We start from the raw sequence: 55074 nt of genomic DNA on the forward strand, positions 1-55074 counted from the left end.
GCGCTACGCTTAGCAGGGCTACAGTTCTGCGCCGTCCGGTAGCCCGGGTAAGGCGTTAGCCGCTACCCGGGATAACTCCCCGCCCGCCATCTGTTTTTATTTAGTCATCAAATTACGTTACTCTTCCGGTTCAGGCTTAACAGGGAACAATAATGAGAAGAGTAAGATACCTTTTATGGGCGCTGCTGGTGGTTATTCTGGCGGCGCTGGCTGGCGGCTACTATTGGCTGCATTCCGGCAACCCGAACGCGTTACGTCATATTGTCCTGCAGCAGTGCGTACCCAATCAGCAGCAACATCAAAACCCGTCGCCGTGCGCGGAAGTGAACCTCAAGGGCGGCTACGTGTTATTTAAAGATCGCAACGGCCCGCTGCAATATCTGCTGATGCCGACCTACCGTATTAACGGTACCGAAAGTCCGCTGCTGTTGGATCCGCTGACGCCGAATTTCTTCTGGCAGGCGTGGCAGGGGCGCGAAATTATGAGCCAACGCCGCGGCGCGCCGATTGATGATAACGCGGTATCGCTGGCGATTAACTCGCGCAGCGGGCGCACGCAAAACCATTTCCATATTCATATCTCCTGCCTGCGTCCCGATGTCCGCGCGCAGTTAGATAATGATGCGGCGACAATTAGCAGCCGCTGGCTCCCTTTGCCGGGCGGTCTGCAGGGCCATGAATATCTGGCGCGTCGGGTAACGGAAGCCGAGCTGGCTCAGCGCAGCCCGTTCCTGATGCTGGCGGAAGAGGTACCGGAAGCGCGCGAACATATGGGGCGTTATGCGTTAGCGATGGCGCGGCAAAGCGACGGCTCGCTGGTGCTGTTGGCGACAGAGCGTAACCTGCTGACTCTCAACCGTGCTTCGGCGGAAGAAATTCAGGATCATAGCTGCGCAATTCTTAACGCAAACCACTAGTTCTGGCGTTTACCTGTCTTTCCTGTCGTCGTATTCTTGCTGAAAAAAACGACAGGAGACAGGCATGTCGCTCTGGCTAACCCATCCGCTGTTCCTCCCTTCGCTGATCGTCGGCATCACCATTGTGCTCTGGGCGACTTCGCTGTTACCGGAATTTATCACCGCGCTGCTGTTCTTCGCGGCGGCGATGATGACCAAAATCGCTCCGCCGGAGGTGATCTTCGGCGGTTTTGCTTCCTCCGCGTTCTGGCTGGTGTTCAGCGGCTTTGTGTTGGGGATCGCCATCCGTAAAACCGGACTGGCGGATAGAGCGGCGCAGGCGCTATCGGCGCGGCTCACCGACTCCTGGCCGCGGATGGTCGGCAGCGTCGTATTACTGAGTTATGCGTTGGCGTTTGTGATGCCATCAAATATGGGGCGCATCGCGCTGTTGATGCCGATCGTGGCGGCGATGGCCCGGCGCGCGGGGATAGCCGACGGCACGCGCGGCTGGTACGGCCTGGCGCTGGCGGTGGGCTTTGGCACCTTCCAGCTATCTGCGACCATTTTGCCTGCTAACGTGCCAAATCTGGTGATGAGCGGGGCGGCGGAAGGCTCTTACGGGATCCATTTGAATTACGTTCCCTATTTACTGCTGCATACGCCAGTGCTTGGCTGGTTGAAAGGGGCGGTGCTGGTGGCGCTGATCTGCTGGCTGTTTCCCGGCAAGCCGCATCCGCCGCGCGAGCTGGCGCCGCAGGCGCCAATGAGCCGCGATGAAAAGCGTCTGGCGTGGCTACTGGCGGTGGTGTTGACGTTATGGGTGACCGAAAGCTGGCACGGCGTCGGCCCGGCGTGGACCGGCCTTGCGGCAGCGGTGGTCACGCTGCTGCCGCGAGTAGGATTTATCAGCGGTGAGGAGTTCGCCAGCGGGGTGAATATGCGCACCTGCATTTATGTTGCCGGCATTTTGGGACTGGCGATTACCGTGACCCAAACCGGGATTGGCGGCGCGGTGGGTAACGCGTTGCTGCAGGTGATGCCGCTGGATAAAGATAATCCGTTCACCAGCTTCCTGGCGCTGACCGGAATTACCAGCGCGCTGAATTTTATTATGACCGCCAACGGCGCCCCGGCGCTGTATACGACTTTTGCGCAGAGCTTTGCCGACGCGACCGGCTTTCCGCTGCTGAGCGTGATTATGATTCAGGTGCTGGGTTATTCCACGCCGCTGCTGCCATACCAGGCGTCGCCGATTGTGGTGGCGATGGGATTAGGTAAAGTCCCGGCGAGAGCGGGGATGTTGCTATGTCTGGCGCTGGCGGCGGTGAGCTATTTGATTTTGCTGCCGCTGGATTATGCGTGGTATCAGCTATTAGGGAAATTGTAGCGATAATATAAAACCCGGCTCGCGCTGCGCTAAGCCGGGTTTTCATTTGGCGAATTTGTCAGCAACCCCGGCAGCGTTTCACCACCGGGAAAGCGAATTACGCTTTTTTCGCCGCTTCTGCAGCTTTAACGATCACCGCGAAAGCGTCTGCTTTCAGGGAAGCGCCGCCAACCAGCGCGCCGTCGATGTCCGGCTGGGTGAACAGCTCTGCGGCGTTGCCGGCGTTAACGGAACCGCCGTACTGGATGATGACCTGCTCAGCGATTTTAGCGTCAGCTTTAGCAATGTGGTCACGGATGAATTTGTGTACCGCCTGAGCCTGCGCTGGGGTAGCGGATTTACCGGTACCGATAGCCCATACTGGTTCGTACGCGATAACCACGCCTTCAAAAGCGGCTGCGCCCTGAGTTTTCAGCACCGCGTCGATCTGACGTGCGCACACTTCTTCAGTTTTGCCCGCTTCGTTTTCAGCTTCGGTTTCACCGATGCACAGAACCGGCGTCAGACCCTGCTCTTTCAGTACAGCGAATTTCTTCGCGATCAGTTCGTCAGATTCTTTGTGGTAGGTACGGCGTTCGGAGTGGCCGATGATGATGTACTGCGCGCCGATATCTTTCAGCATTTCGGCGGAGGTTTCACCGGTGAATGCGCCGGACAGGTTCACGTCAACGTTCTGCGCGCCCAGGTGAATGTGGCTGCCTTCTGCCGCACGCTTAGCCAGGTCGAGATACATTTCCGGCGGCGCGATTGCCACTGCACAGCCGCTTACGCCGGCCAGTTCAGTACGCAGGTTAGCAACCAGTTCGTTTACCATGTGGCGGCTGCCGTTCAGTTTCCAGTTACCCATCACTAAAGGATGTCGCATTTTAATTCTCCACGCTACTAAGCGAATTAAGGAATATAGCCGCCCCAGAGGGCAGCATGGTCTGTGAAACAGTATAGAGACTCGTCACTGGAAAGGCTTTGCTTTTTGTCATTTATTGTTGTCTTCCAGCGTTTCAGATAGCGCCAGCTTAATCGGTTCAATGGCGAAAGTTAGCCCCTTTTCCCCGTGATCTGCCACTACATAGCGCACCGCGCCTTCGGTTTCGGTGTAGTAGCGTTTGCCTTTGCCGGCGGTCAGCAGTTTTTGCAGCTTTTGCTGGCTCTGCAGTGGGCTTAGGGTCGGCACAAAGGCGCGAAGAATGGCGCTCATATATTCCTGCGCTTTCGCTTTCGCCGCTTTTTGTTCCGGCCCCTGAATCGGCAGCCAGGTTATCTGCATCGATTTAATCTTTAGCGTGCCGCGCTCCAGCGCGGTAGAGGCATACAGATTCTCGTTAATCTTGGTGGCAGCGCGGGTCAGGTTAGCTTTATCGCGGCTGGAGGCGATAGAACGAAACTCGTTAAGCGGCAGTTTCGGATTATCGGCATTAAATTTTTCGCGGAACTCGCTGATGCTGACATCAAAAATCGGCGCGCTGGGTAAAAGATAGGGGGCGGTGGCGGCGGATTCTGTTTCTGCGGACAACGCCATCGGGCCGACAGATAACGCTGTCAGCCCAATCAAACTTAAGATTGCCCACTTCTTCATGCCTGTCTTTCCTTTTTTTGCCTGCCGACGATTAAAACGGGAACCGTCACGCTTGTCAAAAAGTGACGCCTTCAGGGTAAACTACGCGAATGATGATGATAAGGAATAAAACATGACCCTACAGCAGTGGTTATTCTCAATTAAAGGCCGTATTGGCCGCCGGGATTTCTGGATTTGGATCGTTATCTGGGTGTTGACCATGAGCGCGCTGTTTACCCTCGCGGGCAGCAATTTGCTGAGTTTACAGACCGCGGCGTTTATTCTCGTCTGCCTGCTCTGGCCGACGGCGGCGGTGGTGGTGAAGCGTCTGCACGATCGCGGGAGATCCGGCCTCTGGGCGCTGCTGATGATTTTGGCGTGGATGCTGCTGGCGGGCAACTGGGCGATGTTGCCGCAGGTCTGGCAGTGGGGCGTTGGGCGCTTTGTACCGACGCTGATTATCGTCATGATGTTGATCGACCTGGGCGCGTTCGTCGGCACCCAGGGCGAAAATAAGTTTGGCAAAGAGACGCAGGATGTCCGCTGGAAAGCGGACGCCTGATTACCAGTAGTGCTCTGCCGTCATATGGCCCGGTCGGCGACGCAGATGTTTGGTCATCTGCCGGGTCTCTTTCAGCAACTGCTGGGTATCACGCACCATCTGCGGGTTACCGCACAGCATCACGTGGCTGGTATCGGCGGTCATAGCCAGGCCGACCGCCTCTTCCAGCGCGCCGGTTTCAATCAGAAACGGCACCCGGCCGGTCAGCGAACCTTCCGCTGTCTCGCGGCTGACCACGGTCTGGATACGCAATTTGCCGGCGTAGCGCTGCTCCAGCTCGCGCATTTGCGGTAAATAGCTGAGGTCGGCTGCGTAGCGCGCCGCATGCACCAGCACCAGGTTTTTGAAGCGATCCAGGTCTTTCCCTTCTTCCAGAATCGACAAATAGGGGCCGATCGCCGTACCGGTGGCGAGCATCCACAGCGTGTCGCAGTCCGGCACCTCTTCCAGCACGAAGAAACCGGCGGCTTCGCTAACTATCTGAACGTCGTCCCCGGGTTTCAGCGCGGCCAGTCGCGGGCTGAGTTTACCCTCCGGAACGGTGACCAGGTAGAACTCAAGATCGGGATTGCTGGGGGCGTTGACGTAGGAGTAGGCGCGCTGCACGCGCTCGCCGTCAACATCCAGGCCCAGTTTAGCAAACTGCCCTGCGGTGAACGGCTCAACGGGCGCGTGAATGGTGAGGCTAAACAGTGCATCGGTCCAGTTTTGCACTTTTACAACTTTACCTGTAACCCAGTTTGCCATTGCGTCTCTCCTTTCAATCTCGTCAGTCTATCTTCACCGCGACGGGAGAAGATTTCCAGCCCGAAAAGGCTGGAAAGCTCGATTGATCAAATGTTTTACAGGATGTGTTGCTGGACGTCCGGGTCTTTTCGGTCGAGGTAATGAATCGACTGAATACGGCGGATAGTCCGCGATTTACCGCGGATCAGCAGCGTTTCAGTGGTCGCCATATTGCCCTTGCGGGTAATACCGTCCAGCAGATCGCCTTTGGTAATCCCGGTGGCGGAGAAGATGACGTTATCGCTGCGCGCCATTTCATCAAGACGCAGCACTTTACCCGCTTCGATGCCCATGGTTTTGCAGCGCGCCAGTTCGTTTTCACCGATACGGCGGTTCTCTTCGCTGTCGCCCTTCACGTGGTGACGAGCCAGCAGGCGGCCCTGCATATCGCCGTCCAGCGCGCGGATCACCGCCGCCGAAACCACGCCTTCCGGCGCGCCGCCGATGCCGTACAGCACGTCGACTTCGCTATCCGGCATACAGGTGAGAATGGAGGCCGCCACGTCGCCATCGGGGATCGCGAACACGCGTACACCCAGCTGCTGCAGTTGCGCAATGACCGCGTCGTGGCGGGGTTTTGCCAGCACGGTGACGGTCAGTTCGCCAAGCGGTTTGTTCAACGCGCGGGCGATGTTGCGCAGGTTCTCTTCCAGCGGCAGATTGAGATCGATGGCGCCTTTGGCGCCGGGGCCGACAATCAGCTTTTCCATATACATATCCGGCGCGTTGAGGAAGCAGCCTTTATCGCCAACCGCCATCACCGCCAGCGCGTTGGCCTGGCCCATGGCCGTCATGCGGGTACCTTCAATCGGATCGACGGCGATATCTACCGCGTCGCCTTTGCCGGTACCCACTTTTTCGCCGATATAGAGCATCGGCGCTTCATCGATTTCGCCCTCGCCGATGACAATGGTGCCGTCGATATTGACGAGGTTGAGCATAATGCGCATGGCGTTAACCGCTGCGCCGTCGGCGGTATTTTTATCGCCGCGGCCCAGCCATTTATAGCCCGCCAGCGCGGCGGCTTCGGTGACACGCGAAAATTCGATGGCCAGTTCTCGTTTCATAATCCACTCATTGTGTAGAAAAGTTGCCCGTAGCGCGGCAAAAAGGACGCGCTACGCGTTGGAATAGCGTTCGGTTTCCGGCATCCAGCGCTCAATCAGCGCCTGCGCCTGCAGCGGATAGCGTTCGTGAATATGACGAGCAATGCGCTGAACATCGGGGATCATGGCCTGATCGCGCAGCAAGTCCGCTACTTTAAATTCGGCGTTGCCGGTCTGGCGGGTGCCGAGAAGCTCGCCGGGGCCGCGGATTTCCAGGTCTTTCTGGGCGATGACGAAACCGTCGTTGCTGTCGCGCAGCACCTGCAGGCGCTTCTGCGCCGTTTTGGAGAGCGGCGATTTATAGAGTAGCACGCAGTGGGAGGCGACGGCGCCGCGCCCGACGCGCCCGCGTAGCTGGTGCAGCTGCGCCAGACCAAGACGCTCCGGGTTTTCAATAATCATCAGGCTTGAGTTAGGGACGTCAACGCCGACTTCAATCACCGTGGTGGCGACCAGCAGGTGCATCTCGCCCTGCTTGAAGGCCTGCATTACGGCCTGTTTCTCCGCTGGTTTCATCCGCCCGTGGACGAGGCCGATATTAAGTTCCGGCAGCGCCAGTTTGAGCTCTTCCCAGGTGGCTTCCGCCGCCTGGGCTTCCAGCAGATCGGACTCTTCAATCAACGTACAGACCCAATAGGCCTGGCGACCTTCCTGGGTGCAGGCGTTACGCACGCGGTCGATAATGTCGCTGCGGCGCGTGTCCGGGATAGCGACGGTCGTTACCGGGGTACGGCCCGGCGGCAGCTCATCGATAACCGAGGTATCGAGGTCGGCATAGGCGGTCATCGCCAGGGTGCGCGGAATCGGTGTTGCGGTCATGATCAGCTGATGCGGGTGGAAGCCCTGCTGCTGGCCCTTTTCCCACAGCGCCAGGCGTTGATGAACGCCAAAGCGGTGCTGTTCGTCGATAATCACCAGCGCCAGGCCGTTAAACTGCACCTGCTCCTGAAAAATGGCGTGGGTGCCGACAATCATCTGCACTTCACCGTTGGCGATGGCTTCCTGCTGCGCCTGGCGCGCTTTGCCTTTCTGTTTGCCAGCCAGCCAGCCGACTTCAATGCCCAGCGGCGCGAACCAGCTGCGGAAATTATTGGCGTGCTGCTCGGCCAGCAGTTCGGTCGGCGCCATCAGCGCCACCTGCTTACCATGGGCGATAGCGCGCAAGGCGGCCAGCGCGGCAACCAGCGTTTTACCGGATCCGACGTCGCCCTGTACCAGGCGCATCATCGGCACGTCCAGCGCCATATCGCGCTCGATCTCCGCGGTGACGCGCGCCTGCGCGCCCGTTGGTTTAAAGGGCAGGGAAGCCAGGAGCTGGGTTTTCAGCGTGTCGTTGGCGCTGAGCGGCAGCGCATGGTAGCGCTGGGCGCCGGCGCGAAGCGCCAGCATGCTGAGATTATGCGCCAGCAACTCTTCCAGGATAAGACGCTGCTGTGCCGGATGTTTACCGCTCTCCAGCTCGCTGAGCTGTAGCGACGGCGGCGGGCGGTGTAGCGTACGCAGCGCCTCCGGCAGACTCATCATCCCCTGCGCCAGCTCCGGCGGCAGCAGTTCGCTAATCGCGCAGGTTTCCAGCAGCTCAAGCGCCTGATCGGTGAGTTTGCGCAGCGTCGCCTGCTTAATGCCTTCAGTGGTCGGGTAGACCGGAGTCAGGGTTTCCTGCAGCTCCGGGGTGCTCATATCGCCCTGCACGCGATATTCCGGGTGGATCATCTCGGCGCCAAACTTGCCGCGTTTAGCTTCGCCGTAGGCCAGCACGCGACGACCGGTCGCCAGGCTGTTTTTCATCGCCGCGTTGAAGTTGAAAAAACGCATGGTCAGGATGCCGGAGCCGTCGCTGATCTGACAGGTCATCATCCGGCGGCCGCCGAAGGTGATATTGCTGTTGAGCACTTCACCCTCTACGGTTGCGTAGACGCCCGGCAGCAGTTCGCCGATTTGATACAGGTGAGTCCGGTCTTCATAGCGTAGCGGCAGGTGAAGTAGCAGGTCCTGAACCGTATGCAGACCGATTTTCGCCAGTTTGCTGCTCTGTGCGGCGCCAACGCCGGTCAGCGAGTTGAGCGGGACGGCATCTAACAGGCGGCCTGACATTGGATTTACCTCGCCGCCTGCATCGTTGCCCACCACGAGGCATCGGCTTCGACTTCACCCTGCTCGTTGACGTGGGGATAAGGCAGCCCTTTTTGTTTGGCGACGCGCGCCAGCACCGGGTAACCGCCTTCAAATAGCAGCCGCTGCTGCTCTTCAGGCGGCAGCATGCTATTAGCGCGTTGGTACATTCCAGCGTTCTGCCGCTGACGCTGCGCTTCGTAAAGGATCAGCGCGGAGGCGACGGAGACGTTCAGCGACTGCACCATACCGACCATAGGGATAATGATGTCCTGGTCTGCCAGCGCCAGCGCTTCCTGGGTGATGCCGGTTTTCTCCTGGCCCATCAGGATACAGGTCGGGCGCGTATAGTCGATTTCGCGAAAATCGATGGCTTTGTCGGAAAGGTGCGTCGCGAGGATTTGCATGCCCCGGCCTTTTAAGTGGCTGACGGCATCGCCGATAGTGCGGTGTGTTTTCACCTGCACCCAACTATTGCTGCCGGCTGCGGCAGAGGCCATGGTGCGCATACGGCTGCCAGGCCAGATGGCGTGTACTTCGTGTACGCCGATGGCGTCTGCGGTGCGGATGACCGCAGAGACGTTATGGGGTTTATGGACCTGCTCCATGCAGACCGTCAGATCAGGCTGACGCCTGGCGAGCATCTCGCAGATACGCGCATAACGCTGTGAATTCATTCTACTTAATCCTTCGAACTGCCTCGGCGTTAGCTGCACTCACTCACCCCAGTCACGTACTTCAGTACCTTCCTGGGGATTCGATTTTTGTAAAAGCTAATTTCGGTTACGAGTGACTTTAATCACGTCCGGCATGACGCGAATTTTGCGCATGATATTCGCCAGATGCACGCGATCGCGCGCGGTCAGGCGGATAAAGGCGCTGTAAACGCGGCCATCTTTTTCTTCCGTATTCAGGCTCTGAATATTGGAAGACGCGGTGTTGATTGCGGCCGTCAGGTTAGCCAGCGCGCCCTGGTGGTTGAACATATCCACCTTAATTTCGGCGATAAATTCCTGCGCAGTTTCTTTATCCCATTCGACCGCCATAAACTTCTCAGGCTCTTTCTGGTAGCCGCGGATGTTACGACAGGATTCATGGTGGATAACCAACCCTTTGCCTGGGCTGACGTGGGCGATGATCGGATCCCCCGGAATCGGACGACAGCACTTGGCGAAAGTAATCAGCACGCCGTCGGCGCCCTTGATCGGCAGATGGCCGTGATTCGACGCGTTGGCCGGCACCGGTGCGGCAGAGGCTTCGCCCTGCTGCAGGTTTTTCGCCACCACCACGCTCATTGCGTTACCGAGACCGATTTCCGCCAGCAGATCGTCAAGCGTGGCAAGCTTCATACGGTCAAGTTCGCGCTGGATGTTCTCCGGCGGGATTTCTGCCAGCTTGCGGCTGCCGCCTAACGCGTGGTTGAGCAATCGGCGGCCAAGGCTGACGGAATCGTCGCGCTTAAGGTTCTTCAGCAGTTGGCGGATCTTGGCGCGCGCTTTCGAGCTGACGACAAAGTTCAGCCATGCGGCATTCGGGCGTGCGCCCGGCGCGGTAATGATTTCGACAGTCTGGCCGCTGGAGAGCGGTTGCGACAGCGGATAGGGCTGACGGTCGACGCGCGCGCCGACGCAGGCATGGCCGATATCGGTATGCACCGCATAGGCGAAGTCCACCGGCGTGGCGCCGGCAGGCAGTTCGACAATGCGCCCTTCCGGGGTGAAAACGTAAATCTCATCCGGGAACAGATCGGATTTAACGCTCTCGATAAATTCAAACGAGCTACCGGCGCTCTGCTGCAGTTCCAGCAGGCTTTGCATCCAGCGCTGAGCGCGGATTTGCGCGGTCGTGCTGCTTTCGCCGCCGTGCTCTTTATAAGCCCAGTGCGCCGCAACCCCCATTTCCGCCATCTGGTCCATATCTTCGGTACGGATTTGTACCTCGACCGGGACGCCGTGGGGGCCAATCATCGAGGTGTGCAAAGATTGATAGCCGTTCGCTTTTGGAATGGCGATGTAATCTTTGAAACGACCGGGACGCGGCTTGTAGAGGCTGTGCATTTGGCCCAGCACGCGATAGCAGATATCGGGATCGTGAACAATAACGCGGAAGGCGTAAATATCCATGATCGAGTGAAAACGCTGCTCTTTAAGCACCATTTTGCAGTAAATGGAGTACAGATGCTTTTCGCGACCGCTGACGCGGCAGGGGATCCCCGCTTCCTGTAAACGCCCTTCGATTTCAGAGAGGATCTTTTGAATCATCTCTTTACGATTACCGCGCGCTGCTTTAACCACTTCTTTGATGACGCGGTAGCGGTTAGGGTACAGCGCTTCAAAGCCCAACTCTTCGAGCTCGGTTTTGATGTGATGGATACCTAAACGGTGCGCCAGCGGGCTATAAATTTCCAGCGTTTCGCGGGCGATGCGGCGGCGTTTATCCGGGCGTAGCGAGCCCAGGGTGCGCATATTGTGGGTGCGGTCGGCAAGTTTGATGAGGATGACGCGGATATCCTGCACCATCGCCATGATCATTTTGCGAAAGTTTTCGGCCTGCGCCTCTTTCTTATCGCGGAACTTGAGCTTATCAAGTTTCGACACCCCCTCTACCAGTTCGGCGACGCTTTTACCAAAAAGCTGTTCCATGTCCTGGTAGGTTGCAGGGGTATCTTCAATCACATCATGCAGCAGCGCGGCCATCAGCGTTTCGTAGTCGAGTTTCATCTCGGCCAGAATACAGGCCACCGCTACCGGGTGCGTGATATAGGGTTCACCGCTTGAACGTGTCTGACCCTCGTGAGCGTCACGTGCAACGAGATACGCCTGCCGAAGGCGCTTGATTTGCTCTTCCGGTAGGTAGTTTTGAATCAGCTGATTCAGGCTTTCAAACAGATACAAGGGCGACCCGCTGTGTGATTAACGACGACCTTCAGCAATCGCGGTAACGGCTTGTAATTCAGCGGCTTCCTGCTCTTGCTGTTCCTGGCGCTCACGTACGTCAAGGATCTGGTTGTTGATCAGACCTTCTTCGATTTCGCGCAGTGCGATAACGGTGGTTTTATCGTTTTCTTCCGGTACCAGCGGATCCTTTCCGCCTACCTGCATCTGACGAGCGCGACGCGCGGCGACCAGTACCAGGTCAAAACGGTTACCAATTTTCTCTACAGCGTCCTGAACAGTTACGCGTGCCATACTTAAAATGCTCCACAGGTGAAGAAATGACTGGGCATGATACTGAATGTGGGTTCAGTCTGCCAATAGTTTGGTGATTAAAGCGCCATGTCGCTGCTTTTGGCGGCTCATGCGCAGACGTTCAGCGCGGATAATGTTTTTCAGATCGCCTAAAGCGGTATCAAAATCATCATTCACAATAAGGTAATCATATTCCGCGTAATGGCTCATTTCTGCAACTGCCTGCGCCATACGTTTTGCGATGACTTCCTCGCTGTCCTGACCGCGGCCGCGCAGGCGGCGGTCAAGCTCGTCTTTTGACGGCGGCAGAATAAAGATACTGCGCGCGCCGGGCATTTTATTACGAATTTGCTGGGCGCCCTGCCAGTCGATATCGAGGAAAACATCGACGCCGGTCGCCAGAACCTGCTCAATAGCTTCACGAGAGGTGCCGTAATAATTGCCAAAAACCTCAGCGTGCTCAAGGAAAGCGTCTTCGCTAATCATCGACCTGAATTTATCGTGATCGACAAAGAAATAGTGTTCACCGTGAACTTCACCCGGGCGCGGATCGCGCGTGGTATGCGAAACAGAAACCTGGGAGTCGTACAACGGTTGGGTTTTCAATAAAGCCTGAATCAGGCTGGATTTACCCGCGCCGCTAGGGGCGGAAACAATATAAAGCGTGCCTTGAGCCATGAGTGTCTTTTGTATGTGATTGTCGAAAGAGATGCTACATACGAGCCTATTATACACGCCGCCGCCGCGTGAGGCAGTCATTGTCACACTTTTTGCCGCTGTTTCTTTCATTTTGCCTGCCGCTTTCCTGATTTCTTAAGCAGTTGCAGCAACAAGGCGTAAATCCTGGAAAGCCGCTCGCAGCGTAATGATTTGCCTGTCGCCGCGGCTTCGGTCTTTAGCGCACGATGCCGCAAGGTAGAACAAGGAGGTAAAGGCATGTGCAGATGGCTGATAGCGGCAGCGTTATGGATGGCGGCGGCAATGGCAATGGCGGCCTGCCCGGCGTGGTCTTTGCAACAAGCCGGACAGGAAATAGATCGCCTGAGCCAGCAGATTGTCGACTGGAAAGCGGCCTACTGGCAGCAGGGCAGTAGCGAGGTCAGCGACGAGGTCTACGACATGCTATCTGCCCGGTTGGCGCAGTGGCGGCGCTGCTTCGGTCAGGAGACGCCTGAAGACGAGCTGCCGCCGCCGCGCGGCGAAGTCAAACATCCCATCGCGCATACCGGGGTGCGTAAACTGCCCGATGCCGCGAGCGTCGGCCGCTGGATGCGCGAGAAACCCAATCTGTGGGTACAGCCGAAAGTCGACGGTGTGGCGGTGACGCTGGTTTATCGCGGGGGTAGGTTAATACAGGCGATTAGCCGCGGCGACGGTCTGGCGGGGGAAGACTGGACGGCAAAAGTGCGCCAGATCCCCGGCGTACCGCAAACTACCGCAGGAGCGCTGGCAAATAGCGTGCTACAGGGCGAGATTTTTCAGCTGCAAGAGGGGCATATACAAAAACAGGCGGGCGGTATGAACTCACGGGCGAAAGTCGCCGGGATACTGATGCGCAAAGCGCCATCGGCGACGCTGAACACGCTGGGGGTGTTTATCTGGGCCTGGCCCGACGGTCCGGCCCGGATGTCTACCCGTCTGGCGCTGCTTGCTGACGGTGGGTTTCCTCTGGCGCAGCGCTATTCCCATTCGGTGAAAGACTGGCAGGAGACCGCCGTCTGGCGCGAGCGATGGTTCACCTCGCCGCTGCCCTTTGTCACCGATGGCATTGTGATCCGTGCAGAAAAAGAACCTGCCGGGAGCAGTTGGCTTCCAGGGCAGGGGCACTGGCTGGCGGCCTGGAAATATCAGCCGTTTTCGCAGGTGGCGGAAGTGACCACAATCCAGTTCACTGTCGGGCGCAGCGGCAAGATAGCCGTTGTGGCGCATCTCGAACCGGTAAAACTGGACGATAAGCTGGTGCGTCGGGTCAATATTGGCTCGGTGGCCCGCTGGCGGCGGTTAGACATTGTCGCCGGGGACCAGGTACTGATAAGCCTGGCCGGACAGGGGATCCCGCGTCTGGATAGCGTGGTCTGGCGGGCCAGCCAGAGAGATGCGCCACAGTTGCCTTCGCCTCGCTTTCATTCCTTAACCTGTTATTTTGCGACGACCGAATGTGCCGGGCAGTTGCGCTCCCGGCTGGTCTGGCTATCGTCTAAGCCGGTTCTGGATATTGCGGGCGCAGGAGAGGCGCTTTGGCGCACGCTAATGGACGATCGCCGCATGACACATCTTTTCTCATGGCTGGCCTTGACGCCTGAACAACTACAGAGCGTGCCAGGCATTACCAGCAAGCGTGGCCTGCGGCTGTGGCATCAGTTCAATTTGACCCGCGAGCAGCCGTTTATTCGTTGGGTGCTGGCGCTGGGGGTACCGATACCTCAGTCCGCGCAGGCGAGCGTTGCGGTAGAAAACTGGCAGCTATTGCGGGAGCGCAATGAGTCCCAGTGGCGGCAATTACCGGGGGTGGGGCAGGAAAGGGCGCGCCAGCTGGTCGTCTTTTTGCAAAACCCGGATATTGCCGCGCTGGCGCAGTGGCTCAGCGGGCAACGTATTCCGGGATTCTGAGGAATCAATGAGCGTCGTGCTTGTAGTAGAAGACCGGCAGGCCGAGCTTCCAGCGCAGGGCGAGCATACGCGCGGTAAAGCCGAAGAGCAGCGTGGCGATGACCACTACGTCATGGCTGCTGACGTAGTGCTGCAACGCGATATAAAGCACCGCGGCGGCAAAAGAGATGCCCGCGTACAGTTCTTTCTGAAACACCAGCGGGATACGCTTACAGAACATATCGCGCAGCACGCCGCCAAAGACGCCGGTGATCACGGCGGCAATAGACGCGATTATCGGCCCTTCACCCATATCCAGCGCGATTTGCGCGCCGATAATCGAGAACACGATCAGGCCCAGGGCATCCAGCACCAGGAACAGGCGGCGCAGGTGCGGCATCACCGGCGCAGCGATGGTGGTGAGGACGGCGGCAACCGCCACAATAATGACGTATTCCGGATGCTTCACCCAACCGAGCGGATAATGGCCGAGAAGGATATCGCGTACAGAACCCCCGCCGAGTGCGGTAGCGGTGGCGATAATAATCACCCCAAAGGTGTCCATACGGCGACGCCCGGCTGCTAAAGCGCCAGTCATCGCTTCCGCCGTAATACCAATCAGATAAAGAACATGAAGCAGCATAAATCCCCCACAATGATGGGCAAAGGGTAGCGATTTGTGCGGCAGATCACGATTGAGTTTTTCTAAAGCGAGCTCATTTACATGAAAAAATCTAATGCAAAAATGAAGGAGTAGTCCCCTGATATGGGGTTATGTATATTTTTCTTTTTTAAAAGTGATAAGAAAAAATAATGCTGGCCCGTAAGGCGAGCCAGCAGGAGAAGACATTACTCGATATTCTGAATCTGCTCGCGCATCTGCTCGATCAGCACCTTCAGCTCGATCGCTGAATTGGTCACGTCGGCATTGATGGATTTTGACGCCAGAGTATTCGACTCGCGGTTGAACTCCTGCATCATGAAGTCGAGGCGGCGACCCACGGCTTCTTTCTTCTTCAGAATGTTGTAGGTCTCTTTAACGTGCGCTTCCAGGCGATCGAGCTCTTCGGCGACGTCGATACGCTGAGCCATCAACACCAGCTCTTGCTCGAGACGGTTGTTTTCCAGCTGCACTTCGGCGTCTTCAAGCTTGGCGACCAGGCGCTCGCGCTGCCACTGCAGGATTTCCGGCATATGGGCGCGGACTTTGCTGACTTCGGCGCTGACGCCTTCCAGGCGTTGTTCGATCAGCGTTTTCAGTGCCTGACCTTCGGTTTCACGGGCGACGATAAAGTCGTCCAGCGCGCCGTTCAGGGCGTTGAGGATTTCAGCGGCAATCGCATCAAGGTCCTGTTCTTGCGCCGCCATCACTCCAGGCCAGCGCAGGATATCAACCGGGTTGATCTCGCCTTCATCGCTCTGCATTTTTACCCAGTTCGCGGCGTTCACCAGCTGCTTCGCCAGGTTCTCATTGAGGATCAATTCACCCTGGGCGCTGGGATCCTGTTCAAAACGCAGGGTGCATTCGATTTTGCCGCGAGTCAGACGAGAGCGGATGCGCTCGCGAACCACGGGTTCCAGGCTCCGGAACTGCTCCGGCAGGCGGAAGTAGGTTTCCAGATAGCGTTGGTTTACCGAGCGCAGTTCCCACGCGGCGCTACCCCAGTCACCCTTGATTTCACGCCGGGCATAGGCGGTCATACTGCGGATCATAGACGTTCCTGTTTTTTAAGGAGAGTGGGGAGGATTATAGCTTTCGAGGCTCTTTCAGGATAGGAATAAGCGCGCATTATCCGCATCGGCAGGCGTGCGTCGTCGCGATGCAACTTGGTCGAATTTGTGTATAATGCGCAGCCACATTCGTTTCAAGCCGGAGAGTAATCATGCGTCCAGCAGGCCGTAGCGCTAATCAGGTGCGTCCAGTAACCCTGACCCGTAACTATACAAAACATGCTGAAGGCTCCGTGCTGGTCGAATTTGGCGACACCAAAGTGCTGTGCACTGCCTCCATCGACGAAGGCGTACCGCGCTTCCTGAAAGGTCAGGGCCAGGGCTGGATCACCGCCGAATATGGCATGCTGCCGCGCTCCACCCATACCCGTAACGCTCGCGAAGCCGCTAAAGGCAAACAGGGCGGCCGCACTATGGAAATTCAGCGTTTGATTGCCCGCGCGCTGCGCGCCGCGGTGGATCTGAAAGCGCTGGGCGAGTTCACCATTACGCTCGATTGCGATGTGCTGCAGGCCGATGGCGGTACCCGTACCGCGTCCATTACCGGCGCCTGCGTTGCGCTGGCCGATGCGCTGAACAAGCTGGTTGCTGCCGGTAAACTCAAAACCAACCCAATGAAGGGAATGGTGGCCGCCGTTTCCGTGGGTATCGTTAATGGCGAAGCCATTTGCGATCTGGAGTACGTGGAAGATTCCGCCGCGGAAACCGATATGAATGTGGTAATGACCGAAGACGGTCGCATCATTGAGGTGCAGGGCACGGCGGAAGGCGAGCCGTTCACCCATGAAGAACTTCTCACTCTCCTGGCGTTAGCGCGAGGGGGAATCGAATCCATTATTGCGACGCAGAAAGCGGCGTTAGAAAATTAATGATTAAGGCGACTGAGAAGTCGCCTTTTTTTTGCGCTTTATCCCTCATTACACCTGCGAAGGATAGGGCGCGTAGTCCGACAATGATGACAGTACTAAAAGGAGCGAATCCATGAAGCCGTATCAGCGCCAGTTTATTGAGTTTGCGCTTAGCAAGCAGGTTCTTAAGTTTGGCGAATTTACGCTGAAATCCGGGCGTAAGAGCCCCTATTTCTTCAACGCCGGCCTGTTTAATACCGGGCGCGATCTGGCTCTGCTGGGCCGTTTCTACGCCGAGGCGCTGGTGGATTCCGGGATCGAGTTCGACCTGCTGTTCGGCCCGGCCTATAAAGGCATCCCAATCGCCACCACTACCGCCGTCGCACTGGCTGAACATCATGACCGAGACCTGCCGTACTGCTTCAACCGTAAAGAAGCGAAGACCCACGGTGAAGGCGGCAACCTGGTCGGTAGCCCGCTACAAGGCCGCGTGATGCTGGTGGACGACGTGATTACCGCCGGTACAGCTATCCGTGAATCGATGGAAATTATTCAGGCTAATGGTGCTGAGTTGGCCGGCGTGCTGATCTCGCTTGACCGCCAGGAACGCGGCCGCGGCGAGATCTCCGCGATTCAGGAAGTGGAACGTGATTATGGCTGCAAAGTGATTTCTATCGTCACTCTGAAAGATCTTATCGCCTATCTGGAAGAAAAGCCTGAGATGGCTGAGCATTTGGCATCGGTACGCGCTTACCGCGAAGCCTACGGCGTCTGATGCAGAAACCGGCAGCCTGGCTGCCGGTATAGCCAGAGCACGCTAAGAAGGTGAATGCATGAGTCATGCAGCCTTGCGGCTGCATATTGAGATTTATTGCAGTTGCGCGGCGACCAGCGGCCAGCGGGCATCGAAATCATCCGTAGGGCGGTACTTGAACTCGCTACGCACAAAACGCGACAGCATGCCTTCGCAAAATGCCAGCAGCTGGCTTGCCAGTAGCGTCTCGTCGAGGGTGTAGCCCTCTCCCTCACGCATTTTCTTTTCACGCATCACCTGACGCAATTGAACTTCGATACGTTCAAATAGCTGGTTGATACGACCCTGCAGACGGTCCTGTTCGAACATTAAGGCGTGGCCGGTGAGGATACGCGTCAGCCCAGGATTACGCTCGCCAAACCCAAGAATCAGCAGAACAATCAGGCGCAGACGAGCCGTGGTGTCCTTTTCATCTTTCAAAATCAAATTGATGCGCGTAATCAGACTGTCTTCAATGAACTCGATCAGGCTGTCAAACATGCGGGTTTTACTGGGAAAATGACGGTATAACGCCGCTTCGGAAACACCGACGGAGGCCGCCAGTTTCGCCGTGGTAATACGTTGACTACCATCGCTGGATTCAAGCATCAGCGCCAGAGACTGAAGTATTTCTTCGCGACGATTCCTTTTCGCAGTTTGTTTTTCTGCCATGTTTTAAAATACCCCTGAAAATAAGCACTTGTCAGGCAGGCATCCACAAAGCGACCGCAAACCTTAGTTTGCGGTGATGTTATTGCATTATGCGCTTTGGGATGCGGGTTCCGTATAGCCGGGCTTATTTGCGCCCTGAGTGGCCGAATCCGCCTTCGCCGCGGTCGGTGGCGTCAAATTCTTCCACCAGATTAAACTCCGCCTGTACCACCGGCACAAAGACCATCTGCGCGATGCGCTCGCCCGGCTCGATAGTAAAGCTCTGCTGGCCGCGGTTCCAGACGGACACCATCAGCTGGCCCTGGTAGTCGGAGTCGATAAGTCCGACCAGGTTGCCCAGCACGACGCCATGTTTATGGCCCAGGCCGGAACGCGGCAGAATCACCGCCGCCAGAGACGGATCGGCGATATGAATCGCAAGGCCAGTCGGCAGCAGGGTGGTTGCGCCCGGCGCCAGCTCTACGGCGTCGTCAAGACAGGCACGCAGGTCAAGTCCGGCTGAGCCGGAGGTGGCATAGGTTGGCAACGGAAATTGCTTGCCAACACGCGGGTCCAGAATCTTAACGTCGATTTTTTTCATCATAACGGGTAACGATCTCGTCGAGTAATAATTGGCCCAGGAATTCCTTGCGCTCAAGTGGTAAGCGCTTATCCCCATCCTGCCAGAAAAGGTGTAATGCGTTGTTATCGCTATTAAAACCTTGATTTGGCTGAGAAACATCATTGGCGCAAATCAGGTCGAGATTTTTGCGGGCACGTTTTTGCCGGGCGTATTCTTCCACATTATTTGTTTCGGCGGCAAATCCAACAACGTACGGGCGGCGATTTTTTAGTGCGGCCACCCCGGCGACGATGTCCGGGTTTTTGACCATTTTTATTGTTAATTCATCACCTTGTTTTTTGATTTTCTCGTCGGCGACAATCGCTGCGCGGTAGTCGGCAACGGCGGCGCATCCGATGAAAATATGCTGCTGTTGCACGCCATTCTGCACCGCCGCTTCCATTTCCAGCGCGGTGCCAACATCGATGCGCTGCACAAACGGCGGCGTCGGCAGCGACACCGGGCCGCTAACCAGCGTGACGTTCGCACCGCGTTGTGCGGCGGCGGCGGCGATCGCGAAGCCCATTTTGCCGGAGCTATGGTTGGTGATGTAGCGCACTGGGTCCAGCGGCTCGCGGGTTGGGCCCGCGGTAATCATGATGTTGAGATGTTGCAAATCTTTGACAGGCGAGAAATGCTGCGCCGCCATCTCCACGATAGTCAGCGGATCGAGCATGCGGCCCGGGCCAACGTCACCGCAGGCCTGGCTGCCGCTATCCGGGCCCCATACCAATAGGCCGCGTGAGGCAATAGTGGCAAGGTTGTGCTGGGTGGCGGCGGCGCGATACATCTGTTGGTTCATCGCCGGGACGACGGCCACCGGCGAGGGCGTAGCCAGGCAAATCGTGGAGACCAGATCGTTCGCCATACCGGCGGCGACGCGGGCGATTAAATCGGCGGTTGCCGGGGCAAGGATAACCAGATCGGCCCACTTGCCCAGTTCAATATGGCCCATTGCCGCTTCGGCGGCCGGATCCAGCAGGCTATCGGAGACCGGATAACCGGAAACCGCCTGCAGGCTCAACGGAGTAATAAAGGCCTTGGCGGCTTCGGTCATGGCGACGCGAACATCCGCGCCGCGTTCTCGCAGTCGGCGCACCAGTTCCGGCGTTTTATAGGCGGCGATGCCGCCGCTCACGCCGAGAACGATCTTTTTACCAGCCAGACTCATCATGATTTTGTCCTGTTGAAATACACCAGAATCCGCGCATCTTATCACAATCCCGGTGGCATCGTGCGTATGCCGGACACTCACTTTGCGAGGGGCTACGCAGGCCTTGAAATCACCGGTCGGCAGCGCGGAAAGGGTATGCCAGGATGGGCGAGGAACGGGAAAGGAGACAGGGTAATGGATATACAGGAATCATTGATGCCGCGGGAAAAAATGCTGCGCGACGGTATTGAAACGTTGAGCGACGTTGAGCTGCTGGCGTTGTTTTTGCGTACCGGCACGCGTACCCAGGATGTGCTGACTTTTTCACACAGCTTGTTACAGCGCTTCGGTTCGCTGTACGGGCTGTTATCGGCTGAGATAGAACAATTTGCAGATATCGACGGTATCGGCATTGCGAAATATGCGCAACTTAAAGGTATTGCCGAACTGGCGCGGCGTTATTTTAGCCTGCGGATGAGAGAGGAACCGTCGCTGGTCACGCCGCTCATGACGCGAGAATTTTTACAAAGCCAGCTCGCCGATGAAGAGCGGGAGATCTTTATGGCGATCTTTTTAGATAATCAGAACCGGGTATTGAAACATAGCCGCCTTTTTTCTGGTACTCTTAGCCACGTAGAGGTGCATCCGCGAGAAATTGTACGCGAAGCAATCAAAGTGAACGCCGCCGCGGTGATCCTTGCCCATAATCATCCTTCCGGTAGTCCTGAACCGAGTAAGTCGGATAAGTTGATGACCGACAGGGTGGTTAAGTGTTGTAGATTCATGGAGATACGCGTGCTTGATCATCTGATTATTGGCCGCGGCGCGTACGTCTCTTTTGCCGAACGTGGCTGGATTTAGCCCCGATCATGCGATCTATCGGGATCTTTGTCTGTTCGGGACTTGAGCACACCGCCGAGTCAGCGTATACTACGCCACCTTTGAGAATCTCGGGTTTGGCATTTGGGCCTGGCAATCGAGAGTTCAATAGAACTATGCGATGACCGGGCTGTAAAGCCTGACGAGGCGCCAATACCCCATACGAAGCTCGAGCTAATTTGATTTTTGGAGAATAGACATGTCCCGAGTCTGCCAAGTTACTGGCAAGCGTCCGGTGACCGGTAACAACCGTTCCCACGCACTGAACGCGACTAAACGCCGTTTCCTGCCGAACCTGCACTCTCACCGTTTCTGGGTTGAGAGCGAGAAGCGTTTTGTCACCCTGCGCGTATCTGCTAAAGGTATGCGTGTAATCGATAAAAAAGGCATCGATACAGTTCTGTCTGAACTGCGTGCCCGTGGCGAAAAGTACTAAGTACTTAGAGGAAATAAATCATGGCTAAAGGTATTCGTGAGAAAATCAAGCTGGTTTCTTCCGCTGGTACTGGTCACTTCTATACCACCACGAAGAACAAGCGTACCAAACCGGAAAAAATGGAACTGAAAAAGTACGATCCGGTTGTACGTCAGCACGTTATCTACAAAGAAGCTAAAATCAAATAATTTTAGTCTCCTTGTACTAAAACCCCGCTCCGGCGGGGTTTTTTGTTTTATGCTTCATCCTTCGAGCTACAGGTGCGTTGGCTGCATGCGTTCAGCCTGGCCGCTTGCTTCGTTAAGCCTACCGGCCTCTCTTCCCGCTGCCTCCCTGTCACCCGAAACTGTGTGGTTAAGAGGAAAAAAATGCCTGAATTACCTGAAGTCGAAACCAGCCGTCGCGGCATTGAGCCGCATCTGGTGGGCGCTAACATCCTGCATGCCGTAGTGCGCAACGGGCGCCTGCGTTGGCCAGTATCCGAAGAGATTTACCGCCTCAGCGACGAACCGGTGCTGAGCGTGCGCCGACGCGCCAAATACCTGCTGCTGGAGCTGCGTCACGGCTGGATCATTATTCATCTTGGTATGTCTGGCAGCCTGCGCATCCTCAGTGAGGAGCAGCCGGCTGAAAAACACGACCACGTCGACCTGGTGCTGAGCAACGGTAAAGTACTGCGCTATACCGATCCTCGCCGCTTTGGCGCCTGGTTATGGACTAAAGAGCTGGATGGTCATCCGGTGCTGGCGCATCTCGGCCCGGAGCCGCTAAGCGATGAATTCAACGCCGACTATCTCCAGCAGCGTTGCGCGAAGAAGAAAACCGCCATTAAACCCTGGCTGATGGATAACAAGCTGGTGGTGGGCGTGGGCAATATCTACGCCAGCGAATCGCTGTTTTCCGCCGGGATCCATCCCGATCGGCTGGCCTCATCGCTCTCGCATCAGGAATGCGAGTGGTTAGTGAAGATGATTAAGCTGGTGCTGCTGCGCTCGATTGAGCAGGGTGGAACGACGCTGAAGGATTTCCTGCAAAGCGACGGTAAACCGGGATATTTCGCCCAGGAACTGCAGGTATATGGCCGCAAAGGCGAGCCGTGCCGGATCTGCGGCACGCCGATTATCGCCAGCAAACACGCTCAGCGCGCGACCTTTTATTGCCGCCAGTGTCAGAAGTAGTGGAGAGGGTTGCGGATTATGCCAGGCCGGGTAAGCTGGCAGCCCCGCTACGCGCAGCGCGAGCGGGGGCAGGAAATGCTACTTCAGCTTATTTAACAGCGCCTGATGTACGTTAGGCGGCAGGAAGTGGGAGACGTCGCCCTGGTGGCGCGCCACTTCCTTAACCAGCGATGAAGAGATAAACGACCACTCTTTGCACGGCATCAGGAACACGCTTTCCAGCGTGGGCATCAGATGGCGGTTCATGTGCGCCAGCTGCATTTCATATTCGAAATCCGCCACTGCCCGCAGGCCGCGAATTAAAATATTCGCCTGCTGCGCGCGGGCGAAATTCGCCATCAAATCGCTAAAGCCAATCACCTCAACGTTGACCAGATGCGCTGTTGCCTGCTCCGCCAGCGCAATGCGTTCATCGAGGCTGAACATCGGTTTTTTGCTCGGGCTGGCGGCGATGGCCAGCAAAACCTTATCAAACATGCCCGCCGCGCGGGTAACGATATCGATATGGCCGTTGGTGATAGGGTCAAAGGTGCCCGGATAGATCGCTTTTGTGCCCATAATTACACTTTCTCCGAGTAGCCGCGGCTGAGTGCCCACAGCTCGGTGTATTTATTAAACGTGTATTGCGCATTGACTACCGCCAGCAGCCAACCCTGTTTTCCATCCAGTACGCCGCCGCGCAGCAACAGCGTTTTGACGAAGGCGCCCAGCGTATGGCTGAAAATCCCCGCCATCGAAGTCTTCTTGCCCTTCTGATGGCGCTCAAGCGCCCAGGCCGCGGCATACGCCAGCTGTTTCTGCTGGAAGCCGGAAAAATCGCGACAGGTCAGGTGCAGCAGATCGCCGCTGAGCGGCACCACTTCAGCTCCAAGGCTATCCAGAGATTCATGCACCAGATTATCGTTATAGCGGTAACGCGCGCGTTCGTACAGGCGCATCACCCGATCGGGATACCAGCCGCTGTGGCGCATAAAGCGCCCGAGGAAGTAGTTACGCCGGGCGATGCTATAGATAACGCCGCGCTGCGGCGCGTCCAGTACCTTGAGGATAGACTCTTTCAACTCAGGCGTAACGCGCTCGTCGGTATCAATCATCAGCACCCAGTCGTGAGTGGCGTAATCCTGTGCGCGCTGGCGCTGAATGCCGTAGCCTTGCCAGTCGGTGTTGCTATAGACCTGGGCGCCGAGGCTACGGGCCAGTTCGACGGTATTGTCGGTACTGCCGGAGTCCAGCACCACCACTTCATCCGCCCAGCTTACCGACGCCAGGCAATCGGCGAGCAGGTCGGCGGCGTTTTTGGCGATCATCACGACGGAGAGTCGGGTCGACATTAGTGGCTCCGCTGCGGCAGGTAGGGTTGCAATAACTGTAGCAGACGCGACAGCGCGCCCTGGTTTTGGTGCAGCACTTCCACCGCGTGGCGGCCGTACCACAGTCGATAATCTTCGTCCGTCAGCAGGGTAGAAACCTCTCTGACCAGCGAGTCGGCGTCCGTGACGGTGATCAGGCCATCATCCTGCTGCAGCTTGGCGCAGATATCTTTAAAGTTGAAGGTATGCGGGCCCATCAGCACCGGAATAGCATGGGCGGCGGGTTCGAGCGGGTTATGCCCGCCACGTTCAACCAGGCTGCCGCCGACGAACGCCAGGTCGGCAATGCCGTAGAGCAGCATCAATTCGCCCATGGTATCGCCAATCACCACCTGGGTGCTGTTCGACGGAATTTCACCGGTGCTGCGCATGGTGAAGCTCATCCCGGCCTTTTGCACCATATCGCGAGCGTCGCCGAAGCGTTCCGGATGGCGCGGCACGAGGATCAACAGCAGGTCGGGGAAGGTTTCCAGCAGTTTTTTATGTGCCTGCAGGATGATTTGTTCTTCGCCGTCGTGAGTGCTGGTGGCTATCCACACTTTACGGTGCGGCGCCCATTGGCGACGCAGGGTAACGGCGCGGGCCGCCAGTTCCGGGGTGACGGAAATATCGAATTTCAGGCTGCCGGTCACCGCCAGTTGGTTACGTTTAAGGCCGAGCGCGAGGAAGCGGTTGCCGTCCTCTTCATTTTGCGCGGCGATAAGCGTAATACGGCTTAACAGGCGGCGCATGAAGCCGCCGAGTTTGGCATAGCCTTTCGCGGAACGCTCTGATAGGCGTGCGTTAGCGATAACCAGCGGGATTTTACGTTTGTGCAGCGCGGCGACCATGTTCGGCCACAGCTCGGTTTCCATCACGATGACCAGTTTCGGCTGTACGCTGTTGAGGAAACGGTTCATGGCGCAGGGTAGGTCATACGGCAGATAGACGTGATGAACATCTTTACCGAAGGCAGACATCGCGCGCTCTGAGCCGGTTGGCGTCATGGTGGTGACGGTGATCGGCAGTGAAGGATAGCGATGACGTAGCGCGCGTACTAACGGGATCGCCGCCAGCGTTTCACCGACGGAGACGGAGTGCAGCAGAATGCCATCCGGCACTACCTTGTTTTGACAGAAGCCATAACGTTCAGCCCAGCGTTTACGGTATGCCGGGGCCTTACGGCTGCGCAGCAGCAGTCGCAGCCACACCAGCGGCTGAATGAGGTAGAGTAGGGTGGTATAAAGCAATTCCAAACTATTTATCCGTTTTAGGTTTTTTGCGGGCAAATTCTAAGCATTTAACCCGCGTAAAGCTATCTCTTTGGCGGAAACCGAGGGATTTCGGCCTATGCGGCGTTGAGATAGCGCTTTATGCGCAAATAGCGGCGTCCCAGACGCCAGCGTAAACGGAACGTGCAGGCGTTAGTCCAGATCAGGCGCCAGATGCCGCGTTCGAAGAATTCTTTAATGATAATATGCTTTTTCGACTCATCTTTCATGCAGTCGAAGGTATGGATAATCCCCAACCCTTCTTTGGCTATCTGCCAGCGGCAGGCGGGAATGTGCCGTACCTTGTCTGGATAGCGCTGGTTGATGGCGCTGAGCATCTCGAGGATCTTCATATAATGGCGCGCTGAGCGCATCAGCGTATCGTCGTTGTCTGGCTTATGCGACACCGATTCCGAGTGAATGTAATAGTCGTAAAATTGCTCGCTGGTGTACTGCACACGCTCGGCGGCCAGTAACGCTTCCGTCGTCCAGGGAATATCCTGATGGCGCAGGCCCGGCTCAAAGTGGAAATGGTGCTGGTTAATAAAATCGCGGCGATAGATGTTCAACCAGGTGACGTGCAGGAACTTACGCGAGTCGAGCGCCTGCTTCAGCCAGACGTAACCCGGCAGGACGCCAGTGGACTGCAGGCGTTCCGGCGGGAAAATCGGATGAATGTCGTCGCGGCTTTCGTACACATAGCGGCCATTGCAGGTCGCGACATCAAGATTGCCCTTTTCCGCCATTTCCAGCAGCGTGCGGTACATGCCGGGATAGAACTTATCGTCAATATCCGGGAAGGCGAGGTATTTACCGCTTGCCGCCGCCATACCGGTATTACGCGCCACCGAGACGCCCTGATTCTCCTGCTCCAGCACGGTGACGTTCTGCAGCCTGTCTTTCCATTGGTCGATAACTGCCAGGCTACCGTCGGTAGAACCATCGTTCACCAGGATCAGCTCATAGCTTGCCAACTGTTGCTGTTCGAGGCATTCAAAGAATTGCGCAAGGAATTTTTCACCGTTATACACGGCGGCCACGATGCTCAATAAAGGCGTTTGACTCATAACTCATTCGATCCTGGTTAAAAAACGACGTCAGGCGTTGCGCAACTGACAGTACTGTTGGCAAATCGACTCTACGCTGAATTTTTCCAGCGCGGCGGAATCAATGGCCGGCGGGCTATGGTAAATGCTTTGCATCGTCTGGGCTAGCGCAGAACTGTTGAGGTCGGCAAGACCGCGGGACAATTCGCCGCGAAGGATCTCGCTTACCCCGCCAGGGCAGCGGGTGCTGGCGACCGGCGTATTCAGCAGTAGCGCTTCAACAATGACGTTGCCAAACCCTTCGCTGTCGGAGCTGAGCGTTAGCATTCTCGCATGTTTAATCCATGGTAGCGGGTTGGGCTGAAAGCCTTTAAACAGCACCCGATCGCCGACCTGCAACTGCTGCGCTAGTTGACGAAGCCGCTGTTCCTGTTCCGGTTTTCCCTGTCCCAGCAGCACCAGCGGCGCGTCGATGCCGCTTTGCGCGTAGGCTTCAATCAGTCGGTCATGGCGCTTACCGGGATGGAAGCGGCCAACGTGGATAATATAGTCCCCTTGGGGAATATCGGCCGGCGCCTCAGCCGCCGCGCGAATGGCGGCGATATCGAACGGGTTATAGATGGTTTTAAGCTGTGCCGGGCGCAGCGCGAACTGCTCGACCAAATCCTTTCCAACCGCATCGGAAACGGTCACCACGTTGCGTCCCTGGTATACCCGCTTGATTTTCTGCTGCTTCATCCAGCGGTCAAAACCGCTGCGATGACCAAGATAAGAGGTTGAGAAAACGCCGTGCAGGCAGAACCAAACGTTGCGATTCTGTAATGCCCGGCTGCGGGCGACAATGCGATCGGTTTTGTGCAGATTCGACAGTACCAGATCGAAGCGCCCATGCTGTTCTGCTTGTTTAATCGCGCGATCAAGCTGACGCGCGCGGCGGGAGAGTTCCGTCAACTTACGCCACGGTTTGCGGCAGCGGTCGGCGATAACCTGATAATCGAGCCCTTCCGGCAGCGGATAATCGCAGACGTCGCGCAGCGAAAATAGCGATACCTGTTCGCCCTGGCTAAGAAAATGTTCCGCCAGCGTGAGCACGACTTTTTCCGCGCCGCCGCCCGGCAGGCCGTCGATAACAAACAATATGCGCATCGTTATTTCACCAGATCCTGATAGAGAGAAAGCAGCTGCGTCGACAGTCGCGCGCTGGTGCAATCCATAATTCGTTCGCGGGCGCGTGCGCCTTCAGCGGAGCCCAGCGCGCGCGTGGGCAGCGCCATCACCGCCTGCTGTAACGCGGCAATATCCAGCGCGTCGCAAACGTAGCCGTTATCACCCTCAGTGATGAACTCCGCGCCGCCGCAGCCGGTGGTGGTGATAACCGGCAGGCCGCAGGCCATCGCTTCCAGAATTACATTCGGGAATGGATCATACAGCGTCGGCAGCAGCAGTCCGTCGGCCATCTGATAGAACGGTAGCGTTTCAGACTGCATGCCGCAGAAGCGCACCCGTTCTTCGCAGTTCAGCGATTTTGCCAGCTGTTGATAGCGGTTCTGTTCTTTGTCTTTGCCGACCACCAACAGATAACGGTCGGTGGGGGCGATGGCGCGGATTGCCGCATCCAGCCCTTTGCGTTCAAAGCCGGAACCGACATAAATCAGGCAGCTAGCTTTCAGCGGTAGCTGCCATTTAGCGCGTAATGCGGCAAAGGTTTCTTCGCCAGGCGGCAGAAACCGCTGGTTATCAATAGCGTTGTAGATGACGTGGATTTTGTCAGCCGGCAGGCCGAAGTCTTCGATGATTTCCTGCTTGATCATCTCTGCGTTGCAAATCACCCCGCGCAGATGCGCGTCCTGATACATCTCGCGCTCCGCCTGCATCACATAACGGTGGTAGCGGTCGGCAAACAGCAGGCGGCTTTTCCAGGCCGGTAAAATGCGCGAGCGCTGTTGCAGCCAGCGGCGATGAACGCCGTCGCCGGCGCGGTACAGATCGCAACCCGGAATACGCTCATGGCTTTGCACCAGATCGAATGATTCACTCTGCCAGAGCGCGCGCGCGGCGTTGGCGAAACCGCGTTCACGGCTGATGCGCCCCCATTTGCGCGGGTTACAGATGTGAATATGCCAGTCCGGTTTAACCGGCCCTTGCCACTCGCGGGTGATGACGTTTAGTTCCAGATTAGTGCTGTCGAGGGCTTCCAGCGCGCGGGAGACAAAGCGCTCCGCGCCGCCGTCGGGGCGATACTTCTGCCGCACCAGAGCCAGCCTGAATTTACTCATGCCAGTACCTTTTTCGCCGCCGCGATGACCGCGTCGGTAGGGATTAAATCAAGATAGCGTTCTTCGGTGTTGGTGTTGATGTCGTCAGGATCGGGCAGCGGGCCGAAGTCGCCGGCCCAGATAACCTCGCCTTTCGCCTGCCACGGCCGCCAGAAGGTCAGCTTTGACGGGCCAAATAGCGCGACGAGCGGCGTACCCAGGGCTGCCGCCATATGCATCGGCACCGAATCTACGCCGATAAACAGGCGGGCGTGATCGATAACCGCCGCCAGTTGGCGGAGCGTCAACTGACCGGCTAACGAGTGCAGTCGCGCCTGCGGGCAGCCGCTGATGATGTTCTCTACCATCTGCTTTTCTTTGGCGTCAGGGCCAGAGGTGAGCACCACCGCGTAGCCTTCTGCTGATAGCGCGTTAATCAGCGCGCTCATGCGCGCTTCGCGCCAGCATTTAAAGAACCAGCGCGAGGTCGGCTGAATCACGATGTAGTTTTCCTGGAAGCCGTCCGGCAGCAGCGCGCGGCTGGTCGTCCAGTCAGATTCGCTGTAGCCCATCCGCGCCGGCGCATCATTAATCTCCAGTCCCAGCGGCGCCAGAATAGAGAGATTTTGCTGTACCGTATGCAGCTGATTGTGCTGCTGGGTAGAAGCAAGCGCGGTGTGGCAGTAGCGCCAGAACGGATGACGGCGCTTAGGGAAATCGAAACCGATGCGCGTCGGCGCACCGGTTAATTTGCTGATAATCGCGCTGGGCCACTGGTCGGCAAGGTTGAGCACCATGTCGTAGCGCTGTTGGCGTAGCGAGCGAATGAGCTGCCATTCCATCTTGAGCTGATGCCGCTTGCCCTGCTTTTTCCAATTGCGATCGATCGCGTAAATCTGGTTAATCTCCGGATTTGCCGCCAGCATGTCGCGGGTCTCAGCATACAGTAGTACATCGACGCGAGCGGCGGGATACTGCTGTTTGAGCGCGTTTACAAGCGGGGTGATCAGCAACATGTCGCCATGGTGGCGCAGCTTAATGACCAGGATCCGCGCCGGGTTCTGCTGGCCGGAGGAGAGGGTTTCAGGCGTCATACTCTGTTCTTCATCCAGGATAAGGGTTCCGATTCTAGGGGATCGCGTAGATTGAGAGAAGCGTTGTATTGCTCTACCATGGACCGATACGTATGGCCTGAGGACGTTTTCGTGCACAATCCCGCATTTCTCATCACGATTGATACAGAGGGTGATAACCTCTGGCAAAAACATGACAGCATCACCACGGAGAATGCGCGCTATCTTCCGCGTTTTCAGCAGCTTTGCGAAAAGTATGGCTTCAAACCGGTCTATTTGACCAATTATGAAATGGCCATCGACCCTTTTTATATCGAGTTTGCTAAAGATGTCATTGCGCGCGGCACCGCGGAAATCGGTATGCATCTGCACGCCTGGAACAGCCCGCCGACCGAGCCGCTGACCGCGGATGACTGGCGTCATAAGCCTTATCTCATCGAGTATAGCGATGCCGCCATGCGTGAGAAGGTCGACTATATGACCCATCTACTGGAAGATACCTTCCAGACCAAAATGGTGAGCCATCGCGCCGGACGCTGGGCGTTTGACGAGCGCTACGCGCGGCTGCTGGTGGAGTACGGTTATCAGGTGGATTGCTCGGTGACGCCGCGAGTGAACTGGAAGACCGCTAAGGGCGCGCCGCAGGGCGATGGCGGTACGGACTACCGACGCTTCCCGCAACATGCTTATTTTCTCGATGAAAATGATATCAGTCGCGAAGGGCATTCCCCGTTGCTGGAAGTGCCGATGAGCATTCAGTATAAGCACTCGGCGTGGATGAATAGCGTGAAGCAGGGCTACGATCGTTTGCGCGGTAAAGTTCGTTCGCCATCCGTGCACTGGCTGCGTCCAATGGGCGGCAACGTCGAGACGATGAAGAAAGTCGTAGAACAAACATTGACTCAGGGTAATGACTACGTGGAATATATGCTGCACTCGTCGGAGTATATGCCCGGCGGCAGTCCAACCTTTAAGAATGAGCAGGATATCGAGCGTTTATATGCCGATCTGGAAGCGTTCTTTAGTTGGCTGGCCCCGCAGGTACGAGGAATGTCGTTGGCAGAATATTATAATTTCAAGAGAAATCTTACATAAAACAATCATTACTGATAGAGGTGCGGCGTTAATCTGGTGTAATATCATCAGTCGAATGAATAATTAACGCCTAAATTATTAAGATATTGAGGTTTTATGAAGATAGCAACCGTACTACGCTCTGGCGGTGATTATAACCAAAGCCATGTGCAGTGGTTATACAAACAATTGCCAGCAGACATCGAGAAAGTGTGCTTTACCGATTTAACTATTCCTGGCGTTAACACCATTAAACTAACTGAAGATTTGCCAGGTTGGTGGTCAAAAATCGAGATGTTTAATCCGGATTCTGTTGCCGAAGATATTTTTTATCTCGATTTAGATGTCGTCGTTGTCGGTGATATTAGTGATATTCTGGCAAATAAACAGCTGACCATGCTGAGTGATTTTTTCTTTCCGCAGAAAACCAAAAACTCCGCCATCATGCGCGTTCCGCATGAGGAAAAGTACAAGGTCTGGGAAGCGTTTAAGCGCTATCCGGAACTATTCATGACGCGCTATCAGAGCGGTGGCGACCAGGAGTTTATCAGCAAAATCTATCCACACGCCGCTATCTGGCAGGATATTTTACCCGGACAGATCGTTAGCTATAAAAAGCATGTCATTCATAAGAAGAAGAATGAACATGCCACCGGTGATGGCACCGTGCCTGCGGGGACGCGAATTGTCTGTTTCCATGGAAAACCACGCCCTTGGGACTGTGGTGAAGCTTGGGTGCCACCATTTGAGAAAGCTTAATTATTTATGAGTAAAGTGATGTCGCCAGTGACAATATTGCTTCTGGCAATATTGTCATGTGTTTTTGTGATGCCGGAGAAGATTATGGGTAGAAATCTCTTTTACCTGTCTTCGGTTATTACGTTAATTTATGCGGTAATTAACAGGAAACGTCTTACTTTTAAAAAAGAGGAGATGTTTCTGTCTCTGACGCTATTGATGTTAGGAGCCTCACAGCTTATTTGGTCATATCGCTTTCCGGGTAATCCGGCTGAAATTTATATGGCTGATGTTAGCTATCCTCGCTCAGGCGCTTATTTGATGATCGGCGCTGTGATGATGTTACTCTTGCCTGCGGTATTAAGGACAACAGCAATACAATATGGCAAAAGCTTGAGTTACGCATTAGTCGCGGGCTTTTCAGTATTGACGCTATACGCTTTACATTATCATTTTTTTGTTTCCGGCGATCGCCTGAGAATCGATAACTCCGCAACCTTAAGCGCCTATCTTTATACGATATACTCGTTATTGACGCTGTATGCTTTAGCTTGCGTCAATATCCGCTATCGCAACTATATTGCCAGCGGTGTGATATTTTTCTCGCTGTGGATTATTTTTCTTACCGAAACTCGCTCGGCGCTGCTTATTTATCCGGCGGTACTGCTCTATGCCCTACTGACCGGTAACGTGATGTCGAAGAAAAAATCAGCGCTGGCGTGCCTGATGCTGTTAGTTGCTGGCCTGGCGGTGATTGAGTTGGCGTTTCCCTCGCTGAAAGATCGGGCGAGTGAAGCGGTCACTGAGATCTCTGACTATCAAAGCGATAACAATACCTCGATGGGTTCCCGGCTCAGTATGTGGCATACCGGGGTCTATGAAATTATTGCTCATCCTGGTGGCGTAAGCTCGCAGCAGCGTTTCCAGATCCTTTCGCAATTGATGTATGAAAAAGAGCAGGGGAATCCCGAAGGGTTGCGCAACATTGTTTATCATCTTCATAATGATTTGATCGAAACCATGTCGCTACAGGGCGTTATTGGCGGCCTCTTCCTGCTAGCATTGTATGGCGCGATGCTGCTCTATGTTTACAGAAAGGCGACGCTGAAATGTGCATTGGTGTTTATTGGCGCGCCGGTGATTCTTTTTGGCTGCGTCGATACTCTGTTTATCCACGACAGATTTATCATTATGTTTATTGTGGCATTAGCCGTTTTCACGGCGTTATCGCCGGAAAAATCTGCAGAAGAATCGTGATGGGGTGATGAAGTGGCCGTTCAGGCCACTTCATATAGCGCTTGAGATAACGGCATTTTAGGAAATACCTGTTCAGGAATTGCGCTATTAAGGGAAAGATTAATTACCGTAATCCCCTTTGCCTGTAAATGACGGCTGGCGAGTTCAAAGGCGGGGAAAACCATACCATCTACTTTATCTGCGAGATAGGATGGAAGCTTATTGTCGCCGTTTTCATAAAATCGCGGTTGCTCAAAATTATTCATATCCAGACCGGCAATAATAATTCTGTTGAATCCCAGCCAGGCGATAATCTGCAGCGCCCAGTAAGCCACCGTTCCCGCATCAAATATCCCTTTGCGAATATCGGTTGAGAAACCAATATGGCTTAAGTGCTGGTGCAGGAGCGCACTTGGGGAACGGCTAAAGGCCGTCGCGATATCGTTACCGGGGATCTTTGGCTGGTAAATCTTATAACAGGCATCTTCAATCAGGGCGAGTCGACACTGAATATTGTTGAGTCCGATGCGCTCAATGATTTTGGCAATACCGTGGGTAGTGGTAAAAAAGAGGATCCGTGGATTGCTGACAATACCGGCGATAACCTCGGGTTTACGGTCAAAAAACTCCATATCAACGATCAGATACAGAGAAAACCCTACCTTTCCTTCGAGAAAGTAAGCGCCGTTGACGCCCATTACCGGCAACGATGACGGGATAATCGAAAAATCGACATCGTTGATCGATGGACCGGTCGCGGTGAGCAGCATTGGCCCGGAGAAAGCGTCTTTTAATTCACTTAGGCTACACAGCGGTACCGATTCGCCCTTGTATTGTAAGGCACAAATTTCACCACTTTCCGCCCGGCGGATTTTTACCCACGGCCACAGGTTCTCATTGTGGCGATAGGCGCGCGGGCGGGTATAGCGATAAATTTGCTTAAACAGCGATCCCATTACACGAGTCCCTGTGCTTGCAACAGTTGCTGAACATGCTCAGCGGTAATATCGCTGGTGCTGTTGCCGTTTGGCGGCCGGACGATATGCTGGTTTTTGCCATATCCGCCAATCAGTCCCGGATCGGTTGGGCCGTAGAGCGTGAAATTGGGTTTATCGAGCGCCGCGGTCAGATGGCTCAGCCCGGTGTCGACGGAAACTACGCCGCGTGCGCTGGCCAGAATCTGCGCAACCTGCTCAAGACTCATTCGCGGTAACACGTCGACGTTATCGCGCCCTTCCGCCAGCCGTTTTGCCCGCGCCTCTTCATGCGGCGCGCCCCACGGCAGTTTGATCCGTATGGCGCTACCTGCCAGCAGATCGAGAAGCGCTTGCCAGCGCGCTTCCGGCCAGTGTTTATCATCGCGGGTGGTGGCGTGCAGAAAGACCAGATACGGCTCTGCTACCGGCGAGTCGGGGCGAATAAAGTGGCGCGCGATGGCGTAATCACCTTGTGTTTGTGGCCGGGCATAGCCCAGGCTTTTGGCGAACAGTTCGCGCGTACGCTCTACCGCGTGCTGCTGGACAGCAATATGGTGGCGACGGTTATAAAACAGGCTTGCCATCGGCTCGCGGGCGGACTGCCAGTCCATGCCATGTTTGATGCCGTGCGCCAGACGCGTCACCAGCGCGGCGCTTTTCACCAGCCCCTGAGCATCGATAATGGCATCGTAGTTGACGGCCTTTACGGCCTCGCGAAAGACTTCTCTTTCCGCTTTGATAGGCGCGGAAAACCAGGCTTTGCGCCAGCGGCGAATCGCTACCGGAATCACCCGCTCGACGGACTCATGCCATGAAGGGATCTGTGCGAAACCCTCTTCAACCACCCAATCAAAGCGGATGCCGGGAATGGCCTGCGCGGCGTCGGTTAGCGCGGGCAGCGTGTGCAGCACGTCGCCCATGGAGGAGGTTTTAACGATCAATACCCGCATCCGTTACGCTTCCTCGTGCTCGGTTTTTTCCGTCAACAGTTCGTTCAGCTCCTGCAGGACGCGCTCTGGAGTGATGTCGATAAGGCTTTGATGATAGCCCTCAGCGGCATCCCCTTTGCGCACTTTGTGGTAGCCGCTAATCAGGCGAATAACCCGTGCTTTGTGCGACAGCGGCGGGGTAAAGTCCGGGCTGCTCGGGCCGTACAGCGCCACCAGCGGGCGGTCCAGGGCGGCGGCAACGTGCATCAGCCCAGAATCGTTGCTGACCACGGCCTGACAGGCGGCAATCAGGATCACGGCCTGTTCCAGCTGGGTTTCGCCAGCCAGGTTACGGCACCAGGCCTGCTGCTCGCTGCTGAGCGCGGCGATGATCTCTTTGCCGGCATCGTTATCTTTTGCTGAGCCGAAGAGCGCTATCTGATAACCATCGTCAATGAGCTTTTTCGCCAACGCGGCGTAGTGATAATGCGGCCAGCGTTTTGCAGGGCCGAATTCCGCGCCGGGGCAGAAGCCGATAATTGGCCGATCGTTTGAGAGATTAAAGGCGTTGCAGGCCTGTGATTTTTCGCCGTCGTTGACCTGCAGGTGCGGCCACAGCAGCGGCTGTGGAAGGTCTTTAGCGCAGCGCATGACGCCGTTGTCGTAGGCCAGCGCTACGTAGCGCTCCACCATCAGCGGCCAGGCGTCTTTATCCAGCACGCGGGCGTCGTTGAGCAGGCCGTAGCGCATTTCGCCGCGCCAGCCGGTGCGCAGCGGGATGTTGGCAAAGAAAGGCACCAAGGCCGATTTAAACGAGTTCGGCAGCACATAAGCGCGATCGTAACGACGATCGCGCAGGCTGTGGCCGAGTTTACGGCGTTCGCCGATAGCCAGCGCGCCGTGGCCCAGCGGCATGGCAATCGCTTCATTGACTTCCGGCATGCGCGATAACAACGGACGGCACCATGCCGGCGCCATCACGTCGATAATCGCCTGGGGATAGCGCGCCCTGAGCGTACGATAAAGACTTTGCGACATCATCATGTCGCCCACCCAAGACGGGCCTATCACCAATATTTTCATGCTTGTTTCTTACGCGTCGCGGTTGAGCCAGGCCATATATTCCGTTACGCCTTCGGCAACGGTTTTGAACGGTTTGTCATAGCCCGCTTTACGCAGGTTAGTCAGATCGGCCTGGGTGAATGCCTGGTAGCGGCCTTTCAGTTTGTCCGGGAACGGGATGTACTCAATGCTGCCTTTTTTATGGAAAGCCAGGGTCGCATCGGCGACCGCCTGGAAGGATTCCGCGCGGCCAGTACCAAGGTTGAAGATACCGGAAACGCCATTTTCCCAGAACCACAGGTTCACCGCGGCGACGTCGCCGACATAGACGAAGTCGCGTTTGAATCCATCGCTGCCTTCGAACAGTTTCGGATTTTCGCCATTATTCAGCTGGGTATTGAGGTGGAAGGCCACGCTCGCCATGCTGCCTTTGTGGCCTTCGCGCGGCCCGTAGACGTTGAAATAACGGAAGCCGACGATCTGCGAATCTGCTTCCGGCAGGATCTGACGGACGTATTCGTCGAACAGGAATTTTGAGTAGCCGTAGACGTTCAGCGGTTTTTCGAATTCGCGGGATTCGATAAAGTCGCTGGTGCGCCCGCCGTAGGTAGCGGCGGAAGAGGCGTACAGGAACGGGATTTCACGCTCCAGGCAGTAGTGCAGCACCTCTTTGGAGTACTGATAGTTGTTATCCATCACATACTTGCCGTCCCACTCGGTGGTGGAAGAGCAGGCGCCTTCGTGGAATACCGCTTCGACCTCGCCGAACTCTTCGCCAGCCATAATCTGGATCAGAAAATCTTCTTTATCCATGTAGTCAGCGATGTCCAGATCCACCAGGTTTACGAATTTGGTGCCGTCTTTCAGATTGTCTACAACCAGAATATCGGTGATGCCTTTGTCATTCAGGGCTTTAACGATGTTGCTGCCGATAAAGCCTGCGCCGCCGGTTACGATGATCATAACTGTACCTTTGAAGTAGAGGGTCCGGAGACAATCCGGACACGAATACTCATATCATATCACTACATCCGAAAGGCTTCAGCCATTCGCCGAAAAGGTGCTGGCTGCGCGTGATTTATGCTGCAAATAATTCATTCAGGCATGCATCATCTCGTATCAACGTATAGCTTTGGGTAATATGTGCCAAATTTTGCCGAATCTGGAGAGTTGCAATGCGTGGTGATTTCTACAAACAGTTAACCAATGACCTGGATACCGCGCGCGCGGAAGGGTTGTTTAAAGAAGAGCGTATCATTACTTCGGCTCAGCAGGCGGACATCACCGTCGGCGACAGCCACGTCATTAACTTCTGCGCCAACAACTACCTGGGCCTGGCGAACCACCCGGAACTGATCGCCGCGGCGAAATCCGGCATGGACAGCCACGGCTTCGGGATGGCCTCGGTGCGCTTCATCTGCGGTACCCAGGACACGCATAAGCAGCTTGAGAAAAAACTGGCGGATTTCCTCGGTATGGAAGACGCGATTCTCTACTCCTCTTGCTTTGATGCCAACGGCGGCCTGTTTGAAACGCTGCTGGGGCCGGAAGACGCTATTATCTCTGATGCGCTGAACCATGCGTCGATCATCGACGGCGTGCGCCTGTGTAAAGCGAAGCGTTTCCGCTATGCCAACAACGATATGCAGGAGCTGGAAGCTCGTCTGAAAGAAGCGCGCGAAGCTGGCGCTCGCCACGTGCTGATCGCCACCGATGGCGTTTTCTCCATGGACGGGGTGATCGCCAACCTGAAAGGCGTCTGCGACCTGGCGGATAAATATGATGCGCTGGTGATGGTCGATGATTCTCACGCCGTGGGCTTTGTCGGCGAAAATGGCCGCGGTTCCCATGAATATTGCGACGTGATGGGCCGCGTCGACATCATCACCGGTACGTTGGGTAAAGCGCTGGGCGGCGCGTCAGGCGGTTACACCGCCGCGCGCAAAGAAGTCGTTGAGTGGCTGCGCCAGCGTTCCCGTCCTTATCTGTTCTCCAACTCCCTGGCGCCGGCCATCGTCGCCGCTTCTATCAAGGTGCTGGAGATGGTGGAAGCGGGCAGCGAACTGCGCGATCGCCTGTGGGCTAACGCGCGCCTGTTCCGCGAAAAAATGACCGCCGCAGGCTTTACCCTCGCAGGCGCCGACCACGCAATCATCCCGGTGATGCTCGGTGAAGCCACCATCGCGCAGGAATTCGCGCGTGAACTGCAGAAAGAAGGTATTTACGTCACCGGTTTCTTCTATCCGGTGGTTCCAAAAGGCCAGGCGCGTATTCGCACCCAGATGTCGGCGGCGCATACCCCTGAACAAATTGAACGTGCGGTGGAAGCCTTTACCCGCATCGGCAAACAACTGGGCGTCATCGCCTAATAAGGGTGTGAGATGAAAGCGTTATCCAAACTGAAAGCGGAAGAAGGCATCTGGATGACCGACGTACCGGAACCGGAAGTCGGCCATAACGATCTGCTGATTAAAATCCGTAAGACCGCGATTTGCGGTACCGACGTGCACATCTATAACTGGGACGAATGGTCGCAGAAAACCATTCCGGTTCCGATGGTGGTGGGGCATGAGTACGTTGGCGAAGTCGTGGGTATCGGTCAGGAAGTTCGCGGCTTTAAGCTTGGCGATCGCGTTTCCGGCGAAGGGCATATCACCTGCGGACATTGCCGCAACTGCCGTGGCGGTCGTACCCATCTGTGCCGTAATACCATCGGCGTGGGGGTAAACCGCCCGGGCTGTTTCGCTGAATATCTGGTGATCCCGGCCTTCAACGCTTTCAAAATCCCGGATAATATCTCTGACGATCTGGCATCCATCTTCGACCCGTTCGGCAACGCTGTGCATACCGCGCTTTCCTTCGACCTGGTCGGTGAAGATGTTCTGGTTTCCGGCGCTGGCCCGATCGGCGTGATGGCCGCGGCAGTGGCGAAACATGTCGGCGCGCGTAACGTGGTGATTACCGATGTTAACGAATATCGTCTGGAGCTGGCGCGTAAAATGGGCGTCACCCGCGCGGTCAACGTGGCGAAAGAGAATCTTAACGATGTGATGGCGGAGCTGGGGATGACCGAAGGCTTCGACGTGGGTCTGGAGATGTCCGGCGCGCCGCCGGCGTTTCGTACCATGCTCGATACCATGAACCACGGCGGACGTATTGCGATGCTGGGTATTCCTCCGTCGGATATGTCTATCGACTGGACCAAGGTCATCTTCAAAGGGCTGTTTATCAAAGGGATTTACGGCCGCGAAATGTTTGAAACCTGGTATAAGATGGCGGCGCTGATCCAGTCTGGCCTCGATCTTTCGCCGATTATCACCCACCGTTTCGGTATTGATGACTTCCAGAAAGGCTTTGACGCGATGCGCTCCGGCCAGTCTGGCAAAGTGATACTGAGCTGGGATTAAGCGAATTATCGTCAGGATGACGATAATAAGCATTCTTGCTGCCCATGAATCATGGGCAGCTTATCCTTTTCATATATATCGATAATAAAGTTATTGTTATTACTACGGTCACTATTGAACTGGTGTCGGGTTTATTTATATTCTGCCATATCTTCATATAACAAGGATGAGATATATGGCACACCCTATTTTTATCAGCCGTCTTTGGCAATTGAAGAATATTATCTTGCCGGTACTACTGCTAATGGTAAGTTTTGGCATTCAGGCTGAGCGCAGGCTTGAGCATGGCGTACTGCAAGCCTACTGGAAGGCGCAATGGAGCGATAACGCGACCATTAATGTTCCTGCCCTCGGATTTCGCTATTATTGGCTGGATGACCAGGGGAAATTAAAAAAAGTCATCAATATATATGTTAAGGGAACGCTGAAAGAACAGTTGCTGTTTATTCGGCAGAACTTTAGTGATATCCCGGAAAATTTTATCAAATTTCGCGAGTGGTACGTTAACCAGCAGGGTAGTCTGCTGGTTAATAATATCGCGCAGTATACCGAATGCAGCAGTGAGAATTATAGCGCCGTATTGCTTTCTTTTGTTCCTGTGCAAAATAAACCTGCATCAAATATAGACGATATGAATGCTCAGGTCTCCTGCGGCGGGGACGGGCGCTATCCCTGGTTAACGACATATCATTTACAGCATGAATGGAATCAGCTTTCATTCAAAGAATGGCCAGATGATAATGCGAATAATACATATTCCGTTATGGCTGATGACGTGGTGGTGAAAATACGCACTATTAACAAATACTGGATCTATGCCGCTCTTTACGATGACAGCAAAGCGGACCGTATGAGTGACAAACGGGGGTACATAAGGAGAGGGCATCTCAAACCAGATAACTGACACCCGGTGGTATCGGGCAATGTGATGAAATTTATCTCAAGGTAGATTTATTTAGATTTGGATAACATTTCTAAAATAATACGTATCTATCGCACTATTTCTGCATCGATTTTTTACCTATTCGTTTATACAGTTAGTTTACTCTTCGTTTAATCGCATAAACACTATGTTTAAACTCTCAGTATGCTTGCTGACCTGTAATTCGGCCCGCTTATTACGGGAAGTATTGCCGCCGTTGTTGCGGGTGGCAGATGAGTTTATTGTCGTTGATTCCGGCAGTATGGATGAAACGCTACAGATATGTCAGCAGTTTGGCTTAACGGTTCACCATCACCCCTATGCCGCCCACGGCATGCAGATGAACTATGCGACCTCGCTGGCGACTCATGACTGGGTGCTGTGCATGGATAGCGACGAAATCCTCGATGATGAAGTGGTTGCGGCGATTCTGGCGCTTAAGGCGGGAGAGGAGCCGGATCCGACCTGCGCGTGGCGCCTGCCGCGCTACTGGTTCGTGCTTGGCGAACAGGTGCGGACCATCTATCCCATCTCATCGCCGGATTACCCGGTACGTCTGTTCAACCGTCAGCGGGCCAGTTTTAACCAGCGTCCGGTAGACGATCAGGTAGTCGGCCATCTGACCTCGACCAGGCTGCCGGGCTTTGTCCGCCACGATACCTTCTATTCACTGCATGAAGTGTTTAACAAGCTCAACAGCTATACCACCCGGCTGGTGAAGATGCAGAAGGTCAGGCCGTCGCTCAGCCGCGGGATTATCAGCGCCATCGGTGCGTTTTTTAAGTGGTATTTATTCAGCGGCGCCTGGCGTAGCGGCAAGGTGGGGGCCGTAACCGGTTTGTACGCCACCTTGTACAGCTTCATGAAGTATTTTAAAGCCTGGTATGCCTACAATGGTAAGCAGCAGGGAACCGTGACGGAGAAGCGCACGGATCCCTGATGAAGATTAGTTGGTGGGGCTGTCCCAGCCCTGCCATTTCAGCTGGTAATACTGGACCAGCGCGCTCTGGCTGATGCTTTCGCTGAGGATGCTAAAGAAGCGGCTGGCGTTCACCGGCTCCAGCGGACGCTTCGGTTTGCAGTACTTCACGCCATGGAACGGGTTACGCGGCTTCTGCTGTTGCGGCGCGTTTGGTTGGACGGGCGTGTTCGGCGTCGAGTTGTCGACCTGCGGTTCGTTCAGCAGGCTGCTCGGGCGCACCAGCGTGATATCCGGCGGCAGGTTATAGACCATTTGCTGTAGTACCCGCACCGTTGAAGGGTGTGGGTGACCAATGGCGATTGCCGAACCATTACGCCGCGCCAGCGCGATGGCGCGATTGAACTGAGTGCGGATATCCGCCTCGTTCTGGGTGTCGTCGAGAAACACTTTGCGTTTAATCACCTTCACGCCGGTACCTTGGGCGGCGCGCATGGCCTGGGTGTTGCCGATGGTCACGCTATCGAGAAAATAGAGATTGTAGCGTTCCAGAGCCTGCATCACCTTCTGCATGCCGAACAGGTTAGAGGTCATGGCGCTACCCATGTGGTTGTTCAGCCCGACGGCGTAAGGCACTTTCCCGTAAGCCTCACGGATAATACGTTCGATCTCATCGCTGCTCATATCCGGGCGCAGCGTGTCTTTTTCCAGCGGTTGCTTGCTGAGCGGCGCCATCGGCAGATGGATCAGCACTTCATGGCCCAGATTATGCGCTTTAGTGGCCATTTCCCGGGCGTGGGGGGCATTCGGCAGTACGGCGACGGAGATGGTGGGCGGCAGCGCTAGTACCTTATTTTCCGTCTGCGGGCGGTAGCCGAAATCATCGATAACGATGGAGAGTTTACCGGCAAAAACCGGCGCAGCTATAGCCAGTGAACCGGCTACAGCAAGTGCAATCATGCGAAATTGAAGCAAAACTTATCTTCCCAACCACGGCTGTGGATTGACCGCCTGACCCTGGCGGCGAATTTCGAAATAGAGCGACGGACGACCCTGACCGCCGCTACTGCCTACCAGCGCGATAGCCTGGCCCGCGCGGACCTGGGTACCGACGCTGACCAGCGCGCTTTGGTTATAGCCGTAAAGACTCATGTCGCCTTTGCCGTGTTCAACGACCACCACCAGGCCGTAGCCCTGTAGCCAGTCGGCGAGGATCACCCGGCCATCGGCAATGGCTTTGACTTCGGTGCCTTCAGACGCAGCGATAACCATCCCTTTCCAACGTAGTTCACCTTGCAGCTGTTCGCCATAACGATGAAGAATTGTTCCGCGTACCGGCCAGAAGGCCTGCCCGCGCGGCGCGCCGAGGCCGCCGGTTCGCGACATCAGCGAACGTTCGCTTTCGGTTGGTTTATAGGTGGTGCCTTTGCGCGAGGCCTCCTGCTGGCGGTCACGTACCGCCTGGGCATCACGAGCCTCGCGGTCGGCGCGGGCTTTGGCTGCCGCTTCCGCCTGGGCGATGCGGCCGCGCAGGCGCGATTCGTTAGCGCGCAGTTCGCTGAGCTGCTGTTGGCCTTTCTGAATGGAGGATTCGAGGCTGGAGAGCGTCTTTTTACGCTCGTTGCGCGCCTGCTCAAGCTTGGCCTGCTGCGCTTTTTGCTCGTAAACCAGCGTTTGCTGCTGGCTTTGTTTTTCTTCCAGCATCGATTTCTGCACCGCGACTTCTTCGCGCGTCTGCTTGAGCTGGGCGATGGTTTCCTGACGGGCCTGGTTAAAGTAACCAAAATAGGCCTGCAGGCGCTGGTTACGCTGCCCCTCTTCACCGCTGAGGATCATCTGCATGCCGGTGTGCGGCCCCTGGCGGAACGCGGCGTCAAGCTGCGCGGCGAGATTCCGTTCCTGGGAGGCGCGCTGGCGCTCCAGCTTAGCGATAGACGCGTTCATGTCGTCAATCTGCTTATTGAGCTGATTGAGAGTATCCTGAGTTTCACGCAGTTTGCGCGCGGCGGCGGAAATGGCCTCTTCCTGCGCTTTTAACTGGGCGAGCAGGGAGGCGCGTTGCTGCTGCTGTTGCTTAATCGCGCGCTGTTTGGCGGCGATATCGGCCTGAATGGATTTCAACTGGTCGCGGTCATCGGCGTGAGCGGATGCGGCGCACAGCAATACGCCAGCGCTAAGCGCGCTGGCGTAAAGAACGGATCGAACAGCCGTTGCGATCCATGTATTTGAATAAGTCGCCTTTCCCCTCATGGGGAAGGATTATTCCACGATGAACAGCGGCTTGCCAGTCATCTCTTGCGGGATTTCCATTCCCATCAGCGACAGCATGGTTGGCGCGATGTCGGAAAGCTTGCCGCCTTCGGCCACTTTCACCGTTTTGTCGCCAACGTAGATCAGCGGAACCGGCAGGTTAGTATGCGCGGTGTGCGCCTGTCCGGTCGCCGGATCGCGCATCTGTTCGGCGTTGCCGTGGTCGGCGGTGATCAGCAGCTGGCCGCCGACGGATTCAACGGCCGCGGCCACTTGCTCAATGCAGTGATCCAGCGCTTCAACCGCTTTCACGGCGGCTTCCATCACCCCGGTATGGCCTACCATATCGCCGTTCGGGTAGTTGCAGATGATGGTGTCATACTGACCGCCTTTGATGGCCGCAACCAGTTTCTCGGTCAGCTCGGCGGAGCTCATTTCCGGCTGCAGGTCGTAAGTGGCGACCTTCGGCGAGTTAATCAGAATACGGTCTTCGCCTTTGAACGGATTTTCTACCCCGCCGTTAAAGAAGAAGGTCACGTGCGCATATTTCTCGGTTTCGGAGATGCGCAGCTGGGTTTTGTCGTGCTTCGCCATCCACTCGCCGAAAGTGTTCACCAGTGAAGCTGGTGGATAAGCGCAAGCGACTTTGATGTCGGCGGCGTATTCGGTCAGCATCACGAAATCGAGGTTAACCACTTTCTTACGCGCGAAGCCGTCGAAGTCGGCGTTAACGAAGGCGCGGGTGATTTCGCGCGCGCGGTCAGCGCGGAAGTTCATGAAGATCAGCGCGTCGCCGTCTTCCATTGCGGCATCGGCCTGGCCGGCGGCGCGGATAACGGTCGCTTTGACGAACTCGTCGTTTTCGTCACGCGCGTAGGCTGCCTGCAGGCCCGCCACGGCGGTGTCGGCCTGGAATTCGCCTTTGGCCAGTGTCATCAGGTCATAGGCTTGCTCTACGCGATCCCAGCGGTTGTCGCGGTCCATGGCGTAGTAGCGGCCAATGATAGAGGCGATACGGCCTTTGCCCAGCGCGGTGAATTTAGCTTCGAATTTAGCCAGCGTCGCTTCAGCGCTGCGCGGCGGCGTGTCGCGGCCATCGAGGAAAGCGTGCAGATAGATTTTCTCTGCGCCGCGTTCCGCAGCCAGTTCTACCATCGCCATGATGTGGTCTTCGTGGCTGTGAACGCCGCCAGGCGACATCAGGCCCATGATGTGTACCGCTTTACCGGCGGCGACGGCTTTGTCGACCGCGCCGGTCAGCACCGGGTTGGCAAAGAAGGTGCGTTCTTTGATTTCAACGTCCAGACGGGTCAGATCCTGATACACGATACGGCCCGCGCCGAGGTTAACGTGGCCCACTTCGGAGTTACCCATCTGGCGGTCAGGCAGGCCGACTTCCAGACCGGATGCATCAATCAGGGTGTGCGGGCGTTTTGCCCACAGTGCGTCCATTACCGGCGTTTTCGCGCTATAAATGGCGTTATCCTGCTGGTCTTCACGGTAGCCGTAGCCATCCAGAATCACCAGTACCATAGGTTTTTTAGTAACCGACATTGCGACAACCTCATGCTCAAAGACAGAAAATTTGCGTAATTTTACTACAGCTGAATCGATCAAATCACCGTAAAAGATCAAAGAAAGGGAAGGGGTGACGCCACAGTCGATGGCGAAGTCGGTTTTTTTTTCGTGACGGGCCGCAGAAAATACATTACATCGCGCTCACTGGCTGTATTTGCCGCAATGCACAGGTATACTCCTTCCCTGGTTTTTTTATCACTTAGTCGGGAGTTGTAACCCCCCATGCAAGAAATTATGCAATTCATCGGCCGTCACCCGGTCCTGAGCATCGCGTGGATCGCGCTGCTGGGTGCGGTACTGTTCACCACCTTTAAAGGCTTGATGTCAAAAGTTAAAGTCATTACTCGTGGTGAAGCGACGCGTCTTATCAACAAAGAAGAAGCCGTTGTTGTCGACCTGCGTCAGCGTGACGACTTCCGTAAAGGCCATATCGCCGGCGCTATCAATCTGCTGCCTGCCGATATCAAAGCAAATAACGTCGGCGAGTTGGAAAAACACAAAGCACAACCCATTATTGTTGTGGATGGGTCCGGCATGCAGGCGCAAGAACCTGCCAGCCTGCTGAATAAAGCCGGATTCGAAAAAGTCTTTGTACTGAAAGAAGGCATCGCAGGCTGGAGCGGCGAGAACCTTCCGCTGGTACGCGGCAAATAATTTACCCCCGCGTCGTTATGGCGCAGCGGTTCCCCCGATAACCTCTCAGGCGGCGGGGAGCCTCTGCGGCGTAAAATCCCTCGGGGTAAAAACAGGAGTGAGTCATGGCCAATATTGAGATCTATACCAAAGCGACCTGCCCGTTTTGCATCCGCGCTAAAGCGCTGCTGAACAGCAAGGGCGTGACGTTCAACGAACTGCCTATCGATGGCGATGCCGCAAAGCGTGAAGAGATGATCCAGCGCAGCGGCCGGACGACGGTTCCGCAGATTTTTATTGATGCGCAGCACATTGGCGGCTGTGACGACTTGTATGCGCTTGATTCACGTGGTGGACTTGATCCCCTCTTGCGCTAATTTTTACGCTTTCCCCATCCAGGGGCGCGTATTTAAGGACAACACGAAAGGGTTTTACTATGTCAGAACAAAACAGCACCGAAATGACTTTCCAGATTCAGCGCATCTACACCAAAGACGTTTCCTTCGAAGCGCCAAATGCGCCGCAAGTTTTCCAGAAAGATTGGCAGCCGGAAGTTAAACTTGATCTGGATACCGCTTCCAGCCAACTGGCTGAAGGCGTTTATGAAGTGGTGCTGCGTGTCACCGTAACGGCATCGCTGGGCGAAGAAACCGCATTCCTGTGCGAAGTACAGCAGGGCGGTATCTTCTCCATCGACGGCATCGATGGCAACCAGATGGCGCACTGCCTCGGCGCGTACTGCCCGAACATTCTGTTCCCGTACGCTCGCGAGACCGTTACCAGCCTGGTTTCCCGCGGCACCTTCCCGCAACTGAACCTTGCGCCGGTGAACTTTGACGCGCTGTTTATGAACTATCTGCAACAGCAGGCTGGCGAAGGTGCTGAACAACATCAGGATGCCTGATGAACGCGCTTAATGCTGCAATGACTGTGATCGGTGCCGGCTCTTACGGCACCGCTCTTGCCATCACCCTGGCAAGAAATGGCCACGAGGTTGTCCTCTGGGGCCATGACCCGAAACATATCGCGACGCTGCAACACGATCGCTGCAACGCCGCGTTCCTTCCCGATGTGCCCTTCCCGGACACGCTGCGCCTTGAGAGCGATTTAGCGACGGCGCTGGCCGCCAGCCGCGATATCCTCGTGGTGGTGCCGAGCCACGTCTTCGGTCAGGTTTTGCGCCAGATTAAACCGCTGATGCGTTCAGATGCGCGTCTGGTGTGGGCGACGAAAGGCCTGGAGGCCGAAACTGGCCGTCTGCTGCAGGACGTGGCGCGTGAAGCGCTGGGCGATGACATCCCATTAGCGGTCATCTCCGGTCCGACTTTCGCCAAAGAGCTGGCCGCCGGCCTGCCGACGGCGATTTCTCTGGCGGCGACGGATCCGCAGTTTGCGGAAGACCTTCAGCGCCTGCTGCACTGCGGTAAAAGCTTCCGCGTCTACATCAACCCGGACTTTATCGGCGTGCAGCTGGGCGGCGCGGTGAAAAACGTTATCGCCATCGGCGCCGGGATGTCTGACGGTATCGGCTTTGGCGCGAATGCACGTACGGCGTTGATCACCCGTGGTCTGGTGGAAATGTCCCGTCTCGGGGCGGCGCTGGGCGCCGATCCGGAAACCTTCATGGGCATGGCCGGGTTGGGCGACCTGGTACTGACTTGTACCGATAACCAATCGCGAAACCGCCGTTTTGGCATGATGCTCGGACAGGGCATGGACGTGCAAAGCGCGCAGGACAAGATTGGCCAGGTGGTTGAAGGCTATCGCAATACCAAAGAGGTTCGCGTTCTGGCGCAGCGTTTAGGCGTCGAAATGCCAATAACCGAGGAAATTTATCAGGTATTGTATTGCGGAAAAATTGCGCGCGAGGCAGCATTGACCTTATTGGGTCGCGCACGCAAGGACGAACGCAGCGCCAACTAGCCGCAGGGAAAGTCTGTTACCTGTATGACCCGGTCAGCGAAGAACTGACCGGTCATAATTCTTATCGTCTGGAGTATGCAATGCCGTGTGAAGAACTGGATATCGTCTGGAACAATATTAAAGCCGAAGCCCGGGCTTTGGCCGACTGTGAGCCGATGCTCGCCAGTTTTTACCACGCAACGCTACTCAAGCACGAAAATCTGGGCAGCGCCCTGAGCTATATGCTGGCGAATAAGCTGGCCTCGCCGATTATGCCTGCTATCGCTATTCGCGAAGTGGTGGAAGAGGCTTATGCCGCAGACCCGGAGATGATCGCTTCCGCCGCCTGTGATATCCAGGCGGTACGTACCCGTGACCCTGCGGTCGATAAATACTCAACGCCGCTGTTGTACCTGAAAGGCTTCCATGCGCTGCAGGCCTATCGTATCGGCCACTGGCTGTGGAATCAGGGTCGCCGCGCGCTGGCTATTTTCCTGCAGAACCAGGTTTCCGTCTCGTTCCAGGTCGATATTCATCCGGCGGCGAAGATTGGCCGTGGGATCATGCTCGACCACGCCACCGGTATCGTGGTCGGTGAAACGGCGGTGATTGAAGACGACGTATCCATCCTGCAGTCTGTGACCCTCGGCGGTACCGGTAAAACCAGCGGCGACCGTCACCCGAAAATTCGCGAAGGCGTGATGATTGGCGCCGGGGCGAAGATCCTCGGCAATATCGAAGTCGGGCGCGGGGCGAAGATTGGCGCCGGTTCCGTGGTGCTACAACCTGTGCCGCCGCATACCACCGCCGCAGGCGTACCGGCGCGCATCGTCGGCAAGCCGGAGAGCGACAAGCCAGCGATGGATATGGATCAGCATTTTAATGGGATTCACCATACTTTCGAGTACGGCGACGGGATTTGATTTATTGCTATTTGCCGCCGCGAAGCTCAGAAAGTAGCCCGGATAAGGCGCAGCGCGCCGCAATCCGGGAACCGCTCAGGTTAGCGGCGCAACACGGCGCCGGGGTATCCCAACTGACGCCAGGCTTCATACACCACCACCGACACCGCGTTTGACAGGTTCATGCTGCGGCTGTCCGGCATCATCGGAATACGGATTTTTTGCTCCGCCGGCAGGGCATCGAGGATGCTGGCCGGCAGGCCGCGCGTTTCCGGACCAAACATCAAGAAATCACCATCCTGATAGCTTACCGCGCTGTGGGCGGGCGTGCCTTTAGTCGTGAGGGCGAACAACCGTTGCGGCTTCGCGCTGGCGACAAACGCCGCGTAATCCGCGTGGCGCTGTACGGCGGTGAACTCGTGATAATCCAACCCGGCGCGTCTCAGACGTTTATCGTCCCAGGTAAAGCCCATCGGCTCAATGATATGTAAATTGAAGCCGGTGTTGGCGCACAGGCGGATGATATTGCCGGTGTTCGGCGGGATTTCTGGTTCGAATAACACGATGTTCAGCATACTGCCCCCTTAATTGCGGGTGGCAGAATAGCAGATATTTGTTGAACCCTCACCCCGACCCTCTCCCAGAGGGAGAAGGAGAAAACCGATTCCAGCCGGACGGGCCCCTCACCCTGAGGGAGAGGGGCGGCGTAAGGGAAAACGCGGGGAATTACGCGGCGTTGCCCTGCTTGAGCGCATCGAAGGTCTGCAGCGCTTCGGCATTCTGCACCAGCGAATCGCGGCTGATTTCGCTGATGGATTTCGCCCCGGTCAGCGTCATCGCCACTTTCATCTCTTTCTCGATAAGGTTGAGCAGATTCGCCACCCCCTGCTTGCCGTGGGTCGCCAGCGCGTACAGATACGCGCGGCCCAGCAGCACGCTGTCGGCGCCCAGGGCGATCATCCGCACCACGTCGAGACCGTTGCGGATACCGCTGTCGGCGAGAATAGTGATGTCGCCTTTAACCGCATCGGCAATGGCGGGCAGGGCGCGGGCGGAAGAGAGCACGCCGTCAAGCTGGCGGCCGCCGTGGTTGGAGACGACAATGCCGTCAGCGCCGAAGCGCACCGCATCGCGGGCGTCCTCCGGGTCGAGGATCCCTTTGATCACCATTGGGCCGTCCCAGAAGTCGCGGATCCACTCCAGGTCTTTCCATGAAATCGACGGATCGAAATTATTCGCCAGCCAGCCGATGTAATCCTCAAGCCCGGTCGGTTTGCCGAGGTAGGCGGAGATATTGCCCAGGTCGTGCGGGCGGCCGTTGAGACCGACGTCCCATGCCCACTGCGGATGAGTGACGGCCTGCCAGTAGCGGCGCATGGCGGCGTTTGGGCCGCTCATGCCAGAATGGGCGTCGCGATAGCGCGCGCCGGGGGTCGGCATATCCACGGTAAAGACCAGCGTGGAGCAGCCTGCGGCTTTGGCGCGCTCCAGCGCATTGCGCATAAATCCGCGATCGCGCAGGACATACAGCTGGAACCACATCGGGCGTTTGATGGTCGGGGCGACCTCTTCAATCGGGCAAACGGAAACGGTAGAGAGGGTAAACGGGATGCCTTTGTCGTCCGCCGCGCCCGCTGCCTGCACTTCGCCGCGGCGCGCGTACATGCCGCACAGCCCGACCGGCGCCAGCGCCGTTGGCATCGCCAGCTTTTCGTTGAATAACGTGGTTTCCAGGCTCAGATCCGACATATTGCGCAGAATGCGCTGGCGTAGCGCCACGTCGGAGAGGTCTTCAACGTTGCGGCGCAGGGTATGTTCGGCGTAGGCGCCGCCGTCGATATAGTGGAACAGAAATGGTGGCAGGATACGCTGTGCGGCGGCGCGATAGTCGCTGGCGGCGGAAATAATCATCACGAGTTCTCCCTGGAATTTTCATTGTGGTCACCGGGCAGGCGGGTAATACGCGCCTGGCGGGCCTGGTCTTCATCAAAACGTTTAATGGTGGCGTGGACAAAACCGAGGTGGGCCATCATCGCCTGGCGGGCGCCTTCCGCGTCGCCGGCGAAGATCGCTTCCATTACCGCCTGATGTTGTTCGGTCAGACGCGCGAACACCGGCGGCACCAGATACATGCGCTGGCGGCTCTGCTTCACTGAGGATTGCAGAAGCTCGAAGAAACCGCGCATGGTTTGCAGCAGCACCACATTATGTGAGGCTTCAGCGATCGCCAGGTGGAAGCGAACATCCGCCTGTGAGGCGAGATCCGGGTCATCGCTGAGGGTGGCTTCAAAACAGAGGCGGATTTTTTCTTTTTCGGCGTCGGTGGCCCGCATCGCCGCATGCCAGGCGGTGCTGGCTTCAATAGCGTGGCGGGCTTCGAGAATATCAAAACTGTAGTCGGGGTCGTCGGCGAGCAGCGTTTTCAGCGGCTGGACGATGTTTTGCTCCGACCAGGGCTCATGCTGCCAGCGCACGAAGGTGCCGCCGCCGCGACGGCTAAGCAGCACCCCTTCGTTGACCAGCATCGCCAGCGCTTCACGCAGCGAATTGCGTGAAACACCGAGCTGGACGGCAAGCTGGCGCTCGGCGGGCAAACGCATGCCCGCCTCCAGCTGTTGTTCTTCTATCAGCGCCCGGACGCGATTTGCGACGTCGTCAGCCAGGCGTTTTGGCATCACTTTCACGGAATCATCCAGGTTAAGACATAAGCCTGCAGGGTGGTAATCAGGCCCACCATGCAGGTGAAGATCAGACTGTGCTTGACGGTAAAGCGGAACAGGTCCGACTCTTTACCCACCAGGCCTACCGCGGCGCAGGCAATGGCGATCGACTGGGGCGAAATCATCTTGCCTGTCACCCCACCGGTGGTATTCGCGGCGACCAGCAGAATATCGGAGACGCCGATTTGCTGGGCTGCCGTCGCCTGCAGCGCGGCGAATAGCGCGTTAGACGAAGTATCCGAACCGGTCAGGAAGACCCCCAGCCAGCCGAGGAACGGCGAGAAGAAGGTAAACGCGTGGCCGGTATGCGCCAGCGCCAACGCCAGCGTCGATGACAGCCCGGAGTAGTTTGAAATAAAGGCGAACGCCAGCACCATGCCGATGGAGTAAATCGGCAGCGCCAGCTCTTTCAACGTCCCGGCGAAAGTGGTCAGCGCATCCTTTGGCTTCATACGCAGCCAGACGATAGACAGTATAGCGGCGAACAGAATGGCGGTGCCGGTCGCCGACAGCCAGTCGAATTTATACACCGCGGCGTACGGCGTCGCGGCGCTTACCACCGGCGGCATACGGGCGACCATTTTGTCGAGGAACGGTACCGGGATGTTAACCACGAAGTCATACATCGCCCCGCCCGGCGCAAACAGCGCTTTAAACGGCGGTACGCTCCACAGGGTGACGGTGGCGGTGAGGAACAGGAACGGCGACCAGGCGCGAATGACCTGACCGGCGGTGTAATGCGTGCGCGCCAGCGTTTGATCAACCTGCGCGGCGCCCATATCGCCAAAGCGGAAGATACGTACCGGCTGCCAGCGCTTGAGGAACAGCGTCAGGCATACCAGCGACACCAGCGAAGAGATGATGTCCGGCAGTTCCGGGCCGAGGAAGTTAGAGCTGAGGTACTGCGCGATAGCGAACGAGCCGCCTGCGACCATCACCGCAGGCCACGTCTCTTTCACCCCGCGCCAGCCGTCCATAATCGCCATGATCCAGAACAGCACGATAATGGTCAGGAACGGCAGTTGGCGGCCAACCATCTGGCCGATGGCGAAGCTATCGATGCCGGTCACCTGGCCGGCGACCAGAATCGGGATCCCCATGGCGCCGAAGGCCACCGGCGCGGTGTTAACAATCAGGCACAGTCCGGCGGCGTATAGCGGATTGAAGCCGAGCCCGACCAGCAGCGCGGCGGTGATCGCCACCGGCGCGCCGAAACCGGCGGCCCCTTCGAGGAAGGCGCCGAAGGAGAAGCCGACAATCAGCATCTGCAGGCGCTGGTCCGGTGTAATCGAAAGAATCGACGAGCGGATAATGTCGAACTGCCCGGTCTTCACCGAGATTTTATAGACGAAGACCGCGGCGATGATAATCCACGCGATAGGCCACAGGCCGTAGAAGAAGCCGTATACCACCGACGATAAGGCGCGGTCGACCGGCATTTTATAGAACAGCAGGGCGACAAGCAGCGCGATGGCTACGGTCCAGGTGGCGGCGATATAGCCTTTAAGCTTGAGCTTAATCAGGGCGAAAAAGAAAAACAGAATCGGCAGTGAGGCGATAAGGCTCGATAGCCAGATATTACCAGCCGGATCGTAATTTTGTTGCCAGAGGTTCATGCAGGTCTCCATCGGGCCACATCCAGTGCATCAGGTTGGGTCTGCGCCCATTGCCGATCACACTGTTTGTAAAATTGGCCCAGCCAAATTGCGATTGTAGGGTTAACGACAATTGATGGTTAACCAAATGTTATGGCATGGCAACGCGTTTGTGATGCAAATTGATGGATATGTGAACCGATTGACGGTTTAAGAAATAATTGGTTGGGCCAATTTGGCGGGGAAGGGGAAATTGGCTGTGAGTTCACGGCCCGGTAGGGCTACCGGGTAAAAGACGACAAACTCACAGCGGCAAAAGATTAAAACTCGCTCTTCGCGAAGCCGGTCATCTCTTTAAGGCCCATTTCACGGCCCAGCGCGGTCATCGGATGGACGACAACCAGTCCGCGCACGCTTTTCTTCAGCTTGCCCATATCGGCCTGCTCTTTTTTGGTGATGGCGCGACGGTGCGGCATGCTCATCAGTTTCTGCGCTTCTTTGCTCAGCTTCTGCGACTGAACGGAACGCAGGCGTTCGATTTCCGTTTCCAGGGTCGCCTTTTCTTTTTCCAGCTCCGCGTATTTATCGGCGGCTTCGACCAGCGACAGGTCGGCCTGCTGGTGGCGGATGGCGTCGAGACGGTCGCTCAAACGCTTGATTTCATTCTTTTCGACTTCTTTCATGGTAATTTTATCTGTGAATAAAGGGGCTTCGACGTTACATAGTATGGGCCGGGCGGGCCTTTGTTGATAGTTTTTTATCGAAATACTCGTGGCTTCACCGCCGTAAGCATGAGACCTGATATATTATAACTATCTGAATAGTAGCGATATTGTAATTTTAATTAAGCTGTTTATCATTTTTGTGAAGCCTGACGACCATTCAGCACGTTTTCCTCAACTTGCTCCCTTTTTTTCGCCAATCCTTAATCAGATCCCCCTGAACAGAGGAGAGCGTGATGGCGAAAATCGGCGACGGCGTACCACGTATCATCGATAAAACGGTAGATTTCATGGCCTCGAGCCAGGCGTTTATGGAATATCTGAAAAAATGCCCGCGTTTACAGCGGATACCGCGCGATATTCCTGAGGATAAAAAAGCGCTATTTCTGAGTCGTCTGGAGTATTACCGGCAGCTGTACCGGCCGACGTGCGACCAGCAAGAAGCGGAGTCAGAGCGTTGATTTCTGGAAGGCTTTTTTTAAGCTGATTCGGGAAATCAGCTCAGTCAGAGACAACACCATTGTAGAACGTACCATCTGCTGGTAGCGCAGTTTCTGCATTGCCAGCAGTTCCTTATCGCTCTCATCAAACAGCGGCGTTGGCGGAAGCGCGGCGACGCAGTGCAGCTCGCCTAACGGCCCGAGAATTTCATCGTCGGTGAAAGCGTACTCATTGCCGTCATGATTGAGCTCTTCACGCAAGGCCATCAATAGCTCGGCATCTTCGTATTCGGCGCGGCTTATCACCCCAAGGCCGTAGATAAGCTTCAGGCGTACGGAAAGATCGCCCAGCGGCCCACTGCCGTCCAGCAATGGCTCCACTGCGTATTTCACCGCGTAATCGTCTTTGCGGAATACCTGAAGCACCAGAATATTGACCGCCTCCGTCAGGAGTTCGACGGCGGCTATCAGGAAACTTCTTACGGTCTTACCAGCATTTAAACGCTCAAGTACGCGGTTTTCAAATGCCTGTGTTTCTTCCATTATTGCCTGCATATCTGACAGGAGTGGTATTGGGCGCGGCATCGGCCGCGCCAGGTTGTACATCATTTTACCGCGTTGTAGTCGTTAACGGCTTCCGCCACTACAGCGCTTGCCGCATCCAGACCGGAAATCTGCGCCAGCGCGGCCTGTGGCCCTTTTTCGGCAATCAGCGCCGCCAGTTCCTGAGCCTGCGGATCGTCTTCGCTGCGGAAATGCATGGCCGCGGCAATCCCTTTTACCAGGTTCCGGTGCGGCAGGCCGTATTCCAGCGTGCCAAGCAGCGGCTTGATCAAACGATCGCCCGCGCTCAATTTACGCAGCGGCTGGCGGCCGACGCGCTCCACATCATCTTTCAGATACGGGTTCTCAAAGCGACCGAGGATCTTCTGGATATAAGCCGCGTGTTTCTGCGCATCAAAGCTGTAGCGTTTAATCAGCACCGCGCCGCTCTCTTCCATTGCGCCTTTCACGACGGCGCGAATGTGCTCATCGAGAATCGCGTCGCGAATCGTTTGATGGCCCGCCAGTTTCCCGAGGTAGGCGGTTATAGCATGCCCGGTGTTTAAGGTGAATAGCTTACGCTCGACAAATGCCATCAGGTTATCGGTTAATTCCATTCCTGGGATGTTCGGCAGCTCGCCCTTAAACTGGGTTTTATCCACAATCCATTCGCTGAAGGTTTCAACGGTGACTTCCAGCGGATCGTGGGTGGCGGAAGCCGACGGCGGCACGATGCGGTCTACGGCGGAGTCGACGAAGCCGATATGCGCTTCAACCCACGCTTTGTCCTCTTCCGCCAGCGCGTTAAACACATGGCCTTTCAGCTGGCTGGTGCCGCGTACCATGTTTTCGCAGGCGATGATATTCAGCGGGCGTTCAATACCCTGCGCTTTACGTTTCACCAGGCCTTTGGCGATGGCAGGGGCGATACGCTCCAGAACGACGGGGCCGACCGCGGTGGTCACCAGGTCGACATCGGCGATCAGATCCACCACCTCATCGCCAATGCTGCTGACGGCATTCACGCCGGAGACGGTATCAACCTGTTCGTTTTCACCC

At 56.2% G+C, this 55074-nt stretch carries 58 protein-coding genes (1 of these 58 only partly in view); 23 read left to right on the forward strand and 35 right to left on the reverse strand.

Annotated features, from left to right (window positions below; genetic code table 11):
* The first annotated feature begins 152 nt into the window (after window positions 1-152).
* Both ABLV08_RS05200 and ABLV08_RS05205 read left to right on the forward strand, forming a co-directional pair.
* On the forward strand, window positions 153-917 hold the full coding sequence (locus tag ABLV08_RS05200; protein ID WP_015369135.1) for a CDP-diacylglycerol diphosphatase: 765 nt from the start codon (window positions 153-155) through the stop codon (window positions 915-917).
* 64 nt (window positions 918-981) lie between these two features.
* Window positions 982-2286: an SLC13 family permease gene (locus ABLV08_RS05205; protein WP_262830556.1), complete on the forward strand. Its 1305-nt coding sequence runs from the start codon at window positions 982-984 to the stop codon at window positions 2284-2286.
* Window positions 2287-2383: 97 nt separating this feature from the next.
* On the opposite strand, the gene tpiA is transcribed toward ABLV08_RS05205, so the two are convergent.
* Together tpiA and ABLV08_RS05215 are read right to left on the reverse strand one after the other, a co-directional pair.
* Complete coding sequence (gene tpiA, locus ABLV08_RS05210; protein ID WP_002922909.1) at window positions 2384-3151, reverse strand: triose-phosphate isomerase; 768 nt, start codon at window positions 3149-3151, stop codon at window positions 2384-2386.
* Between the two features lie 108 nt (window positions 3152-3259).
* Window positions 3260-3859: a DUF1454 family protein gene (locus tag ABLV08_RS05215; protein WP_015369137.1), complete on the reverse strand. Its 600-nt coding sequence runs from the start codon at window positions 3857-3859 to the stop codon at window positions 3260-3262.
* A gap of 112 nt (window positions 3860-3971) precedes the next feature.
* On the opposite strand from ABLV08_RS05215, the gene ABLV08_RS05220 reads away from it, so the two are divergent.
* Window positions 3972-4400: a DUF805 domain-containing protein gene (locus ABLV08_RS05220; RefSeq protein ID WP_015369138.1), complete on the forward strand. Its 429-nt coding sequence runs from the start codon at window positions 3972-3974 to the stop codon at window positions 4398-4400.
* On the opposite strand, the gene fpr is transcribed toward ABLV08_RS05220, so the two are convergent.
* From fpr to gmk, 7 genes are all read right to left on the reverse strand, one after another.
* Window positions 4401-5147: a ferredoxin--NADP(+) reductase gene (fpr, locus tag ABLV08_RS05225; RefSeq protein ID WP_015369139.1), complete on the reverse strand. Its 747-nt coding sequence runs from the start codon at window positions 5145-5147 to the stop codon at window positions 4401-4403.
* A 95-nt stretch (window positions 5148-5242) separates the two neighbouring features.
* Window positions 5243-6253 carry a class II fructose-bisphosphatase gene (gene glpX / locus ABLV08_RS05230; protein WP_015369140.1) on the reverse strand — a complete coding sequence of 337 codons (1011 nt, stop codon included), beginning with the start codon at window positions 6251-6253 and terminating at the stop codon, window positions 5243-5245.
* Window positions 6254-6304: 51 nt separating this feature from the next.
* Window positions 6305-8386 (reverse strand): ATP-dependent DNA helicase RecG, encoded by a 2082-nt coding sequence (gene recG, locus ABLV08_RS05235; protein ID WP_015703814.1) that lies wholly within the window; start codon window positions 8384-8386, stop codon window positions 6305-6307.
* A gap of 5 nt (window positions 8387-8391) precedes the next feature.
* Window positions 8392-9081 (reverse strand): tRNA (guanosine(18)-2'-O)-methyltransferase TrmH, encoded by a 690-nt coding sequence (trmH, locus tag ABLV08_RS05240; RefSeq protein ID WP_015369142.1) that lies wholly within the window; start codon window positions 9079-9081, stop codon window positions 8392-8394.
* 96 nt (window positions 9082-9177) lie between these two features.
* Window positions 9178-11298 carry a bifunctional GTP diphosphokinase/guanosine-3',5'-bis pyrophosphate 3'-pyrophosphohydrolase gene (gene spoT, locus ABLV08_RS05245; protein ID WP_015369143.1) on the reverse strand — a complete coding sequence of 707 codons (2121 nt, stop codon included), beginning with the start codon at window positions 11296-11298 and terminating at the stop codon, window positions 9178-9180.
* Window positions 11299-11316: 18 nt separating this feature from the next.
* Complete coding sequence (gene rpoZ / locus ABLV08_RS05250; RefSeq protein ID WP_000135058.1) at window positions 11317-11592, reverse strand: DNA-directed RNA polymerase subunit omega; 276 nt, start codon at window positions 11590-11592, stop codon at window positions 11317-11319.
* A gap of 54 nt (window positions 11593-11646) precedes the next feature.
* Entirely contained in the window at window positions 11647-12270 is a 624-nt protein-coding gene (gmk, locus tag ABLV08_RS05255; RefSeq protein ID WP_045375273.1) for a guanylate kinase, read from the reverse strand.
* A gap of 258 nt (window positions 12271-12528) precedes the next feature.
* On the opposite strand from gmk, the gene ligB reads away from it, so the two are divergent.
* Entirely contained in the window at window positions 12529-14202 is a 1674-nt protein-coding gene (gene ligB / locus ABLV08_RS05260; RefSeq protein ID WP_348855632.1) for an NAD-dependent DNA ligase LigB, read from the forward strand.
* A 4-nt stretch (window positions 14203-14206) separates the two neighbouring features.
* Here ligB and ABLV08_RS05265 read toward each other — a convergent pair whose 3' ends face one another.
* Together ABLV08_RS05265 and ABLV08_RS05270 are read right to left on the reverse strand one after the other, a co-directional pair.
* Entirely contained in the window at window positions 14207-14824 is a 618-nt protein-coding gene (locus ABLV08_RS05265; RefSeq protein ID WP_015703812.1) for a trimeric intracellular cation channel family protein, read from the reverse strand.
* 206 nt (window positions 14825-15030) lie between these two features.
* Window positions 15031-15894 carry a YicC/YloC family endoribonuclease gene (locus ABLV08_RS05270; protein WP_015369148.1) on the reverse strand — a complete coding sequence of 288 codons (864 nt, stop codon included), beginning with the start codon at window positions 15892-15894 and terminating at the stop codon, window positions 15031-15033.
* 170 nt (window positions 15895-16064) lie between these two features.
* Between ABLV08_RS05270 and rph the strand changes: the two genes are divergently transcribed.
* Together rph and pyrE are read left to right on the forward strand one after the other, a co-directional pair.
* The gene (rph, locus tag ABLV08_RS05275; protein ID WP_015369149.1) at window positions 16065-16781 is read left to right on the forward strand and encodes a ribonuclease PH; all 717 of its coding nucleotides are present in this window, start codon (window positions 16065-16067) and stop codon (window positions 16779-16781) included.
* Window positions 16782-16893: 112 nt separating this feature from the next.
* Entirely contained in the window at window positions 16894-17535 is a 642-nt protein-coding gene (gene pyrE, locus ABLV08_RS05280) for an orotate phosphoribosyltransferase (RefSeq protein ID WP_015703811.1), read from the forward strand.
* Between the two features lie 93 nt (window positions 17536-17628).
* On the opposite strand, the gene slmA is transcribed toward pyrE, so the two are convergent.
* The 3 genes from slmA to coaBC all read right to left on the reverse strand — a co-directional run bounded on the left by slmA (window position 17629) and on the right by coaBC (window position 19997).
* Window positions 17629-18225, reverse strand: coding sequence for a nucleoid occlusion factor SlmA (gene slmA / locus ABLV08_RS05285; RefSeq protein WP_015369151.1), 597 nt, complete (start codon window positions 18223-18225; stop codon window positions 17629-17631).
* A 124-nt stretch (window positions 18226-18349) separates the two neighbouring features.
* Window positions 18350-18808 (reverse strand): dUTP diphosphatase, encoded by a 459-nt coding sequence (gene dut, locus ABLV08_RS05290; protein ID WP_020077682.1) that lies wholly within the window; start codon window positions 18806-18808, stop codon window positions 18350-18352.
* The gene (gene coaBC / locus ABLV08_RS05295; RefSeq protein ID WP_072058511.1) at window positions 18786-19997 is read right to left on the reverse strand and encodes a bifunctional phosphopantothenoylcysteine decarboxylase/phosphopantothenate--cysteine ligase CoaBC; all 1212 of its coding nucleotides are present in this window, start codon (window positions 19995-19997) and stop codon (window positions 18786-18788) included. The genes dut and coaBC overlap by 23 nt, the downstream gene beginning before the upstream one ends.
* 177 nt (window positions 19998-20174) lie before the next feature.
* Here coaBC and radC point away from each other — a divergent pair, with 177 nt between their 5' ends.
* From radC to mutM, 4 genes are all read left to right on the forward strand, one after another.
* Window positions 20175-20840: a DNA repair protein RadC gene (radC, locus tag ABLV08_RS05300; protein WP_015369154.1), complete on the forward strand. Its 666-nt coding sequence runs from the start codon at window positions 20175-20177 to the stop codon at window positions 20838-20840.
* A gap of 217 nt (window positions 20841-21057) precedes the next feature.
* Window positions 21058-21294 carry a 50S ribosomal protein L28 gene (gene rpmB, locus ABLV08_RS05305; RefSeq protein WP_002436699.1) on the forward strand — a complete coding sequence of 79 codons (237 nt, stop codon included), beginning with the start codon at window positions 21058-21060 and terminating at the stop codon, window positions 21292-21294.
* A 20-nt stretch (window positions 21295-21314) separates the two neighbouring features.
* Window positions 21315-21482: a 50S ribosomal protein L33 gene (rpmG, locus tag ABLV08_RS05310; RefSeq protein WP_002922510.1), complete on the forward strand. Its 168-nt coding sequence runs from the start codon at window positions 21315-21317 to the stop codon at window positions 21480-21482.
* A 180-nt stretch (window positions 21483-21662) separates the two neighbouring features.
* Window positions 21663-22472, forward strand: a complete 810-nt coding sequence (mutM, locus tag ABLV08_RS05315; RefSeq protein ID WP_015369156.1) for a bifunctional DNA-formamidopyrimidine glycosylase/DNA-(apurinic or apyrimidinic site) lyase — start codon at window positions 21663-21665, stop codon at window positions 22470-22472.
* Window positions 22473-22550: 78 nt separating this feature from the next.
* Here mutM and coaD read toward each other — a convergent pair whose 3' ends face one another.
* The 7 genes from coaD to rfaQ form a co-directional block, all read right to left on the reverse strand.
* Entirely contained in the window at window positions 22551-23030 is a 480-nt protein-coding gene (coaD, locus tag ABLV08_RS05320; RefSeq protein WP_015703808.1) for a pantetheine-phosphate adenylyltransferase, read from the reverse strand.
* Window positions 23031-23032: 2 nt separating this feature from the next.
* Window positions 23033-23803: a glycosyltransferase family 2 protein gene (locus ABLV08_RS05325; protein WP_032713074.1), complete on the reverse strand. Its 771-nt coding sequence runs from the start codon at window positions 23801-23803 to the stop codon at window positions 23033-23035.
* Window positions 23803-25077, reverse strand: a complete 1275-nt coding sequence (gene waaA / locus ABLV08_RS05330) for a lipid IV(A) 3-deoxy-D-manno-octulosonic acid transferase (protein WP_015369159.1) — start codon at window positions 25075-25077, stop codon at window positions 23803-23805. The genes ABLV08_RS05325 and waaA overlap by 1 nt, the downstream gene beginning before the upstream one ends.
* Window positions 25078-25169: 92 nt before the next feature.
* Window positions 25170-26159 (reverse strand): glycosyltransferase, encoded by a 990-nt coding sequence (locus ABLV08_RS05335; RefSeq protein WP_015703806.1) that lies wholly within the window; start codon window positions 26157-26159, stop codon window positions 25170-25172.
* A 30-nt stretch (window positions 26160-26189) separates the two neighbouring features.
* Window positions 26190-27284: a glycosyltransferase gene (locus tag ABLV08_RS05340; RefSeq protein ID WP_015703805.1), complete on the reverse strand. Its 1095-nt coding sequence runs from the start codon at window positions 27282-27284 to the stop codon at window positions 26190-26192.
* Between the two features lie 2 nt (window positions 27285-27286).
* Window positions 27287-28414: a glycosyltransferase family 4 protein gene (locus tag ABLV08_RS05345; RefSeq protein WP_045375284.1), complete on the reverse strand. Its 1128-nt coding sequence runs from the start codon at window positions 28412-28414 to the stop codon at window positions 27287-27289.
* Window positions 28411-29487, reverse strand: coding sequence for a putative lipopolysaccharide heptosyltransferase III (rfaQ, locus tag ABLV08_RS05350; protein ID WP_015703803.1), 1077 nt, complete (start codon window positions 29485-29487; stop codon window positions 28411-28413). The genes ABLV08_RS05345 and rfaQ overlap by 4 nt, the downstream gene beginning before the upstream one ends.
* Window positions 29488-29598: 111 nt before the next feature.
* Between rfaQ and ABLV08_RS05355 the strand changes: the two genes are divergently transcribed.
* From ABLV08_RS05355 to ABLV08_RS05365, 3 genes are all read left to right on the forward strand, one after another.
* Complete coding sequence (locus ABLV08_RS05355; protein WP_045386551.1) at window positions 29599-30561, forward strand: polysaccharide deacetylase family protein; 963 nt, start codon at window positions 29599-29601, stop codon at window positions 30559-30561.
* A 96-nt stretch (window positions 30562-30657) separates the two neighbouring features.
* The gene (locus tag ABLV08_RS05360; RefSeq protein WP_045386549.1) at window positions 30658-31299 is read left to right on the forward strand and encodes a hypothetical protein; all 642 of its coding nucleotides are present in this window, start codon (window positions 30658-30660) and stop codon (window positions 31297-31299) included.
* Window positions 31300-31383: 84 nt separating this feature from the next.
* A complete protein-coding gene (locus ABLV08_RS05365; RefSeq protein WP_045386547.1) occupies window positions 31384-32535 on the forward strand; it encodes an O-antigen ligase family protein in 1152 nt (383 codons plus the stop codon).
* Window positions 32536-32555: 20 nt separating this feature from the next.
* Here ABLV08_RS05365 and ABLV08_RS05370 read toward each other — a convergent pair whose 3' ends face one another.
* Genes ABLV08_RS05370 through rfaD form a run of 4 tightly spaced genes read right to left on the reverse strand, consistent with a single transcriptional unit; the run spans window position 32556 to window position 36445 of the window.
* A complete protein-coding gene (locus ABLV08_RS05370; RefSeq protein ID WP_045386545.1) occupies window positions 32556-33470 on the reverse strand; it encodes a sugar glycosyltransferase in 915 nt (304 codons plus the stop codon).
* Window positions 33470-34441: a lipopolysaccharide heptosyltransferase RfaC gene (gene rfaC / locus ABLV08_RS05375; RefSeq protein ID WP_348855633.1), complete on the reverse strand. Its 972-nt coding sequence runs from the start codon at window positions 34439-34441 to the stop codon at window positions 33470-33472. The genes ABLV08_RS05370 and rfaC overlap by 1 nt, the downstream gene beginning before the upstream one ends.
* Before the next feature lie 3 nt (window positions 34442-34444).
* Entirely contained in the window at window positions 34445-35503 is a 1059-nt protein-coding gene (gene rfaF, locus ABLV08_RS05380; protein ID WP_262830563.1) for an ADP-heptose--LPS heptosyltransferase RfaF, read from the reverse strand.
* A 9-nt stretch (window positions 35504-35512) separates the two neighbouring features.
* Window positions 35513-36445: an ADP-glyceromanno-heptose 6-epimerase gene (gene rfaD / locus ABLV08_RS05385; protein WP_015703796.1), complete on the reverse strand. Its 933-nt coding sequence runs from the start codon at window positions 36443-36445 to the stop codon at window positions 35513-35515.
* Between the two features lie 212 nt (window positions 36446-36657).
* Here rfaD and kbl point away from each other — a divergent pair, with 212 nt between their 5' ends.
* From kbl to ABLV08_RS05405, 4 genes are all read left to right on the forward strand, one after another.
* Window positions 36658-37851, forward strand: coding sequence for a glycine C-acetyltransferase (kbl, locus tag ABLV08_RS05390; protein ID WP_015703795.1), 1194 nt, complete (start codon window positions 36658-36660; stop codon window positions 37849-37851).
* 12 nt (window positions 37852-37863) lie between these two features.
* Window positions 37864-38889, forward strand: a complete 1026-nt coding sequence (gene tdh, locus ABLV08_RS05395) for an L-threonine 3-dehydrogenase (protein WP_032709392.1) — start codon at window positions 37864-37866, stop codon at window positions 38887-38889.
* 175 nt (window positions 38890-39064) lie between these two features.
* Window positions 39065-39793 (forward strand): hypothetical protein, encoded by a 729-nt coding sequence (locus ABLV08_RS05400; protein WP_015369173.1) that lies wholly within the window; start codon window positions 39065-39067, stop codon window positions 39791-39793.
* A gap of 166 nt (window positions 39794-39959) precedes the next feature.
* On the forward strand, window positions 39960-40751 hold the full coding sequence (locus tag ABLV08_RS05405; RefSeq protein ID WP_020077689.1) for a glycosyltransferase family 2 protein: 792 nt from the start codon (window positions 39960-39962) through the stop codon (window positions 40749-40751).
* Window positions 40752-40757: 6 nt separating this feature from the next.
* On the opposite strand, the gene ABLV08_RS05410 is transcribed toward ABLV08_RS05405, so the two are convergent.
* The 3 genes from ABLV08_RS05410 to gpmM are packed head-to-tail and all read right to left on the reverse strand — an operon-like array spanning window position 40758 to window position 44534.
* The gene (locus tag ABLV08_RS05410) at window positions 40758-41705 is read right to left on the reverse strand and encodes a divergent polysaccharide deacetylase family protein (protein ID WP_032706536.1); all 948 of its coding nucleotides are present in this window, start codon (window positions 41703-41705) and stop codon (window positions 40758-40760) included.
* Window positions 41706-41708: 3 nt separating this feature from the next.
* On the reverse strand, window positions 41709-42980 hold the full coding sequence (gene envC / locus ABLV08_RS05415) for a murein hydrolase activator EnvC (protein WP_032706535.1): 1272 nt from the start codon (window positions 42978-42980) through the stop codon (window positions 41709-41711).
* A 9-nt stretch (window positions 42981-42989) separates the two neighbouring features.
* Window positions 42990-44534 carry a 2,3-bisphosphoglycerate-independent phosphoglycerate mutase gene (gene gpmM / locus ABLV08_RS05420; RefSeq protein ID WP_015703792.1) on the reverse strand — a complete coding sequence of 515 codons (1545 nt, stop codon included), beginning with the start codon at window positions 44532-44534 and terminating at the stop codon, window positions 42990-42992.
* Window positions 44535-44780: 246 nt separating this feature from the next.
* Between gpmM and ABLV08_RS05425 the strand changes: the two genes are divergently transcribed.
* From ABLV08_RS05425 to cysE, 5 genes are all read left to right on the forward strand, one after another.
* Entirely contained in the window at window positions 44781-45212 is a 432-nt protein-coding gene (locus ABLV08_RS05425) for a rhodanese-like domain-containing protein (RefSeq protein WP_015369178.1), read from the forward strand.
* Window positions 45213-45316: 104 nt separating this feature from the next.
* A complete protein-coding gene (grxC, locus tag ABLV08_RS05430; protein ID WP_015369179.1) occupies window positions 45317-45568 on the forward strand; it encodes a glutaredoxin 3 in 252 nt (83 codons plus the stop codon).
* Between the two features lie 59 nt (window positions 45569-45627).
* Window positions 45628-46095: a protein-export chaperone SecB gene (secB, locus tag ABLV08_RS05435; protein ID WP_015369180.1), complete on the forward strand. Its 468-nt coding sequence runs from the start codon at window positions 45628-45630 to the stop codon at window positions 46093-46095.
* Window positions 46095-47114: an NAD(P)H-dependent glycerol-3-phosphate dehydrogenase gene (gpsA, locus tag ABLV08_RS05440; RefSeq protein ID WP_015369181.1), complete on the forward strand. Its 1020-nt coding sequence runs from the start codon at window positions 46095-46097 to the stop codon at window positions 47112-47114. The genes secB and gpsA overlap by 1 nt, the downstream gene beginning before the upstream one ends.
* An 80-nt stretch (window positions 47115-47194) precedes the next feature.
* Complete coding sequence (gene cysE, locus ABLV08_RS05445; protein ID WP_004106845.1) at window positions 47195-48016, forward strand: serine O-acetyltransferase; 822 nt, start codon at window positions 47195-47197, stop codon at window positions 48014-48016.
* Window positions 48017-48096: 80 nt separating this feature from the next.
* Here the strand turns inward: cysE and trmL are convergent, their stop codons facing one another.
* The 5 genes from trmL to ABLV08_RS05470 all read right to left on the reverse strand — a co-directional run bounded on the left by trmL (window position 48097) and on the right by ABLV08_RS05470 (window position 52993).
* Window positions 48097-48570 carry a tRNA (uridine(34)/cytosine(34)/5-carboxymethylaminomethyluridine(34)-2'-O)-methyltransferase TrmL gene (gene trmL, locus ABLV08_RS05450; RefSeq protein WP_015703791.1) on the reverse strand — a complete coding sequence of 158 codons (474 nt, stop codon included), beginning with the start codon at window positions 48568-48570 and terminating at the stop codon, window positions 48097-48099.
* A 151-nt stretch (window positions 48571-48721) separates the two neighbouring features.
* Window positions 48722-49906: an FMN-dependent L-lactate dehydrogenase LldD gene (gene lldD, locus ABLV08_RS05455; protein WP_015369183.1), complete on the reverse strand. Its 1185-nt coding sequence runs from the start codon at window positions 49904-49906 to the stop codon at window positions 48722-48724.
* A complete protein-coding gene (gene lldR, locus ABLV08_RS05460; protein WP_015369184.1) occupies window positions 49906-50679 on the reverse strand; it encodes a transcriptional regulator LldR in 774 nt (257 codons plus the stop codon). The genes lldD and lldR overlap by 1 nt, the downstream gene beginning before the upstream one ends.
* Window positions 50676-52331, reverse strand: coding sequence for an L-lactate permease (gene lldP, locus ABLV08_RS05465; RefSeq protein WP_015369185.1), 1656 nt, complete (start codon window positions 52329-52331; stop codon window positions 50676-50678). Before lldP ends, lldR begins: the two co-directional genes overlap by 4 nt.
* Window positions 52332-52630: 299 nt before the next feature.
* Entirely contained in the window at window positions 52631-52993 is a 363-nt protein-coding gene (locus ABLV08_RS05470) for a YibL family ribosome-associated protein (protein WP_015369186.1), read from the reverse strand.
* 275 nt (window positions 52994-53268) lie between these two features.
* Between ABLV08_RS05470 and ABLV08_RS05475 the strand changes: the two genes are divergently transcribed.
* Window positions 53269-53493 carry a hypothetical protein gene (locus tag ABLV08_RS05475; RefSeq protein WP_015369187.1) on the forward strand — a complete coding sequence of 75 codons (225 nt, stop codon included), beginning with the start codon at window positions 53269-53271 and terminating at the stop codon, window positions 53491-53493.
* On the opposite strand, the gene mtlR is transcribed toward ABLV08_RS05475, so the two are convergent.
* Window positions 53482-54078, reverse strand: a complete 597-nt coding sequence (mtlR, locus tag ABLV08_RS05480) for a mannitol operon repressor MtlR (protein WP_020077694.1) — start codon at window positions 54076-54078, stop codon at window positions 53482-53484. The two genes, ABLV08_RS05475 and mtlR, sit on opposite strands and share 12 nt — an antisense overlap.
* Window positions 54078-55074: the 3' portion of a mannitol-1-phosphate 5-dehydrogenase gene (gene mtlD, locus ABLV08_RS05485; RefSeq protein ID WP_015703789.1), read on the reverse strand. 152 nt of this gene lie beyond the right edge of the window; 997 of the gene's 1149 nt are visible here — the last part of the coding sequence; its start codon lies beyond the right edge, outside the window; it ends in the stop codon at window positions 54078-54080. Before mtlD ends, mtlR begins: the two co-directional genes overlap by 1 nt.

The organism is Klebsiella sp. CN_Kp088 (assembly GCF_040064335.1).
In the GTDB taxonomy this organism is placed as follows: domain Bacteria; phylum Pseudomonadota; class Gammaproteobacteria; order Enterobacterales; family Enterobacteriaceae; genus Klebsiella; species Klebsiella aerogenes.

What these genes read in the sequence shown, in the direction of transcription:
- ABLV08_RS05200 (WP_015369135.1), top strand. Translation starts at nt 153, where the DNA reads ATGAGAAGAGTAAGATACCTTTTATGGGCGCTGCTGGTGGTTATTCTG.
- ABLV08_RS05205 (WP_262830556.1), top strand. Translation starts at nt 982, where the DNA reads ATGTCGCTCTGGCTAACCCATCCGCTGTTCCTCCCTTCGCTGATCGTC.
- tpiA (WP_002922909.1), bottom strand. Translation starts at nt 3,151, where the DNA reads ATGCGACATCCTTTAGTGATGGGTAACTGGAAACTGAACGGCAGCCGC.
- ABLV08_RS05215 (WP_015369137.1), bottom strand. Translation starts at nt 3,859, where the DNA reads ATGAAGAAGTGGGCAATCTTAAGTTTGATTGGGCTGACAGCGTTATCT.
- ABLV08_RS05220 (WP_015369138.1), top strand. Translation starts at nt 3,972, where the DNA reads ATGACCCTACAGCAGTGGTTATTCTCAATTAAAGGCCGTATTGGCCGC.
- fpr (WP_015369139.1), bottom strand. Translation starts at nt 5,147, where the DNA reads ATGGCAAACTGGGTTACAGGTAAAGTTGTAAAAGTGCAAAACTGGACC.
- glpX (WP_015369140.1), bottom strand. Translation starts at nt 6,253, where the DNA reads ATGAAACGAGAACTGGCCATCGAATTTTCGCGTGTCACCGAAGCCGCC.
- recG (WP_015703814.1), bottom strand. Translation starts at nt 8,386, where the DNA reads ATGTCAGGCCGCCTGTTAGATGCCGTCCCGCTCAACTCGCTGACCGGC.
- trmH (WP_015369142.1), bottom strand. Translation starts at nt 9,081, where the DNA reads ATGAATTCACAGCGTTATGCGCGTATCTGCGAGATGCTCGCCAGGCGT.
- rpoZ (WP_000135058.1), bottom strand. Translation starts at nt 11,592, where the DNA reads ATGGCACGCGTAACTGTTCAGGACGCTGTAGAGAAAATTGGTAACCGT.
- gmk (WP_045375273.1), bottom strand. Translation starts at nt 12,270, where the DNA reads ATGGCTCAAGGCACGCTTTATATTGTTTCCGCCCCTAGCGGCGCGGGT.
- ligB (WP_348855632.1), top strand. Translation starts at nt 12,529, where the DNA reads ATGTGCAGATGGCTGATAGCGGCAGCGTTATGGATGGCGGCGGCAATG.
- ABLV08_RS05265 (WP_015703812.1), bottom strand. Translation starts at nt 14,824, where the DNA reads ATGCTGCTTCATGTTCTTTATCTGATTGGTATTACGGCGGAAGCGATG.
- ABLV08_RS05270 (WP_015369148.1), bottom strand. Translation starts at nt 15,894, where the DNA reads ATGATCCGCAGTATGACCGCCTATGCCCGGCGTGAAATCAAGGGTGAC.
- rph (WP_015369149.1), top strand. Translation starts at nt 16,065, where the DNA reads ATGCGTCCAGCAGGCCGTAGCGCTAATCAGGTGCGTCCAGTAACCCTG.
- pyrE (WP_015703811.1), top strand. Translation starts at nt 16,894, where the DNA reads ATGAAGCCGTATCAGCGCCAGTTTATTGAGTTTGCGCTTAGCAAGCAG.
- slmA (WP_015369151.1), bottom strand. Translation starts at nt 18,225, where the DNA reads ATGGCAGAAAAACAAACTGCGAAAAGGAATCGTCGCGAAGAAATACTT.
- dut (WP_020077682.1), bottom strand. Translation starts at nt 18,808, where the DNA reads ATGATGAAAAAAATCGACGTTAAGATTCTGGACCCGCGTGTTGGCAAG.
- coaBC (WP_072058511.1), bottom strand. Translation starts at nt 19,997, where the DNA reads ATGAGTCTGGCTGGTAAAAAGATCGTTCTCGGCGTGAGCGGCGGCATC.
- radC (WP_015369154.1), top strand. Translation starts at nt 20,175, where the DNA reads ATGGATATACAGGAATCATTGATGCCGCGGGAAAAAATGCTGCGCGAC.
- rpmB (WP_002436699.1), top strand. Translation starts at nt 21,058, where the DNA reads ATGTCCCGAGTCTGCCAAGTTACTGGCAAGCGTCCGGTGACCGGTAAC.
- rpmG (WP_002922510.1), top strand. Translation starts at nt 21,315, where the DNA reads ATGGCTAAAGGTATTCGTGAGAAAATCAAGCTGGTTTCTTCCGCTGGT.
- mutM (WP_015369156.1), top strand. Translation starts at nt 21,663, where the DNA reads ATGCCTGAATTACCTGAAGTCGAAACCAGCCGTCGCGGCATTGAGCCG.
- coaD (WP_015703808.1), bottom strand. Translation starts at nt 23,030, where the DNA reads ATGGGCACAAAAGCGATCTATCCGGGCACCTTTGACCCTATCACCAAC.
- ABLV08_RS05325 (WP_032713074.1), bottom strand. Translation starts at nt 23,803, where the DNA reads ATGTCGACCCGACTCTCCGTCGTGATGATCGCCAAAAACGCCGCCGAC.
- ABLV08_RS05335 (WP_015703806.1), bottom strand. Translation starts at nt 26,159, where the DNA reads ATGAGTCAAACGCCTTTATTGAGCATCGTGGCCGCCGTGTATAACGGT.
- ABLV08_RS05340 (WP_015703805.1), bottom strand. Translation starts at nt 27,284, where the DNA reads ATGCGCATATTGTTTGTTATCGACGGCCTGCCGGGCGGCGGCGCGGAA.
- ABLV08_RS05345 (WP_045375284.1), bottom strand. Translation starts at nt 28,414, where the DNA reads ATGAGTAAATTCAGGCTGGCTCTGGTGCGGCAGAAGTATCGCCCCGAC.
- rfaQ (WP_015703803.1), bottom strand. Translation starts at nt 29,487, where the DNA reads ATGACGCCTGAAACCCTCTCCTCCGGCCAGCAGAACCCGGCGCGGATC.
- ABLV08_RS05360 (WP_045386549.1), top strand. Translation starts at nt 30,658, where the DNA reads ATGAAGATAGCAACCGTACTACGCTCTGGCGGTGATTATAACCAAAGC.
- ABLV08_RS05365 (WP_045386547.1), top strand. Translation starts at nt 31,384, where the DNA reads ATGGGTAGAAATCTCTTTTACCTGTCTTCGGTTATTACGTTAATTTAT.
- ABLV08_RS05370 (WP_045386545.1), bottom strand. Translation starts at nt 33,470, where the DNA reads ATGGGATCGCTGTTTAAGCAAATTTATCGCTATACCCGCCCGCGCGCC.
- rfaC (WP_348855633.1), bottom strand. Translation starts at nt 34,441, where the DNA reads ATGCGGGTATTGATCGTTAAAACCTCCTCCATGGGCGACGTGCTGCAC.
- rfaF (WP_262830563.1), bottom strand. Translation starts at nt 35,503, where the DNA reads ATGAAAATATTGGTGATAGGCCCGTCTTGGGTGGGCGACATGATGATG.
- rfaD (WP_015703796.1), bottom strand. Translation starts at nt 36,445, where the DNA reads ATGATCATCGTAACCGGCGGCGCAGGCTTTATCGGCAGCAACATCGTT.
- kbl (WP_015703795.1), top strand. Translation starts at nt 36,658, where the DNA reads ATGCGTGGTGATTTCTACAAACAGTTAACCAATGACCTGGATACCGCG.
- tdh (WP_032709392.1), top strand. Translation starts at nt 37,864, where the DNA reads ATGAAAGCGTTATCCAAACTGAAAGCGGAAGAAGGCATCTGGATGACC.
- ABLV08_RS05400 (WP_015369173.1), top strand. Translation starts at nt 39,065, where the DNA reads ATGGCACACCCTATTTTTATCAGCCGTCTTTGGCAATTGAAGAATATT.
- ABLV08_RS05405 (WP_020077689.1), top strand. Translation starts at nt 39,960, where the DNA reads ATGTTTAAACTCTCAGTATGCTTGCTGACCTGTAATTCGGCCCGCTTA.
- envC (WP_032706535.1), bottom strand. Translation starts at nt 42,980, where the DNA reads ATGAGGGGAAAGGCGACTTATTCAAATACATGGATCGCAACGGCTGTT.
- gpmM (WP_015703792.1), bottom strand. Translation starts at nt 44,534, where the DNA reads ATGTCGGTTACTAAAAAACCTATGGTACTGGTGATTCTGGATGGCTAC.
- ABLV08_RS05425 (WP_015369178.1), top strand. Translation starts at nt 44,781, where the DNA reads ATGCAAGAAATTATGCAATTCATCGGCCGTCACCCGGTCCTGAGCATC.
- grxC (WP_015369179.1), top strand. Translation starts at nt 45,317, where the DNA reads ATGGCCAATATTGAGATCTATACCAAAGCGACCTGCCCGTTTTGCATC.
- secB (WP_015369180.1), top strand. Translation starts at nt 45,628, where the DNA reads ATGTCAGAACAAAACAGCACCGAAATGACTTTCCAGATTCAGCGCATC.
- gpsA (WP_015369181.1), top strand. Translation starts at nt 46,095, where the DNA reads ATGAACGCGCTTAATGCTGCAATGACTGTGATCGGTGCCGGCTCTTAC.
- cysE (WP_004106845.1), top strand. Translation starts at nt 47,195, where the DNA reads ATGCCGTGTGAAGAACTGGATATCGTCTGGAACAATATTAAAGCCGAA.
- trmL (WP_015703791.1), bottom strand. Translation starts at nt 48,570, where the DNA reads ATGCTGAACATCGTGTTATTCGAACCAGAAATCCCGCCGAACACCGGC.
- lldD (WP_015369183.1), bottom strand. Translation starts at nt 49,906, where the DNA reads ATGATTATTTCCGCCGCCAGCGACTATCGCGCCGCCGCACAGCGTATC.
- lldP (WP_015369185.1), bottom strand. Translation starts at nt 52,331, where the DNA reads ATGAACCTCTGGCAACAAAATTACGATCCGGCTGGTAATATCTGGCTA.
- ABLV08_RS05470 (WP_015369186.1), bottom strand. Translation starts at nt 52,993, where the DNA reads ATGAAAGAAGTCGAAAAGAATGAAATCAAGCGTTTGAGCGACCGTCTC.
- ABLV08_RS05475 (WP_015369187.1), top strand. Translation starts at nt 53,269, where the DNA reads ATGGCGAAAATCGGCGACGGCGTACCACGTATCATCGATAAAACGGTA.
- mtlR (WP_020077694.1), bottom strand. Translation starts at nt 54,078, where the DNA reads ATGTACAACCTGGCGCGGCCGATGCCGCGCCCAATACCACTCCTGTCA.